This is a genomic window from Kibdelosporangium aridum, from assembly GCF_900176515.1.
GTDB lineage: Bacteria > Actinomycetota > Actinomycetes > Mycobacteriales > Pseudonocardiaceae > Kibdelosporangium > Kibdelosporangium aridum.
This window is the reverse complement of sequence record NZ_FWXV01000012.1, coordinates 397995-454681: the sequence shown is the minus strand read 5'-3', so window position 1 is coordinate 454681 and position 56687 is coordinate 397995. Positions and strand designations below refer to the sequence as shown.

Below are 56687 nucleotides of genomic sequence, written 5' to 3'. Positions count from 1 at the left end.
CGGCCCGGCCTCAGGCGTGGCCGCCGGCCATCCGGGAGCTGGCGACCCGGCTGTCGCGCTATCTGGTGTTCGGGTCGTTGAGCAGCCAGGTGATGATGGAGTATGGCGTGCTCACACTCGCCGCAGGCGGCACGATGGTCGTCGCCGACCCGCCGACGTTCCCCGACGCCATCACCCGGCTGCGCGCGTCCGCCAGCGTGATCACCGTGCCTCGTCTGCGTAAACTCGTTGCAGCGCAACAAAAGTCACCGTCGGACCTGAGCAGTCTCCGGGCGCTCATGGTGTCCGGCTCGCCGCTGGAAGCGGCTCGGCTGCGTGAGGCACTCGACGTGCTCGGCCCGGTCGTGTTCCACGGGTACGGGCAGACCGAGACCGGCATGATCTCCATGACTACCCCGTTCGACGTGCCGGGCTCGGTCGGCTTCCCGCCCGATGTGATCGACGTCGAAATCCGGGACGACAACGGTGAACCGGTGCCGCCCGGTGCCGACGGTGAGCTGTACGTCCGCACACCCTCTCAGGCGGCCGGGTACTGGGCCGACCCGGCTGAGACCGCGGAGGTGTTCGTCGACGGCTGGGTGCGCACAAGGGACCTCGGCCACTTCGACGCGGACGGGCGGCTGTACCTGGTCGGCCGGGCGCGGGACGTCATCATCGTCAATGCGAACCTGTACTACGCAGGGCCGATCGAGCGGGTCCTGGCCACCCACTCCGATGTCGCCGAGGCATATGTGGTCGGCACCCCGGATGAGGACACCGGCGAGGCGGTGCACGCGTTCGTGGTGCCCGCAACCGCCCCGCCTCTCGATCAGACCGCGCTCCGAAAGCTGGTCGCCGACCAACTCGGCGAGGCGTGCGTGCCGACGACCATCACCGTCATCGACGAGCCGCCACTGGCACCGAGCGGCAAACCGGACAAGCGCCGGTTGTTGACCGAGACCGGCCGGCACACCGAACCTCGCCGGTCGGGCGCGGCTCCCGGTCCGACAGGTACCAGTCCATGAGCGACTGCTCGACGTGCCAGCCAAAGAGGTAACCGAACGAGCTCGAATCGGTGCCCGGCGCCGTACTGAACGAGGCGCTCGGAGGTCCGTTCGGGGGCAGCCCGCCGCGCGTGCTGTTCGGTCTGTTCACCATGCCCATCCCAGCGTTGGAGTTGGACGGCGTCGCGCCTGCGCTGGCGGTCGACGTGAAGCTGCCGGTGGCGACAGTCGAGCAGAGCTGGGGATCGTGCCCGCCGAAGACGGCGGCCTACGGCTGCGGGTGAAGTACTGGACCGAGCTTTTCGACGCCGACACAGTCAGGTCCTGGATGCGTCACTACCTCGACTTGCTGGGCCTTGTCCTGGCCGACCACCGACTGAGCACATGCCGTGGCCCGATGAATGTGGCGAGTTTCAGCCACGCGCCGATTCACCTCAGTGGCCCGGCCCTCGCACGGCTGATTCCTCCCGGCAAGGACCGTGGCTGGAAAACCCCTGTCGCAAACCGAATCCAGAGCCACCCACTCGAGCACATCCGCCGGATTCGTGACCGGCATGCCGCCACACCTGCCAGGGAACGGCACGGATACGTTCAACTCGTATCCATGTTGATCCCAAGGAGTTCCATGCGACACAAGGGCATTGTTTCGACGGCGCATCCCCGGTGGCTGGAATCGACCTGCCTGGCTGTCCTGGTGCCTGCGATGGCGTTCGGCTTGGCCGCGTGCAGCTCCAGCGTCGCGGGGACGAGCACCGCCGCACCCACCGGCGGCACCAGTCCAGCCGCGACTCCGCCGAGTGCCACGAGCAAATCCAGCAGCACCAACGCTCCGGCGGACAGCCCGGCTGCCGCGGTCGAATCCTGGGTCACCCAGATTCTGCAGAAGCGTTACACGGAGGCATGCCTGGCGAGTGCGCCCGCGATGGCTCCGGGTCAGGACGCCCAGACTGTGTGCGACGGTCCCGAAGCGAAGAAGACATTGGAGTCGCTGCACGAAGCCTGGGCCAAGCCCGGCGTCAAGCTGCCGCCGCAGGCGAAGGTCAAGGCGACCGGCGTGGCACCCCAAGGCGATACCGCCACGGTGACGGACACCGCTATCAGCGTTGACGGCCGCACGTTGCACGAGCTCGCGCTCATCGGCGCGACCGGCAACGTCGAATCGTTCAGCGTCAGCCTGGAACTGAAGAAGCACAACGGGACCTGGCACGTCGGCGACCTGCACATCAAGTTCTGACCTGCGCTTGCCGAAAACCTGTACCGCTCGAAAAGGCGCGCCGACCGGTACGGGCGCTTGACGTGCGGCGATGACTTTCGAGCGGTATAGGAGCGGGAGTCAATGGGGAGGATTGAATGTGCCGCAGGTGCGCTGAACTGTGCTGAAGTGCTTGGAATGGAACTGGTTTGACGCCGGGGTTCTCTGTTCCGGCTGGTGAGGGTCCTTTATGGACTACGCTGGGGGTCAAGGGGTCGCAGGTTCAAATCCTGTCGTCCCGCCGGTCGACACACCTGCAAACCGGATTCAGACCCACCATTGGACAACAGCACCCGGCATAGCTGACCTCACCATTGTGCGTTCGCGCAGCGGGCCTGGTTCGCACAGCATTCACACCGGATTCCCGGTCTGCTGAGTTGGAACTTCGTGTACGAGTGCGTGTGAGGATGAGTCGCCGAGTTGCGGTTACACCCGACGATCGCGGAGCAGGCAAACCGCTGTCTAAGAGCCGAACCTTGGAGCTGTCGGACGGTGTGTCGAATGATGCCGCCAGACGGTGTTCGCTCGTCGCGTCCATGACAGCATGTCGGCTCGTGTCGCCTGGGTGTCGGTGGCTGCGGTGGCCACGACCCGGTCAAGGATGAGGCACGGGTGATCCCAGGGCGCCACCACCGGCGAAATACAGGAACTTCGTGAAGAACGACGGACCCAGCGACCGGATCTCGTTACGGCTACCGGCCGCAGCACCGCGTACGCCGGTCGGATCATGCTGGGACACCTCCACAGCCTCGGCAAGGAGCTTCTCCACGCGCGGCGAATCCACTGCAACGCTATCCAGCCGGCGCCCGTTCTGGCGCAAATATTTACCCGACCCCACGCCAAGGTTCGCCACAACAGAGTGAACACGTCATCACACGCCACGAAGCGGTCACACCGTCCGCGGGCCCTACATTCCTTGCGATAATGATCGCCACACTTTCGCAACGATCATAGGCATGCATGGGAAGAGGTTCTCGGGATGCCGCTTGAGCGGTACCTGTACGTCGGGCTGTTGTTGAACGTGGCCGCGTTGCAGAACTTGACCCACTCACTGTTGACTGCGGACCACCTAGTCCCGTTCCTCTCCCCAGTCGGGGGCGACATCACCCTGCAACTGGTTGACCGGCATTTCGCCGCAACTGCATGCCGCGATCGGCATCGAGTGGGATCAGCACGTCGTCGCGGTAGTGGACGAATTCGGTCCGCTCGACCTGCCCGCCCATCTCCTCGAAAATTCCCTTGGGAGTCTGCTCGATCCAGATTCGCTGATCGTTGTCCTGGCTGACGGTGAGGTCGAAAACCTGAGTCGAGTAGGTGCCGACGTAGCGCCCGGCGTCGATCCGCCGCGGCTGCGCGGGCGGGACCGGGAGCGCCGGCAGATCGACGTCGGTGAGCTCGCCGAGGATGTGGCCCACGACATCGCGGTAGAGCGAGACGATGTTGCCGCCGTTGGTCATGAGCGCGACCGCCAGCCCGGCCTCCGGCATCATCCGCAGGAACGCGCCTTGCCCGATGGTCGTGCCGTCGTGACCGATGATCGTCCCGGCCGGGTTATCGAACCGCTCGAAACCGAGACCCCACGATGTCCCCATGAAACCAAGCTCAGGCAGGTCGACCTCCCGATCGTGCATGCGGGCGGGGGTCCCCGGGGCCAGCACCCTGGTGCCGTCCGCGGCGCGGCCGTCCTCCAAGATGGCCGCGGCTCGAAACACGTCGATGTCGTCGCGACAGCGCCGCGCCCGGAGACGCTTATCCGTTGCTTGGCGCGGCGTCGCTAGCTTGCGGTCCCGGTCGGTGATCATCGCCGATGCGACTGTCTTCTTTGGACTATCGGCCGTTTCTGCCGCTGCGTCTTCACCGCCGGGAACCTTGTTCACGGCCGGGCCCCGGAATGCCCAGCTCCGCAGGCAAGTTCTCGGCAATGGTGAACGCCGAACCGCGTTCAGGCGCAGTGCGTATGTGTGGTTCATGCCTGCGTTGCGTTCGCGGAGAATCCCAGCTTGCCGCGAGTGGCGAGGATCACGATGACGGCGAGAAGACTGAGTCCGAGCGTCGGGCCCCAGAACCAGTCGGGGGGACCGCCGGGGAAGAACTGGGACCACGCGACCGATATGAAGTTGTTGACGTTCGCGTGCAGCACCATGATCAGCGGAACGCTTTGCCGGGCCTTGTTGAACACCAAGGTGATCACGAAGCTGATCGCCATCGTCAACAAGAAGAACCGGCCGATCGCTTCGGGGCCGGCGTCCGGGCCGCCCCAAGGCGTGAGGAACAACGGCAGGTGCCAGATCGTCCACAGGATCCCGAGGATCGTGGTCGCTACCATCGGCCGATGCCGTTGCTGCAAGCGAGTCAGCGCGAAGTCACGCCAGCCGGGTTCCTCGGCCAGACCGGTGGTGAAGAACTGGAGCACCAGCATCGGCACGTAGACCGCCAGCACCGACACCGACGGGATACGCAGGGCGTCTTCCGCGCCGTCCATCGCCAGCGTGCCCATGAAGATCGCAGCCGGCACACCGACCAGAGCCAGCACGTACCACCAGATCCCGGCGCGAACCTGGAACAACCGCCTGCGCCAGCGACGCAGTCCGTCACGCCCTTCAGTGATGGCGGTGACCGTGAAGGCCGCGGCCAGTGGGCCGAGGTACGCACCGGGCAGGATCGCGGTCAACTGATTGCTGATGAGAAAGTCCGAATACCGGAAGTGCAGGATGCCGAACCCGTCCAGCGACAGGATGTACGGCGTCCAGACAAGCCAGCTGATGCCCATGGCGAGGGTGAAGAACGACGTCAGCGGATAGCGGAGAACCAGTGCCTGCCAGCGGTTTCGCTGTGCGACGGTAGGTGTCGAAGTCATGCCGGAAACGTTAGGAATCGATCTTCCTGGAGTCATTGCAGCCCAAGGGCATCCTGAAGGTAGAGCGCACTCCACCATCCCTGGTCGACCTGGTTCCCCGGCGCGACGTTCTTGCCGGTCAGGTCTTTGTCACAGTGACCCGGGTATCGGGCGCCACCTGGTCGGGTAGTCGTCGCAGAACCAGGGAGTGATCCGGCGGTACGCGGCCGGGTTGATCGGGTTGAGCCAGTGCGCGGCCCGCACCCGCTTCGGGATGTTGACGCCGAGGTCACCCAGCACCTCGTCGACGTTGTGCATCAAGGGAAAGATCTTCGTGCCCCTGCGGTAGAGCATGAAGTTCCCACGCTCGTTGAACAGCCGCGACTGTACGTCACCGGGCAGGAAGGGCACGCCCTGGACAAGTCCGGTCGCGCACACGACGAGGTCCGCGGGGAGCTCGGTGTCGTCGTCCAGTTCGGCGAAAGGCTTGCCATCACGGGAAAGAGCCGTGTGATGGTCCGATCCCGCCGCACGACAATGCTTCCGTCTGCCACGCCGGAGTAGAAGCCCTCAGTGGACAGTGTCGTCCGGACACGAGAAGAGCGTGCTCGGTGACCTGTCACCACGGTCGCCCGCAGCCAGGGATCGGTGATGTGTTCCATCAGCTGTTCCCGTTGTGGTAGCCAGCACAGGAAAACGTACCCCGGGGCGCGGGTGCCGTGTGCGCCCGCTGATCATCGTGGCTGGATTCCGCCAAGCACAGCCGGTTCCAGTCGCCACCGCCGGGACAGGCCGTCGTGGGTACTCGGAGCAGGTGCGACGGACCAACCTCCCCGGACGGCACACGGCATCTCCTCGCTGCGGTGCACTGCGATCCCGGGTGACGCGGCACCCGTCGTGTCGCGAAGGCTGCTCCGGCACCCGATCTCGGTCGCCACGTAGGCGGCTGAGATCTCCTCGTGGCTACCGCGCCGGAGTCGGTCAGCGCGGCTAACCTGCGCAAGGCGGAATCCCGAACCGTGCGCCGCACGGCGGACATCAGACGGCGTGCCCGCGCAATCCGGCGAGTGCCGCGTCAAGGATCGGCTGACGGTATTCCGGAGTGCCGGGGATCTTGGCGATGGCCATCACGAGGTCGAGGATCTGGTCGAGGTCAAGGTCGCCGGCGATCTGGTGTGCGTCCTGGGCGGCGGACAGCAGTGGCTCGCCGGCGGCAAGCATCCGGCTCCGGCTCTGGAAGACGGGATCGGTGGTGTCGGTGTGCTCGAGCAGCCCGAGGACGATCGGCCGCTTGGTGCTGACGTACTGGAAGAACCGGCGCAGCCAGGTCATGAGTCGCTCCTCCGGGCTGCCACCCTCGACTGTCGCGGCGGCGGCGCAGACCTCGTCGACCTCATTGACGAGGAGTGCCTCCAGGAGTTCGTGGCGGGTCGCGAAGTTGCGGTAGAGGGTAGCCGAGCCGACCCCGGATCTCCGGGCGATCTCGGCCATCGAGGTCTCGGCTCCGGTGGCGGCGAACGCGGTGCGAGCCGCGTCTAGGATCCGCTGGCGGTTGCGAGCCGCGTCGGCCCTCTTCGAGGGCGGATGGTTAGTCATGTGAACGTCTTTGCGTAAGTGGGCAAGGTCTCCGTATAGTGATGTGGGCACCCTCTCCGTTTCCTCTGGGGACTCTACCGAACCTGTACAAGGATCCGCCATGACCACAGCACACACCCGGGCCGGCCGCAGCCGGCCCATCACGTCCCGTTCCATCGCCGGATGGTGCCGACGATCTGTTGTCTCGGCGTGGGTGTGACCGGCATCGACATCTCCATCGTCAACAGGGCGCTCCTGTCGATAAGCAAGGACCTGCGCGACTCGGCCAGCAGCCTCCAGTGAACGGTCGACGCCTACTCCCTGGTCCTGGCCTGCCTGCTCGTGCTGTCCAGCTCCATGGCCGACCGCTTCGACCGCAAGCGGATCTTCCAACTCGGGTTGGCGCTGAACCAAAGCCGCCGTCCGCAACGGCCAGCACCTCGCCACTACACCGATCCCCGGATCCCAGGGCCACCCTCTGCCCGGTCGATCCGCAAACCCCGCCAGCATCTCACTGGAGAATCCGGAGGTCGGCAGGCAGTGGATCCGCAAGGGCGACGGGCTGATCGCCGCGGACAACGAGGCGAACCGCGACCCGTCTCCGTTCCCCGAACCGGACCGGCTCACGTGACCCGCAAGGCGCGCCACCACATCGCATTCGGCTACAGAGTGCCCAGTGTCTCGGCCAGGCGCTCGCGCGGGTCGAACCGCAAATGGTCTACCGCACGCCCTACCGGCGGATCCCGACGCTACGGCTCGCGGTTCCGCTGAACGAGGTCAAGTCCAAGCACGACACGATCGTCTACGGGCGCACGAACTCCCCGTGACGTGGTGAACCCGGAAAGGATCGACATGTTTCATCTTGATCACCTCTGCCTCGGCGTCCGCGACTTGAACGACGGCGTCCGCCGGGTGCGGGAGGAGACCGGACTCGCCCACTACGACGGTGGCGCCTTCGCCGCCAGCATCGCGAATACGATCTTCCCGCTCGGCGGGGACGCCTACCTGGAGGTCGAGGCGGTGATGGCCACCGCGGACAAACGGGACGAGGGGGTCGCCTGGTTCGACCAGGCCGTCGCGGCCGGCGACCGGTGGATGTTCTGGAGTCTGCGCGCCGACACCCTCGAGGAGATGACCGACGTCGCGCAGCGGCTCGGCGGCGAGGTGGCGCGGCGCCCGGGACGCACCCAGCCTGACGGCACCCAGCGCATCATCACCACCGCGCCCGGCCCCGGCCGCGCGCTCGACACATGCTGGCGCCGAGGGCTGCCGAACTGGTTCTACCGGGAGGACCCGGCCACCAATCCGGATCGTGGGGCGGCGGAGCATGGTGAGCGCGGGGTGGCCGTGACCCGGCTGGAGATCAGCGCTGACGCCGGGGAACTGCGGGAGCATATCGGTGCCGAGACCTTCGACCGGCTGCCGCTGGAGATCGTGCCCGGCCGGCCGGGCGTGCACGCGGTCACGGTGCGTACCGCGGCCGGGCGCCAGGTGACGCTGCGCAGGGACCCGGCCGACCTGTAGAGCCGTCGGGGACTACCTCACCAAGGGCTCCTGGCGTTTCCAAGCACATCGATCTCGGTCTCGCCACGCCTGGCTGCGCCCGATCAACAAGTACGAACGCGACGCGCACCCGTAGCGACCCGCTCGGCAGCGTGTCGATGCTGCCGTGAGGACAGGACCGCTTCGTATGCTGATCGAACTAAATGGACACTGATAGGCACGCTGCGGTTACAGTCCATCGGTGGGCTGAGAGTGCCTTCCGGCATCAGCACGGGCCGAACAGTTGGGGAGTGACTCGGCAGGTAGCGGACGAGCGGGTGAGGTTGTCCGGTCAGCCCAGCGATGCGCTCGCGGCGCGCAGCTCGTCGAGGGCCTTCAGGAGGTAGACGGCGAACCCGTCCTCGGGGGCACGGTCGCCTTCGGACCATTCGGCGTACCCCCGCTTGAAGGCGAGGACGCCGAGCTCACTGGCGAGGGCGGCGGTCGGATCAGGCACGCCGCGGGCGACCAGGGCAGCGGTCATGGCGGCCGCGAGGCTGACGCTCTTGAGGGCGTCGCGCTCCTGAAGTTCGGCGCTGGCGGCGACGGCCGCCTTCAGCCGCGGGGCGATCTCCCGGCTCATCGGGCCCATCGCGGTCGAAGCGCGCTCCAGACCGGCGGCGACCGCCTCGAGTGGGCTGGCGTCGGCGGGCGCCTCGGCGATGCCCTCGGTCAGCAGCTGGCTCAGCGTCTCCTGCCCAGCCACCAGCAGCTCGCGTTTGTCGGGGAAGTGCCGGAAGAAGGTGCTCTTGGTGACTCCGGCGCGCTCGGCGATCTGCGCGACCGTCGTGGCGTCGTAGCCCTGCTCGGTGAACAGGTCGACGGCCGCCATGACGAGGCGTTCGCGCGCGCCCGGCTCCCATCGGCCCATAGGGCCATCATATGTGATGGGACTCTTGTCCCATCACTCTGATACGGTGATGGGACAAGAGTCCCATCACTCGCGGGAGAGTTCCATGCGCGTCTTCATCACCGGCGGCACCGGTCTGATCGGGTCCGCCGTCGTCGCCGAGCTTCTCGGCAACGGCCACACCGTCCTCGCACTCGCCCGCTCCGACGCCTCCGCGCAGGCGGCCTCGGCGGCCGGCGCCGAGCCGATCCGGGGAGGTCTGGCCGATCTGGACGTCCTGCGCGCCGGCGCCGCCCGGGCTGACGGGGTGATCCACCTGGCCTTCGCCAACGACTTCAGCAGCCCCGAAGCCCTCGCGGACGCGGTCGCCGAGGAAAGCGCCGGCCTCGCCGCCCTCGGCGAGGCACTCGTCGGCAGCGACCGCCCCTTCGTCGCCTGCTCGGGCACCCCCGCAGTGCCGGGCCGGGCCTCCACCGAGGCCGACTCGATTCCGACCGAGGGGCCGGTCGGTGGTCGCGGTCGTGCGGTCGCGGGAGTCCTGGGCCTGGCCTCGCGCGGCGTCCGGAGCTCGGCCGTCCGCCTGCCGCGGACCGTCCACAATGAGGGCACGGGCGGGTTCGCCGGTGTGTTGACCGGGATCGCGCGTCAGAGCGGAGTGTCGGGCTACCCGGGCGACGGCACGCAGCGCTGGCCGGCCGTGCATGCCCTCGACGCCGCGGTCCTGTTCCGGCTCGCCCTGGAGCAGGCGCAAGCCGGCACCTCCTGGCATGCCGTGGGCGACGAGGGCGACCAGGTGCGTGACATCGCCGCGGTCATCGGCCGGCGGTTGGGCCTGCCCGTCGAGTCCGTGCCGGTGGAGACCTACGGCCCCCTCGGCGTCATCTTCGCGGCCGACCAGCCCTCGTCCAGCACCCACACCCGGCAGGCGCTGGGCTGGGAGCCGAAACACCCGAGCCTGCTGGAGGACCTGGAGAACATCCAACCCTGACCGGCAGCCCGGAACATGGCGGGGTGGCCCGCTGCCGCCGAAGCCGGTGGAACACTTGTCGTCACCGCCGCGGCGGCTGCGGTCGGCTCGGTCGCGGCCCAGATCGCGCCCCATTCTCCGACTGGTTTCACTACGACGTGGGCAGCTGGTGATGAAGATCGTCGAGTGGGAAGGCGAGTGGCGCGAATTGGTGTGCAGAACGGGCGGCAGGAGTGGGGCCCACCGGGCCTGCCTCCAGTCACGCTCGAGTATGTGGTGGCTCGACGAGGCGATCGCCAGACAGCAGCGTGCCGGCTTGCTTGACGTGCCGCAGCACAGGTGAGACCTCCATACTCTGCAGCCCGGCCAAGGACCCGAGGCGATCGGAGGTGAATTCGAATAGTTCGTCGAGGTCTCGGCAGTGTGCGACGGCGTGGATGTTGTGGGGCCCGGAGACGGCCGCGGCGAAGGCGATCTCGGGTTCCTGTGCGAGCGTGCGTCCGGCGTTCTTCACCGCCGACGGATGCACGCGCAGCCACAGGTTCGCCCGAGCGTGATATCCCAAAGCGGCTGCGGCGATCTCGACGTCGATGTGGACGACGCGGCACAAGAGCAAGGCGTGCAGGCGGCGTGATACACGCCCTGGAGTAGAGTCCGCTGCGGCGGCGAGGTCGACGAGACTGGCGCGACCGTCTGTGGCGAGCGTGTTGAGAATCTTCTCGTCTCCCGCTGTGAGACGCACGGGATCGCGAGTGACAACCGGAGATTCAGTGAACGGGACACCGTCGCTGCCGAGCATGGCTTCCTGCTCCGGGGTCAGCGTGCCGTGCAGGGCGGCCCAGTAGTGGCCGCGGCCGCCGATGAATTGACGAAGCATGGCGAAGGCGTTGATGTCGAGCACCGCGGCGGTGCGCGGAAGTCGTCGACCGAGCAGGTCTTCGCGCTGTTCTTGAGTCCGCGACTGGATCGCGCACGTGATTTCACAGCCGGCTGCACTCAGGGCTACCCAGTTGACATCCTCGCGTTTGGCGAGTGCGTCGGCGATCGCTTCGACGCTGCCGGGGCGGCAGCGGAGTCGCACTAGCCACCTGCTCTGTGCCAGCGCTCCCGGGTTGACCACGCCGGCGACGCGGATGACGCCATCAGCCCGCAGACGCCGATACCGGCGGTTGACGGCGCTTTCGGTGAGGCCGAGCGCGACCGCTATCGAGGCGAAGGAAGCTCGCGGAGCGATCTGCAGTGCACGAATGATTCGCACATCATCGGGTTGGACAGCGACGGACTCGGACATTGATGCGCCTGTCATGAGGGGAATCCTACAGACGGGCCCTCTCGGCTCGCCCCGACGACAGCACGGCGGACAGACTTGCGACGCACAGAAGAAGAGCCACAGCAGCATCACCGGCCGACGCCGCGCCAAGGTCTCGGTGACGGATACACGACGTGAGCTCACCACGTAAAGAACGGAGATGAGGCTGGATGTCATCGACTGTCACGGGCCAGAACACGCCTACCGCTCTCATCATCGGGGCCTCGCGCGGTCTCGGTCACGCGATGGTGGCCGAATTCCTCCACAGGGGTTGGAACGTCATCGGCACGGTCCGTGACACCGCTGCCCAGACACCCCTGCACGATCTCGCGGACCGAGCCGGCGGGCGCGTCACCGTCGAGCATCTCGACATCAACGAGCCCAACCACCTGGCGCCCCTGCACGAGCGGCTCGCGCAACGCCGACTCGACCTGCTCTTCGTCAACGCGGGCACCACGAACAACGAGCAGACGCCGATCGGCGCGGTTCCGACAGCCGCCTTCGTCGAGGTGATGCTCACCAACGCTCTCAGCCCCATGCGCGTCATCGAAGCGCTCGAAGATCTCGTGTCCCCCACCGGACTCATCGGAGCGATGTCGTCCGGGCAAGGCAGCATCACGAACAACACGACCGCGGGCCGCGAGGTCTACCGGGGAAGCAAAGCGGCCTTGAACATGTTCATGCGCAGCTTCGCGACCCGGCAGGCCGAGACGCAGCGCGCCTTTGTCCTCATGGCGCCCGGCTGGATTCGCACCGAGCTCGGAGGGCCGGACGCACCGTTCACCATTGAGGAGAGCGTCCCGCTGTTGGTGGACGTCCTGCTGTCCAAGTTGGGCACTCCCGGTCTGGCGTACCTGGACCGCTCGGGTCAGACCGTGCCCTGGTAAGCCCTGCCAACCGACCATTGTGGAAAGCCCGACGACCATCGGGCCGCAGGCGACCTCATCTGACGAAATGTCCTGGCCCTGCTCGTTACTCGTCGTCTCGTCTCGCCTGGTGCGGCCAGCCCGCAGGAAATAGCAAGAATAAGGACAATGCCTCTCATCGCTGTCGAAGAACACTGGATCATGCCGGACTTGACGTCCGCCCTTCGCGCTATGCCGCACCGCGACGAAAGCCTCATCTTCAACGAGGTAGGCGACAATCTGGAACGTTTGGAGGACCTGGGGGCCGGCCGCATCGCGGCCATGGACGCTCAGGGCATCGACGTGTCGGTACTCGCCCTGACGCCGCCGGGAGCCCAGCCGCTGCCGCCCAAGAAGGCCTTGGCGCTGAGCCGCGCCGCGAACGACGTGGCCGCGGCGGCCGTCGCCCGGAATCCGGCCCGATTCCGTTCGTTGTCCACGCTGCCCATGTCGTCGCCAAAGGACGTTGCGGGCGAGCTTGAACGAGCCGCGGACATGGGGCACGTGGGCACCATGGTCTACGGCCGATCAGGAGACCTGTTCCTCGACGACCTCGCCTATGACGACTTCTTCTCCGCTGCGGTGGCACTGGGCCAGCCCGTGTTCATCCATCCTCAACTGCCATCGCCGGCCGTTCGTGACGCGTCCTACCGCGGCTTCGATCCCATGACCGATCTCGCCCTGGCCACCTTCGGCTGGGGATGGCACCTGGACGCCGGGACCACGGCACTGCGGCTGATCCTACGGGGCACCTTCGACCGGCATCCCGACCTCCAGATCGTGCTCGGCCACTGGGGAGAGATGCTGCTGTTCTGGTCGGACCGGGCCAACAGTCTTTCTCGCGTCGCCGGCTTGCCACGACCGATATCGGATTACATCCGGTCGAACTTCTTCATCACCACCTCCGGCATGCTCAACCCGGCGCTGCTGCACCACGCCCTGTCAGTGACCACGATCGACCGGTTGATCTTCTCCACCGATTACCCCTTCCAACACCCGGCCAACGAGGACATCAAATCCTTCCTGGGGCACTTTTCCTCCGATACGGCCCGCGAGAAATTCTCCTCGGCCAACGCGGCATCGTTGTACGGCATCGACATCTAATACGGGGCCGGATGCCCCTGGTCGCTCAAGGAAGATGCCCACCGGTTCATGCTGTCGACGAGCGTGCGCCCGTCGATGATTTCGCATTGCGCCGCCGACACCGTTATGTCAGCGTGGTGATCGACGCTGACTCCTATCAGCGCGTCGATGTGTTGCCAGACCGCAAGTCCGACGCTCTCGCCGGGTGGTTGCGTGAGCATCCCGGTGTGGAGATCGGGCTGATCACCTGCGAGCCGCTGCCTTGCAGACGTCCGGTCACGGAAGATTCGGTTGCAGCCGCACCCCAAGATTTGTGGGGAAGACCGCGAATGTCACCCGTTCCCCAACAGGTCCAGCCGACGTGTCGGGTCCGATGGTGAAGGCCTGACAGGTCATCGCTGCGATCAGCGTGGCCTCCATGAGTGCCAGGTTGCGGCCAGGGCAGAACCGTGGTCCGCCGCCAAACGGCAGGTACGGTTGGGATGTCGCTCGCGCGGTCCCGTCGGTCAGCCACCGCTGGGGGCGAAACGACTGCGGGTCGGGAAATTGGCGCGTGTCGTCGTCGGAGCCGTGGGACAGGAGCAGAAAGATCGGCGTGCCGGCACCGATGTGGAGCCGGTCGAGCCCGTCGGTGACTGTGGTGTCGACCACGGGTTCCAGGACGATGTACGGGGTCGGCGGGCGCAGCCGGATCGCTTCGTTGACCACCGCCTCGGCGTAGCGCAGCCGCGACAGCACCGGCGGCTCGGTAATCGACCCGCCGGGACCGAGGACTTCGTCAGCCTCTGCGCGAACCTGGCGTTGCACGTCGGGATGCGCAGCGAGGAAGTGCATGACCCACGATGCGGCGGCAGCGGTGGTGTCCTCCCCGGCGACGATCATGGTCAGCACATTGCCGACCACGTCGTCGTCGTTGACCAGCTCGTCGCCGTCCACCTCGGCTTTGGCCAAAGCGCTCAAGAAGTCGGTCGGCGCATCTCCCCTGACCATGCGCCTTTTCGCCTCCGCGTACCGATCCAAGATGAGAGTCCGCGCCCCGGCGACGGCTGCGTCCGCGCGCCGATCGGCTGGCAGCCGGACATACCTCCAATACGGCACCGGACTGCTCAGCCTGCGGCCCAATGCCTCGAACAGCTGCGACAGTTGCCGGTGCAGACCGTCCTCCCCAGCTCCACTTGTGGCGCCGAGGTCGTAGTTCATGGTGAGCCCGACCGACACCTCCAGCGTGTAGCGGAGCATGTCGTCCACAACATCGATCCTGGACCCCGCAGACGCATTCCACCGGTTCCGCAGCCGTTCGGCTGACCGAGTGATCGTGGCGAACGATTCTCCTAGGTACTTCGCGTTCAGGCCGTGCATCGCAACCCGGCGCAGGCGCTGCCAGTCCTGCCCCTCGGCGTTGAACAACCCGTGGGCGCCCAACTCGTCGATCAGATCGGACACGAAGCTCGCCCGCCGGAAGGTGGTCGGCCGTTGCCGCAGTACCGTGTCCATGATGTCGGGCGCGGACGTGACAACGACGTCGCGGCCCGGAAAGCGCATCCGGTACGTCGAACCGTAACGCTCGCGCCACCCGGCCAGCGTTCGGTGCGGCGTGCCACCCCGTACAAAGGCCGGAAGGTTACCGAGGACTGGCAGCGGTCGCGGTCCGCCGAGGTCGGCGACTGACCGGTGCACCGATGCGGGCTTGGACGTGGCGTGAGCATCCATCAAGTCAACACCTTCGGTCTCGGCCAAGGTCTGGCGGAATTTGGTGCTCGATCCGACTTCCCGCGTCAGGACCGAACGTACGCCATCCCGGAGCGCTGGTGGGCAGGGTTGAGCACCGGTGAGCACCGGTGAGCACCGCAGGACATGGACACCGGGCACTCGCGCGAAGCACGATCGGGACCAATGAGTGAGAACGCTTCCACCGGTTCTGTCATCCCAGTGCCGTAGCCACGCTCTGGTTGCGGAGCTGCACCACACCCGCGGTGCCGAATTCCTTTTCCTGTCGTGCTTCCCTGTACAACGCCGAAGGAAAACCATGCGACGAAACAACATGACGTCGGGTGCGCCCACCAGGTTGCTCATGACGAGTACAGACCGTCCAGCCCGAAGACCAGACATGCGCATCATCCGCGCGGCCCGGGTGACATGCGGTGAGTCGTCACAAAGCGCAGGCTGATCGAACACCGCGCCTGCAGGGTTGGCATGCGGTCAAATTCCCGTGTGGCACAGGATTCTGGATCGAACGGTCAAGTGGACGCTGGCTCGGTTCTTCGGCAACCACGGCTTCGTCGGCCACCCACCACCTTCTGCTCTTCATGGTCACCCGCGGCCGGGCTTGAGCACGCCCGGATGAGTCTCGGTGCGACGGATGGTCATCGACAGTCCCAGTCCAAGGAGTAGTGGATGCTCGTATCGGGTTACCGCTTGCGGTTGCGCCGCCTTGTACCGGCCGCCGTCATGGCTGTCTTGGCAGTCCTGTCCGTGACCAGTGCGGTGCCGGCTTCGGCGGCTGCGGGCACGACCTTGGTCGGTGTGGCCTCCGCCCGCTGTCTCGACGTGGTCGGCAACGTCAGGGAGCCGAAGACCGCCGTCAACATCTACGACTGCAACGGACAAGGCAACCAGGCGTGGACCTTCACCTCGACCGGGGAACTCAGGGTGTACGACGACGCCCTGTGCCTGGACGTGGTCGGTCAGGACACCACGGCACCGGCCGGGGTACAGATCTACACCTGCACCGGCGGTGCCAACCAGCGCTGGACCCTCAAGTCCGACGGTTCCATCGTCGGCGTGCAGTCAGGGCTCTGCCTGGACGTGACAGGGCAGAACACCGCCAACAGCTCTCCGGTGGGAATGTGGACCTGCAACGGGCAGGACAACCAGAAGTGGCGGACCTCAGCCGGTAACGTCGACACCCAGCCTCCGACGGTGCCGGGCAGCCCCAGGGTGAGCGACCTGGTGTGCGACTCGGTGACGTTCGCGTGGAACGCCTCAACGGACAACGTCGGCGTCGCGTTCTACGACGTTTACCACGACGGCCAACTGGTGAAGACGGTGAGCGGCACCACGCTGTCCACCAGCTTCCCCGTGGTCGCCGGGGCGGCCTGGGGTTTGTTCGTCAACGCGCGTGACGCGGCCGGCAACGTCTCTCAGGCCAGCACCACGGTGCCGATCACACCGCCGCACTGCCAGGCCGACACCCAGCCGCCGACCGCACCGACACGGCTCGTGGGCTCCGCGTCCGGCACCACGGTGACGTTGTCGTGGACCGCGGCGACCGACAACGTCGGCGTCCGGGCCTACGACATCTACCGCAACGACACCAAGGTCGGCACGGTGACCGGCACCCCCTCCGTTCCTCCTGCCACGTCGTTCATCGACAGCGGACTGGCCGCCAATACGGCGTACCGGTACTTCGTGGTAGCTCGCGACGCACAGGTCAACGTATCCGCGCGCAGCGGCACTGCGACCGTGACCACTGGCGCGAGCTGCGCCAACCCGGTGTGCGCCGTGACGCAGGTCGGCACCGACACCGACCTCCCGTGGGGACTGGTCACGTTGCCCGACGGCTCCATCCTCTACAGCCGCCGCGACGCAGACGACATCGTCCACCTCAATCCCACCACCGGGACGAAGACGGTCGTGGGCACCGTGCCCAACGTGTCCGGCACCGACGGCGAGGGCGGTCTCATGGGCCTCGCGATCGCCAGCACGTTCGCCAGTGACCACTGGCTCTACATCATGCACACGTCGGCCAACGACAACCGGATCGTACGGATCAAGCTGGAGAACGACCGACTCGACACCGCCACCCAACAGATCCTGCTCAGCGGCATCCTGCGCAACAAGTACCACGACGGTGGTCGCTTGCGCTTCGGACCAGACGGCAAGCTCTACGCGAGCACCGGTGACGCCCAGAACGGCGACAATGCGCAGAACAAGACCAGCCTCAACGGCAAGGTCCTCCGGCTGAACCCGGACGGCAGCGTGCCGTCGGACAACCCGTTCGGCAACTACGTCTGGAGCTACGGCCACCGCAACCCACAGGGACTGGCGTTCGACTCCCACGGACGACTGTGGCAGCAGGAGTTCGGCGACGGACGCATGGACGAGACGAACCTCATCACCAAGGGCGGCAACTACGGCTGGCCCGCGTGCGAGGGCACCGCGAACGGCACGGGTTCCTGCGGTACCACAGGTTTCCTCGCGCCGAAGCGCACCTACCCCACGGCAGACGGCTCGTGCTCAGGCATCGCCATCGTCCGCGACGTGCTGTACGTGGCCTGTCAACGCGGAACCCGGTTGTACCGCCAGGTGATCAGCGGGGACAGCCTGCCCACCGCGGAGGTCTACTTCAACGGCACCTACGGCCGGCTGCGCACGGTGGAACCCGCCCTCGACGGAGGACTGTGGTTGACGACCTCGAACGTCGGCGACAAGGACAGCACTCCCAACAACAGCAACGAGAAAATACTGCACGTCGCTCTCGGCTGACCACCCCGACCGAACGAACTACGGAAGGTCTCGACGTGGAGATCAAACGGCGCAGTCTGCTGGCGGCGGGTATGAGCGCGGCCGGCCTTTCCGCGATCAGCATCCCGCTCGCGAGCCCCGCCATCGCGGCGTCCGGCACGCCTGTGACGGAGCGGATGTTCCTCACCGGGACCGACGCGGACCACACGGTCGACTGGGAGTTCCGGGTCGCCACCGGTCGTCGGAGCGGGGTCTGGAGCACCATCCCGACTCCGTCGAACTGGGAGTTCCACGGCTTCGGCAGCTACAACTACGGATCAGCACTGGTGCCCGACGAGAAGGGCGACTACCGGCACACCTTCACCCCACCCGCCTCGTGGGCGGGCAGGCGGATCATCCTGGTCTTCGAGGCGGCCATGACCGACACCGACGTACGCGTCAACGGGAAATCCGCGGGACCGACGCACCAAGGCGGCTTCTACCGGTTCCACTACGACGTCACGGCCCTGGTACAGCTCGGTCAACCCAATCTGCTCGAGGTGACGGTCAGCAAGGAGTCCTCGGACAACTCCGTCAACAATGCCGAACGTCGAGGTGACTACTGGAACTTCGGCGGGATCTTCCGTCCTGTGACGCTGGAGGCCCATCCGGCCGAGCATATCGACCACGTCGCCGTCGACGCACGGGCCGACGGGACGTTCACCGCCGAGGTGGTGCTCGTGGGCGTCACCTCGGCCAGGCGAGTCGTGGGACAGATCAGGCGCTTGGACGGCTCCGCTGTGGGCAGCCTGTTCTCGGCGGCGGTGCCGGCGAACGCGACCAAGGCGACCATCACCACGACCACCGACCAGCCCCTGCTGTGGACGGCCGAGACGCCGAACCTGCACCAAGTGGACGTGACGCTCACCGATGACAGTGGTTCGCCATTGCACGCCACCGTGGTGCGGTTCGGTTTCCGCACGGTCGAAGTCCGCGCGGGCGACGGCATCTACGTCAACGGCAGGCGGATCGTGCTCAAGGGCGCCAACCGGCACACGTTCTGGCCCACCTTGGGCCGCGCGTCGAGCCCTCGACTCGCCCGGCAGGACATCGGGTTGATGAAGGACATGAACATGAACGCCGTCCGGATGTCGCACTACCCGCCGGACAGCTTCTTCCTCGACCTGTGCGACGAGTTGGGGCTCTACGTCCTGGACGAACTGGCGGGGTGGCAGAAGCGCTATGACGAAGGTGTCGGCGCGCCACTGGTGGCCGCGACGGTGACGCGCGATGTGAACCACCCGTCCATCCTGTTCTGGGACAACGGCAACGAGGGCGGCTGGAACACCGCACTGGACGACGACTTCGCGCTCTACGACCCGCAGAAGCGCAAGGTGCTGCACCCGTGGACGACCTTCAACGGCGTCGACACGAGCCACTACCAGAGCTACTCCAGCACAGTCGCGAAAGCGGCGGGCAGCGCCGTCTTCATGCCCACCGAGTTCCTGCACGGTCTCTACGACGGCGGTGCGGGTGCGGGCCTGAACGACTACTGGAAGGTCATGGGCGGCGCGCAACGGTCCGCGGGCGGTTTCATCTGGGCCCTCGTCGACGAGGGCGTCGTGCGCGACGACCGCGGCGGAGCCATCGACACCACGGGGAACCGGGCGCCGGACGGCATCCTCGGCCCTTTCCGCGAGAAGGAGGCGAGCTTCCACACCATCAAGGACATCTGGTCACCGATCCAACTGACCAATCCCGGGTACTACGCGTCGACATTCCCCACGGGATTCGACAAGACCGTCAAAGTCGTCAACAGGTATGACTTCACCAATGTCAACCGGTGCGGCTTCACCTGGCAGCTGCTGAAGTTCGTCTCCCCTGGCGCCGGCAGCGGTCACACCGTCACGGCCAAGGGCGCTTTCACCGGACCTGACATCGCACCCGGTGCGAAGGGGTCCCTGTCATTGGACCTGCCCGCCACGTGGACCGCCGCCGACGCGCTGCGCTTGACCGCCAGGGATCCACATGGCCGTGAGGTGAGCGCGTGGACGTGGCGGATCAAGAAGGCCGCGGACCACGCCGCTCGGCTGGTCGTTCCCACGCCGGGAAATGTCACCGCAGTCGAAAACTCCGCCACGGTGACGATGACCGCTGGGACTACTCGGATCACCGTCAGTAAGGCGACCGGACGACTGGTGGGCGTGGTCAGCGACGGGACGGCGGTGTCGCTGACCAACGGTCCGGCCCTGGCTGTCGGAACAGCCGAACTCACCAGCCTCCACCACTTCCGTGACGGCACCGGTTGGGTCGTGCAGGCCGACTACACCGGTGATCTGACCTCGGTGCGGTGGCGCTTGGACGCGAATGGCTGGTTGCGGTTGGACTACAGCTACCACCGCACCGGCGACCACGACTTCCTCGGCGTGAACTTCGACTACCCCGAGACGAAAGTGCGGGAACTGACGTGGCTCGGCGACGGCCCGCACGGCGTCTACAAGAACCGGATGCGCGGTGCTACACCCGACGTCTGGAGCAAGACGTACAACAACACGGCCACCGGCGCGAACGGTTGGCAGTACCCGCAGTTCAAGGGCTACCACGCCAATCTCTGCTGGGCTGTGCTGACGACCTCCGAGGGCCCCGTCACCGTGGTGTCAGCGCAGGAAGGACTCTTCCTCCGGCTGTTCACCCCTGCTGTCGGCGCCGATCCACTACACGCCACCGCCCCCTACCCGACCGGTGACCTGTCATTCCTGGACGGCGTTCCTCCCATTGGCAACAAGTTCCACGACGTCAGCCAGCTGGGACCGGAGAGCGCGCCGAACGTCGCTGCCGGGAATTACCGCCGTTCTCTCTACTTCCGCTTCCGTTGATGTGGGTGTCAGCACAAACAGGAAGGCACAGCATGCGTAAGCCAAGTTCGTTTCTCGCTGCGCTGACAGCAACACTAGTTGCGCTGACTACGGCACCGATCGCGCAAGGCGCCCCAGCTCCGGCAGCACCCGTGGTCACGCCGTTGACGATGAACACCGACGCCGCCTTCGACGCGCTGAACAGGGCGTTCCTGGTTTCCGACGGTAATCGGCGGTACTACAAGGAGTCCCTCGGCAAGACGGAGAAGGACTACTTCTGGCGGCAGGCGCTCGACATCCAGGCGGCCGAGGACGTGTACGACAGCACCAGGCGTCCGGAAACCCGCGATCTCATCGGGCGCCTGCTGGACACCTTCCTCCAGCAGAACCAGGGTTCCGGCGGCCTGTACGACTGGAACTGGAACGAGTACAACGACGACCTGCTGTGGGCCGGCCTGGCGTTCGCGCGCGGCTACAAGATCACCGGCAACCGCACCTACCTGTCACAGGCGCAGTACGCATTCACCAGGATCTACGACCGGGGCTGGGACAGCGCACTGGGCGGCGGCGTGTGGTGGAGTGTTGAAAAGCAGGAGAAGAGCGCCCTGAGCAACAGCCCGGCGGTGATCCTGGGCGTCCTGATCTTCGAGTCGACCGGCGACCGCGCCTACCTGGACAGGGCGCGGGCGATCTACGACTGGACGTGGGGACGCCTGCTCGACCGGTCCACAGGCGGCGTCCACGAGCACATCAAGGCCAACGGCACTGTCTCCAGTGGACAGACGGTGTACTCGGCAGGCGCCTTCGTCGGAGCGGCCCAAGCCCTCTACCGCAACACCGGACAGCGATCCATCTTCGACGACGCCAAGCGCACAACCGACTGGGTGATCCGAGAACGCACCGTCAACGGCATCATGACCAACGGAACACGCGAGGGCACGTGGCAGTCGGAGTTCTCCCGCGGTATGGGCGAGTTCGTTCGGGAGAACAACCTGTGGGACCAGTACTACGACTTCATGAAGCGCAACGCCGACGCGGCGTGGAACGCGCGGCGAACCGATCTGCTGCTGACCTGGAACCGGTGGGACGCGCAGACACCGCGCGATGACACGCGCGCCGTCGAAGCCATCGGCTCGGTGATCATGCAAGCGGTAACCCCGGCGTCCAAGCCATCCGGAAGCACGATCGTCAGCAACTGGAACGGCAAGTGTGTCGACGTGTCCGGCGGGACCTTCACCGACGGCCAGCGCACGGTCATGTGGGACTGCAATGGTGGCGCAAATCAGAAGTGGGAGTTCACCGGCAGCGAACTGCGCACGCAGAACAACAAGTGCCTCGACGTCAAGGGGGGTTCGACCGTGAACGGCGCGGTGATCCAACTGTGGTCGTGCAACAGCACGGTCGCTCAGCGATTCGCGCTGAGCGCCACGGGCGATCTGGTGAACCTCCACTCGAACAAGTGCGTCGACATCTCCGGCTGGGAACCGAACAACGGCGCTGTACTCGTCCTGTGGGATTGCACAGGCGCTGCCAACCAGAAATGGCACCGCAACTAAAAGAGTGGATCCGTGAATCCACGCATCTTCCGGGGTGGACGTTCCCATTGGAATCGCGAATCGATCTTGGTTGCCGGGAGTTCGCGCGGGCTCCATGTGCGATCCACCGGTGATCAATGCTGTCCGTCCGGCGAGGCGGGTCTGTCATGGTTGGGCTGTCGATCGTGGTCATGCGGGCTTGACCGCTTCCACGTGTTCGGCCAGCCAGGTGCGGAAGGTCTGCAGGCGAGGGTTGAGGGTGCGGACCAGGTCCAGGTCGCGTGCGCCCACGAAGTCGTGTTCGCCTTCGACGTAGAACTGGAACATGTTGCCGAGCTCGTCACCTGCAGGCAGCCCGAGCGAGCGGAGCTGGTCGGGCGTGAGTGGGCGGTAGTCGACCGGTTCGCCCAGCGCGTCGGCGAAGGCGGCGGCGTACTGCTCGCCGGTCAGGTGCTCACCCGCGATGCTCACCGTCTTGCCCACGTACTCGTCGCCCGCGGCGAACACGCCGTAGGCGGTGCGACCGATGTCTTCCGCCGCGATGCCCGCCAGCCTGGCCTCACCCAGCGGCAGCGTGAACACGAGCCGTCCGTCCTGGCCCCGCCGCGGCCCGGAGCCCTGGGTGAACCCCTCCCAGTAGAAGGTGGTCCTCAGGTAGGTCGTCGGGACGCCCGAGTCGCGGAAGAACGCGTCCGCCTCGGCCTTGGCGTCGAAGTGCGGAACCGTGTAGCGATTCTGCAACACCGGGACCCGCTGGTCGGACACCGGGATGACCATGCGCGTGTCCTCCAGGGTCGACCAGACGACGTGGGCGACACTGGCCGCCTTCACGGCACGTGCGGCCGTCGCGGCCTGCGCCAGTTCGACATCCGCGGACATGGACTCCCAGAAGTTGGTCACCACGTAGACGCCGTGAGCGCCCTCGAACGCCGCCCGCAGCGAGTCCTCGTCATCCAGGCTCGCCTCCACGACCTCGGCGCCGAGTTCGGCCAGCGCGCGGGCCTTCGCCGAGCCGGCGTCCCTGGTGACGGCACGCGCGGTGAACGGACCGTCGGGACCGGCGTCGAGAATGGCCCTGACCAGGCCTCCGCCCTGTGCACCCGTCGAGCCCAGTACCGCGATGATCTTCTTGTCGCTCACGAGAACTCCCTCTGCGGGGTCGCCGCAGCCCTGCGGCGACTTGCCTGGTTGAACGGGTAGGTTTTGGAGAATTTCGGATGTTGGCGGATCAGCTCCTGCGCGACCTGGGCCTGCACCGCGGCCAGGAACTGGGCCTCATGCACCTGCGGGATTCGAGCCCGGCGTGCCAGACGGAACTGTTCGAGGTGCTGGACTCCAATTCGCGACCATCACCAGGGATGGTGCGGCGGCTGGAGAAGCCTGGTCTGGTCGAGCGGGCGCCTGATCCCCGCGACGGCCGGCACCCTGGCGGCCGCGGTCGCCAGATCCTGACCGCAGCTGAATGGGAACCGCCCAACTCAGTCCACTGAGGATGCTCGCGGAGGGGCCGCCCGCTCGGCCTCGCGGATCGACGCGGCCAACCCCTGGCGCATGTAGCGCTTCCACATTGGACCGATGAGTAGCCGCACCGGCAGACTCCGGCCCGGCTTCGCGGTGAAGTGGTAGGACCAGCGCACGGCCACGCCGCCGTCCAGGTCGGGGGTGAAGGTCCATTCGCCCCGGGCGCGTTCCACGACGAACCGCAGGGCGTTGGTGAAGCCGGTGACCTCGTAGGCGAAGTAACCGGGCCGCAGGTAATGCGTCATCCTCTCCATCGCGGACCCGCCGTCGGCGAACTGCGGCCTGCGGTGCACGCCCACGTGGTCCCACGGACCGGACTGCTCCTCGACGTGCGTAATTGCGGGCAGCGGTCCCCAGCCGGTGAAGACCAGTGACAGGTCGATCGGCGTCATGACGTCGAAGGCCACCTCCAGGCTGTCGACGGCGGCAGTGCCGGTAGCGGTGACGGTGGTGACGGACACGGGGATGCTCCAGTTTCGCGAGGGCGGGCGAGTGTCTTCGGTGATGGTGAGGTCAGATCGATTTGAGCACTCGGATGCGGTCGCTGATGGCGCGGCGGGCGACGTCGGAGTTGAAGGCGATGGAGTCGAACTCGTGGGGGGCGCCGGGGTGGAGGTGGAACTCCACCGGTACGCCGGCGCGGCTGAGCTTGGCCGCGTAGGCGATGTCCTCGTCGCGGAAGACGTCGAGCTGGCCGACCTCGATGTAGGCCGGCGGGAGGCCGGTCGCGTCCTCGAGCCGGGCCGGGGCCGCGGTGGCGGGGACGTCGGGTCCGCCGGCGGCCTCACCGAGTAGTGCCGGCCACGCGGTGAGGCTGTCGTCGTAGGACCACAGCGCATAGGGCGCGATGTGCGGGTCGGGTGTGGTGGTGCGGTCGTCGAGCATCGGCATGAGCAGGATCTGGCGGGCGATCTTCGGGCCGCCGCGCTCACGGGCGAGGATCGACACGGCCGCGGCCATGCCGCCCCCGGCGCTGTCGCCCATCACACCGACCCGGTCGGGGTCGACGCCCAGCTCGGCGGCATGCTCGTGCAGCCAGCGCAGAGCGGCGTAGGCGTCTTCGAGCGGTGTGGGGAAAGGGTGCTCGGGCGCGCGCCGGTACTCGACCGACAGCATCGACACACCGCTGGCGGAGACGTAACGGGTGACCGGTCCGTCGAACAGGTCGATGTGGCCGAAGATGTACCCGCCGCCGTGGAAGAACAGCACGGCCGGGCCCGGCGTCGCGCCGTCCTTGACATACCAGCGCATCGTGATCTGCGCACCGTCGTCGGCGGTCGCGTAGTGCTCGCTCGTCGTGACGTCGGCCGGGATCGGCTGTGCCGTTCCCGCGGCGCCGATGATCGGCTCCCACATGGCGCGGCGTGCCGCGACGTCTCCCACCGCCGGCGGTGGGGCGTCCGCCATCGCGCCGGCCATCGGGGCCAGCGCCGCGGCGATCTCGGGATCCAAGCTCAGTGCCATGGTGGTGCCTTTCGGTGCTGCGGGAGTGAGCCTCAGGAGGCGGCCGGGACGACGATGACCTTGCCGTGCAGCGTGCCCGCAGCGGCCTGGGCGTGGATTGCTGGCAGCTCGGCCAGCGGGACCCGATGGGCGACGTTGACGCGCAGCTCGCCGTGGTCGATCAGCGCCACCAGCCGCGACAGCTGTTCGGTGTCGCTGCGGACGAAGACGTCGATGCCGCGCACGCCGCGCTCCTCGTCGGTGGGCGCGGGCATCCACACCGTCGTGTTCACCACGACACCGCCTGGACGGGCCAGGCCGGCCAGCGCGGCGAGCTCGGCCGGGTCGATCGGCGCGAGGTTGAGCACGACGTCGACCGGCTCGGTCACCGCCGCGGTCACCCCGGTGGTGGTGTGGTCGATGACCTCGTCGGCGCCGGCCGACTCGACCGTCTCGCTGCTGCGCGGGCTGGCCGTGGCGATCACGTGGGCACCGGCCCCCTTGGCCAGCTGCACGGCGTAGCCGCCGACCGCTCCACCCGCGCCGTTGATCAGCACGCGTTGCCCGGCCGTCAGCTTGCCGTGGTCGAACAGCGCCTGCCACGCGGTGAGGCCCACCAACGGCAGCGCGGCGGCGTCGGGCAGCGGGACACTCTTGGGCGCCGGCGTCAGGACCTCGGCCGGCGCAAGGACGTACTCCGCGGCGGCGCCGTTGCCGTCCATCGGCAGGAAGCCGATGACCTCGTCACCGACCGCGATGCCGGCCACGCCCTCGCCCAGCGCGTCGACCGTGCCGGCGACATCGATGCCGGGAGTGTGGGGCAGCACGACCGGGATGGGGCCGCGCATGAAGCCCCCGCGGATGTTGCCGTCGACGGAGTTGAACGACGTCGCGGCGACGCGGATCCGGACTTCACCGGCTCCGGGGACGGGCTGCTCCACGTCTTCGTAGCGCAGGACGTCGGGGTCGCCGTACTCGTGGAAACGCACTGTCTTCATCAGAGTTCTCGCCTTCGCTTCACGTTGTTTGCTTCGAATTTGAAGCAACTGAGATCAGCCTACTTCTGCTTTGAATTCGAAGCAAGTGGGGTCGGTCACCACTGGTCAGAGCTCATCGCCGCGGCGAGCTCGGCGGCGGCTTGGTCAATGTGTTCGCGCAGCCGCGTCGTGTCGCCGGAAGGCGATTCCTCCCAGTCCGCAGGGCCGGCGACGACGAGAGTGGGCACGGGTTCGGCGTGCAGGCAGGTGAGGCGCCCCCGCATCACCTGCTCGATGTCAGGTGGCTGCCAGCGCGAGCCGCTGGTGACCGCGAGCAGCACGGGTACGCCGGACAGGACGTCGTCGTCGAGGACGGCGAAGAACGATTCGAATACCTCACTCGGGGATGCGGCGACCACCGGTGTCGCCACCACGAGCCCGTCGGCCGCCGCGACCGCCGCGATCGCCTCTCGCAGGTCGAGGCTGGCGTGGCCCCGGGTGGAGCGCTGCGCGAGGTCGGCCGCCAGCCGGCCCAGTTCCAGCACCTCCACCTCGACTCTCGCTCCACTGGCCGTGAGCGCCCTGTAGACCGACTCCGCGATCCGGTCCGCGAGCAGGCGGGTCGGGCGCCCGTAACCGACACCGGCGCAGAGGACGGCCAGCGAAACCGGGCTCCACGCGGACGGGCTCATCCCAGCACCGCGTTCACGGCTGTTCTCCCCCGTCGGCCAGGCTGCGGTACCGTCACCGGGGAGGACCGAGGACGACGTTGCCGGTGAGTTCGGCGGCTTCGGCGAGCAGCTGCGGCGTGATCTCGAAGCCCTCCGGGCGTGGCTCACGCAGGTCGCGGCCCGCGTGGCGGAACATCTTCTCCAGCCCGCCTGGGGTCGCGATGAGCAGCAGGTCGGCCTTGTCCGAGGTGATGCGGTAGCCGTGCGGGATGCGGCGGGGCAGGAAGACGATGCCACCCTCCCGCAACTCGTGCTGCTCGTCATCGACCCACACCAGCGCCGAGCCGGCCAGGAGCAGGAAGACCTCGTCCTCCTTGTTGTGCACGTGGAACGGCGGCGCCTCGCCCAAGCTGGCGTCGAAGCGTCCGATGGTCAGCTGCCCACCGGTCGCCTCGGCGTCGAGCAGGACGCTGAAGACGCTCCCGCCGATCCATTCGAGCTGTTGCTGATCCTCCCGCTGGGCGAGGTAGGGGATAGTCATGGCCGTCCTCGGGGATCCGCGGACAGCGGCGCCGTCCTCCTGCCCGCGACCCTGCCCCGCGCCGCTGCCCGATCTCCACGTTCTGTGATGCTCAGTCGGGCCCAACCCTGCCCACGCGCGCTCACGAGGTCATACATCGGGCCGTGATGTCCTCGCAGTCACGGCCCGCTTCGAATTCGAAGCAGTAGACTCGCGCCATGCCTGATTTGCCGCCGTCGCTCGATCCCGTGCAGCTCGGTGCCTACTTCGATCTCATCGAGGTGACCAGCCTGCTCCGGCACGCGGTCGAGCAGCAGCTGCGCGAGGCCGGCGATCTCAGCTACGTGCAGTTCCAGCTGCTGGCCCGGCTCGGAGACTCTCCGACGGGCAGTCACCGGATGACCGACCTGGCCGACGGCGTCGTCTACAGCCGCAGCGGTCTGACCTACCAGGCAGGCCTGCTCGAAAAGGCGGGCCTGGTCGTGCGCGCCCCCGCTTCGGACGACGAGCGGAGCATCACCGTCACCATCACCGATGCCGGACGCGCGCTGCTCGCCAAGGTGCTGCCCGGTCACATCGAGGTCGTCAGCAGCATGCTCTTCGAGCCGCTCTCGCGCGACGACGTCACGGCCCTCGCCGGCCTGCTCGCGCCGGTGCGCGACCACATGCGCTCGACGCCGCCTCGCTCGGCAGCGCCTCGCCGCCGCCAAGGCCGAGCGTGACGACTCGGCTTAGTCCACGCGGAGGGCCGCGGCGAGTCCGCGGGGGTGTCGCGGGTGCTGACCTGACTGGAGCCTGCGACGCCCTCGTGGCCTCACCCTTCCAGTGACAAGCGCGGCGCGGACAGCACAGGCATCGTGGCCGCCTGACGCAACTGCTCGATGAGCCGCTCCTTGGCCAGGGCGAGGTGGCGCCGGTACGTGCCGTAGGGCACCCCCAGTCGTCGGGCGGCTGCCTTGTGGGTGCGGGAAGCCTCGATGTATGTGGCGGTGAGCGCTTCGTGTGCTTTCACGCCCGCGGGATCGACCTGCAGCGCGTCGAGGGCGACCGTGATGGCGGCGCGCAGGACGGCCACGGGGTCGGCTGACCCCTGCGGCACGAGGCGGGAGTGCAGCAGGACGCTGGTCGCGAACTCCCGGGGAGCGTGCCACGTGCGCAGCGCCTCGACCACGCCCTCCTCAAACACGGCACGCGACAGGTCGTCGCCGCTCTCGTCATCTGAGCCACCGGCGGCCGCGGCTGCCGTCCACCCGGCTACGGGTGCGACCACGACGCGAGCCCGGTGCTCTACCCACTGCTCCACCGGTTGCCGCCGCCAGTCCCTGCCGAAGACGTGCTGCGTCCGCCCGTCGGCGTCCACCGCCACGACCTCCTGCAGCCCGGCGTTGGCGAGGTAGCGCCGCCACCGCTCGGCGTCCTCGAAGACGGTGAAGGTCGCAGCGCGGCCGCGGGTCCTCATCTCGGCCGCGATGGTGCGTCGACTGATGAGGTCCATGAGGGGCGAGGGCCGCTGATGCCAGCCGGGCTGCACGGCGAAGCGGCGGATGCCCAGGTGCTCGCCCTGTCCCAAGGGAGCGGCGGCCTCCACGTAGTCCCAGAGCGCCGCGATCACCGGGTCCTGGGTCCGGTCCTCGGGCAGCGGTATCTCCAGCCGCAGGATGGCCATGAACGCGACGGGCGCGGAGGAGCCCGCGTACCGGTAGACGCGGAAGCCCTGCGGCTGGCGGCGCACCCAGTGCGCGACTGCGGTCGCGGATGCGAGGCCCTCCGCCTCCTCCGCCATACGCAGGACGTCGGGCACGTCGTCGGGCCGCAACGGGGTGTCCACGATGTGGGGGTGCGCCTGCCAGCCATACAGGTCGTTCAGGCCGCCCTGGTCGCGGAAGAGGAACATCCACTCCGCGACGCGCACCAGCGCGTCCTCCTCGGAGGCGCAGCGCACGGCCTGCAGACACGCAACCGAGACGCGGACGCGTACGTCCTCGTAGCGTTCCGGATCCCGCCAGCGCAGGTCGGCCGCGAGCGTGGCCCGCACCGCATCGTGCGGATGCAGCCCTTCAGGGGTGGCCTCCACGTAGGGCAGCTGACGCAGCCACGAGAACACCGTCGCGGTGTCCTCATCACCCAGCACCGCGCGCAGCAGCGACTCGCGCGTGACGTAGGCCTGCGCGACGACCTCGAGGGCGCGCCGGTGAGCGGTGCTCGGCAGGTCGCCCACGAGCCGCTCGACCAGGGTCGTCAGCACGTCGCCGGTGGGCTCCCACGGTGCGCCCGGCGCCGCGGCGGGCGCGGAGGCGGCGAGGGAGAGGGCAAGTGGGCTGCCCCCGGCGAAGGCGACGAGAGCGCTGCGCTGTTCCTCGGTGACACCACGTGCCGCGAGCAGGGCGTCGGACTGGGCGGCGTCGAGCGGTCGCACGACCAGTTCGGCGAAGAGCCGGGCCCAGCCAGGATCCAGCGTCCACTCGGCATCGGGGGCGACCCTGCTCGCCAGCACGACGAGCGCACCGTCGGCGAGCCGGAGCAGGAAGGTGTCGCGCAGCCACGGCTCGAGCTGCTGGCAGTGCTCGAAGGAGTCGATGAGGAGCACCGCACCGGGCTCGACGCACGCCAGGGCGGCTGCCTCCTCCATCCGACGCGGATCCGCGTCGAGGAACCGTGCGTCAATATGCACCACGCGGCGGCCGACGAGTTCGGTCTGCCGGGCGGCGTAGCGCAACAGGGAGGACTTGCCGATCCCGCCAGGGCCATGAAGGTACGCCACGATCGGAGCGTCGGCCGCACCCGACAGCATCCGGTCGAGCACCGCGCGCTCCGGCTCTCGGCCTACCAGCGCACCGGCTCGTGCCGCCGCCAGCCTGTCCGCCAGTCCCATCGCACCCACCCCCACTCCTTCCATCGGCTTCGTATCAGTACGGGAGAGTTCGCGATCCGCGACAGCTCGACTTGCGAGGTTGACCCGGTCGTGGCCGAGATGGCGGACCAACTCGCGGATGTCGCACGCCATCGTGGCCTTGTCGTAGCCGCTCGACTGCTTTCCGAGTAGCCCATGCCTCGGTACTCGCGGACGATCATCGGCACCATCGCAAGGGCGGTGCGGCCGCTCGATCGCGCCGACGGTGACGGGTTCAGAGGATCATGTGAATGCTCGTTCCGTGGAGATCGTGACTGTGGGTGGCCGACCACCTGCTCCGCACCGGAGTCAGATCGACTTCAGGACCCGGACCCGGTCGGCGATGGCGCGTCGGGCGACGTCGGAGTCGTAGGCGATGGAGTCGAACTCGTGCGGTACGCCGGGGTGGAGGTGGAACTCCACGGGCACGCCGGCGCGGCTGAGCTTGGTCGCGTAGGCGGTGTCCTCGTCGCGGAACAGGTCGAGTTGGCCGACCTCGATGTAGGCCGGTGGCAGGCCGGTCGCGTCCTCGAGCCGGGCGGGCGCGGCCGTGGGCGGGACGTCGGGGCCTCCGACGGCGTCGCCGAGGAGAGCTTGCCACCCGGTGACGAGGTCGCCGTAGTTGTAGATGAAGGGCGCGAGGTGGGGGTCGGGGGCGTTGGTGCGGTCGTCGAGCATCGGCATGACGAGGATCTGGCGGGCGATCTGCGGCCCGCCTCGGTCTCGCGCGAGGATCGACAGGGCTGCGGCCATGCCGCCGCCGGCGCTGTCGCCCATGACGCCGATCCGGTTGGGGTCGACGCCGAGTTCTATGGCGTGGTCGTGCAGCCAGTTCAGCGCTGCGTAGCCGTCCTTGACGGGGGTAGGGAAGGGGTGCTCGGGAGCGCGGCGGTATTCGACGGAGAGCATAGGTACGCCGCTGGCGGAGACGTAGCGGGCGACGGTGCCGTCGAAGTGGTCGATGTGGCCGAAGAAGTAGCCGCCGCCGTGGAAGTACACCACTGCGGGGCTTGGTGCGGCGCTTTCCTTGGTGTACCAGCGCATCTGGATCTGTGTGCCGTCGTCCGCGGTGGCGTGGTGATCGCTCATCTGGACTTCTTCGGGGAAGGGCTGGGCGGCGCTGGAGGCTGCGAGGATCGGCTCCCAGAAGGCGCGACGACCTTCGACGTCACCACGCGGAGGCTGGAATGCGTCGGTCCCGCCCAGCTGGGCCAGGACGTCGGCTACCTCGGGGTCGAAGTTGAGTGTCATGATCTCGGTCTTTCGCTGCGTGGACGGCCGGTAGTTCGCTGAAGGAGACTCGTTGATCGACGTCGGCGGCGAGTTGCCGCGGTCGATCCGGGCGACGAGTTCGGACAGTCGCCAACACTTTTTCCGGACGAAATCGTCCGGTTAGTGGAACCGTACTTGTCCGATTCGCCGCGCCGCAAGCCGCTGCGATGATGAGTCCGTGTCACAGCCCATCTCCCGCCGGACCCGTAAGGACGCGCTTCGGAACCGCGATCGGGTCCTTGACGCTGCCACCGACCTCGTCCGGAGCGAGGGGGAGAAGGTGCCGATGGCCAAGATCGCCGAGCGCGCGGGCGTCGGGGTCGGGACGGTCTACCGCCACTTCGCCACCCGCGAGGAGTTGCTCGGCGCGCTCGTCCACCGCTCGTTCGGCCTTGCGGTGGACAACGCACGGGCAGCCGCCGCTCACCCGGGCTCCGCTCTGGAAGGCGTCCGGCTGTTCTTCTTGGCCACCATGCGCGACCGCGAGCGATTCGTGCTCCCCTTGCACGGCGGCCCGCTCGTCTTCACCCCCGCGACCCGCACCCGCCAAGCAGACGTTCGCACCGCCCTGCGCACGCTCCTCGAACGCGGAAAAGTCGCCGGAGAACTGCGAGCAGACCTAACCCCCGAAGACCTGATCGTGGCCAGCTCACTCCTCTCCCGACCGCTGCCGGGCACCAGCGACTGGGACGGCTTGGCCCGCCGGCAGATCGACCTGATGATCAACGGCCTCGGCCCCTCGGCACCGCCGACCGGCTAACGAAGCCCAACCCTGGACGAGTGATGCAGACATGTGGCAGTTGGGCGCGACCGGCGCGAACCACCCCTGCTGCCTGAGCTTTGCGACCACGAGCAGATCAGCTGCTCACTGGTCGATCAGTCAACGTGTCTCGGGGCATAGGACCACGGGTAGTCGCCGGTCGGTGATCCGAGGCCGGTCACGTGGTCGAACCCCGGCGTGGTGTCGGGTGTCGGCGGCTCTGTGGGCTCGTAGGGCATCCGGCCCGACAAGCTGTACAGCAGCGGTGTCGGGTCGCTGCCTGCCCGTCGTGGGCGCACCGCTGTGGGCGGGGTTCGGTCGGGCAGGGTGTATTTGACGACGTCCCGTAGAGCCGGCTTACCGGCACGCTGGTACAGCGCCGGGTTGGCGAAGCCGATCGGCTTGCCTCGCACCTGCTGGGCCAGCGCCTGCACCCCGGCGAACAGCGGCGCGGAAAGGCTGGTGCCGCCGTATTTGCGTTCCTGGTAGGTCCATGTGGACGGGTCGGGGTTGGTAGCGGCGTTGATCGCTTTGCCGCCGACGAGCATCCCGGTGACCGGGTCGGCGTTCATCGCGACATCGGCTCCGACCCGGTAGCGCTTGCCGTCGGTGCCCTTGGCGAGGCTGTCCGGGACGACGTCACGCTGGTACCACGGTTGTGGCAGGCCCACGGCCTGGCCGCCACCGCCACCGGCTCCGTGCGACGCCGCGCCAGGCAGCGCCTGCCATGCCGAGCCGTCGGCGTTCATCGGGGTGGACGCGTTGCCCCACCCGCTGTCCCATAGGCGATCACCGTGCGGACCGATGGCCAGGGAGGTGCCGCCGACTCCGGTGAACCACGCGTTGGCGGCGAGAATGTTCAGGAAGTTTCCGGCCGGATCGTGCCCGCCGTCACCGCTGGAGACGTAGAAGCCGACTCCTTGCAACGCGCCCTGTTGTGCGACCTGTTCGTACGCACGTTGCATTTTCGGGGGTACGTCCGTGGCCAGCGACATCGACACGATCGTCGCATCGGTGTGATCGAGGGCGTAGGCCATGACGTCGAGCAGCGAAGATCCGACACGACTCGAGCCGCCGATCGAGATGATGTCGGCACCGGGAGCCATGCCGTGCACCGCTTCGACATCCATCAGACTCTCCACCATCCCGATGTTCGGCGGCAGCGGGGGTGAGCCGTCGAAGCTGATGACGCGCTTGAGCTGCCCGGGGCGAAGCGGCGGCGTGCCGACCCTGGCCGACCAGGTGTTGACGTCCTCTTCGAGAGTGTCGGACGAAGGGGTGATGACCGCGACCACCTGTCCCTCGCCGGTGAGTCGTGCGTCGCCCAAGCCGTAGGCCTGCCGCAGTTGCGTCGGTGTGTATCCACACGGCTCCCAGGGCGCGGTACGCCCGTAGGCGGGCGGCAGTTCAGCCGCCGGCACCTCTGCCCAGTATTTCGAACAGCGGGGCCCGGATTCGGCGGCCGGTTCCTCGCTGTTCGCGGACTCCGCGATCGGCGTGCTCGATGTGGTGACTGAGGCAGGCCGGTCCGCGGTCGCCTGCTGGAACGGGTATGCGACCACGCCCACACCCAGCACCAACTTGTCCAGCGCCGCCGGGATCGTGAGATCGGTGGTCGGCACGAGCACGTGGTACGAACCGCCGTATTCATAGTGGCGCAACGACGTGCCGAACGCCTCGTTGAACTGCCTGACGGTGCCCGAGACGTCCAGCGCGCGCCAATCGGAGTGACTGACGGCCAAGCCCGCTGAAGTGAGCCAGTCCCGTACCTTCCGCACGAGTGCGGGCTGGAGTTCGCTATGCCGCCGGATCTGCTCGGCCGAGAGGTAGGAACCGTAGGCCGGGTTTCCCGGCGTCGACACCGCCATGGCCTTGTCTCGCAGCGCGTCCGGATCACGCACCGCAAGATGAACGCGGTTGGTGAGGTGCACCTCGGGCGGGGCCTCACCGTGGTCGATCACGCCACTGTCCGGTGGCAAAACGATAGCGGTACCGGCGAGGGGTACGCGGCCGCTCTCCGCGGCCGGGGCAACGCCGGGTGCGACCAGCGTGACAACGGCGACTGCTCCCCATGCGGTGATCCAGCGGCGTCGGCGCCGCGACAGCGATTTCATGCTGGAAGTTCTATCCACAGCGTGGTTTCCAAAGTGTCTCCACGGCACCGGCACCAGCCCCGGGTCGGGGACACTTTGGAAACCACCCGTCCGGCAGGATCGTGGTGTGCGTGTACTCATTGTCGAGGACGAGAAGGTTCTCGCCGACCTGCTGGCGTCCGGTCTGAGGTCGGCGGCACTCGCCGTCGACGTGTGCTACGACGGCCTTGCGGCCCAGGAGAAAATCACTGTGCACCACTACGACGTGGTGGTGCTGGACCGTGACCTGCCGGGACTGCACGGCGACCGGTTGTGCGCCCAGCTGGCGGCCGACGCGTCCCGCACCAAGGTGCTGATGCTCACCGCCGCAGCCTCCCTGGACGACAAGGTGAACGGCTTGGATCTCGGGGCCGACGACTACCTGACCAAACCGTTCGAGTTCCCCGAACTGCTGGCCAGGACACGGGCGCTCGGCAGGCGCACCCAGCCGTCGCTGCCGCCGGTGCTCACCGGCTCGGGTGTCGCACTGGATCCCGCTCGGCGGCAGGTTTCCCGCGACGGGCGGGCTGTGCACCTGGCCCCCAAGGAATTCGCCGTGCTGGAGATCTTGTTGCGTGCGGGGGGTGCCGTGGTCAGCGCCGAACAGCTCCTCGAAAGCGCGTGGGACGAGCACGCCGATCCGTTCACCAAAGCCGTCCGCGTCACCATGTCCAAGCTCCGCAGCAAACTGGGCGAGCCGGCGGTGATCCAGACGGTGCCAGGAGTGGGCTACCGGATCGATCCCTCATGACCGTCCGCGCTCGTATCGCTCTCCTCTACGGCGCGCTGTTCCTGGTCGGCGGACTGGTCCTGGTCTCAGCGGTGTATCTGCTGGTGCGCAACGACCTGACCACCCAGCTGTCCGCCGCCGTGACCAGGGTCATCCCGCCCGAGGGTCCGGTGACCGGAGCGACACGAGGACCGTCGGTGCACCTCGGCAACACCGACGAGATCGCGAAGATCTCGCAGGAGACCGTGCTGGCCAAGCTGCTCGTGGTGTCCTTGCTCGCGCTGGCCCTGCTCGTCGTGCTGGCCGCCGTGGCCGGGTGGTGGATATCGGGTCGTGTGCTGCGTCCGGTGCACCGGATGAGCGAGCTGGCGCGGCGGCTGTCCTCGGACACCCTGCACGAGAGGATCGCCCTGAAAGGTCCTCAGGACGAACTGAAGGAGCTCGCCGACACCCTCGACGGCCTGCTCAGCCGGCTCCAGGCGGCCTTCGAGAGCCGGCGCCGGTTCATCGCCAACGCCTCCCATGAGCTACGGACGCCCTTGACCGTCCAGCGTGTGGCCGCGCAGGTTGGTCTTTCCGACGTGACGGCCGAACAACACGTCCATGCACGTGAGCAGATCCTGACGGCGAACCGGCGCAGCGAGCGGTTGATCGACGGACTGCTCGTCCTGGCACGCAGTGACCTGGCCATGGCACAGCGCAAACCGGTCCCGCTGCAGGACGTGGTGAAGTCCGAACTGGCCCAGCACACCAGGTGGGCGACCGCGAACGACATCACAGTCCACACACGGCTGGATGACTGCTTCGTCCAAGGAGATCCAGTGCTGCTCCCACAGCTTGTCGGCAACCTTGTCCGCAACGCGATCGAGCACAACACCCGCCCCGGTGAGATCGAGGTCTCGACCGATCGCGCCGGCCGATTGCGGATCAGCAACACAGGACCGATCATCGCGCCGGAGCACCTCCCGGCGCTGTTCGAGCCCTTCACCCGCGGGGACGAACGCACCGCTCGTGGCGAGGGCTCCGGTCTCGGCCTGTCCATCGTCCAATCGATCGTCCAGGCACACGAGGCGGACTTGGTGGTGCACGCACGCGACGGTGGAGGACTCGACGTCGAGGTCAGCCTGGCGATGGCTGAGCCGCTCCCGACCGGCCGACGTTCTTGACGATCCGCTTGCCAGTCAGCTGACGCTGCCATGGAGCTGACCAAACCGAACCTCCGGAAGCGGCTGTATGGCGCAAACAACTGGCCGTCACCCCCGTGCCGTGGCCGGAACACCCCGAATACCCCAAGATCGACCGCAACCTGTTCGACATGATCCTGGGCTACGAAACCGTGTACCGCCCAGGATGGGCGCTGACCACCGAACTGGTGCTCAAGATCAAGGCCGCGGTCGGCGGCACGCTGTCCCCCGACGCGGCCAAAGCCCTGGCGTCGTTCCTCTGCCTTGCGGACGTGGATCAAACCCCGGGATCAACGGCTGCGCCAACGCCTGCAGCTCGTCCGGCACCAACCGCCGCGACAGATCATCAACCACGAGGACCGGTCCCAGACCTTCGTGATCTTGGCAACCTCTTCCGGTCCGTGGCCGTACTACAGGCGAACCCGACCAGTCATGGAGAGATGCCTGTGCGAAAACTCCTCGCTGTATTCACCGTCACGGTGGTGGCACTGAGCAGTCCGATTCCTGTCAGTGCGCAACCAGCGACGTCGCGGACGGACACCGCGTTGTTGATCACCGGCGACCGGATCACCGTGCGGACGGGCGCCGACGGGCGCCGGACAATGATCGTCGAGCCGGCTGCCCAGAGTGGGCCAGGCCGTGTGCTGGTACACGTCGGCATCGGGCGCAAGTCATATGAGATACCCGCAGTCGCCTTGCCCTACTTGGGCAAAGGCCTCGATTGGAGTCTGTTCGACGTCGAGAGCATTCTCGAGGCACAGCAGAGCGACCGTCTGGTCGTGCGGACCGGCAATGGCGGGACCCGGACCTTCACCGCTGACTCAGCGAGGGATTTCGGTGCCGAGCTCACTCGTCGGTACGTTGACGATCACAAACGGGGCAGTTTCGGAAACCTTGAGTCGTCGATGAGTATGGTGACGGACATACCGGATCGACCTGCCAGACCGGCACACGTGATGCGCACGTTGACCGTTGCGGCCAACGGGGTCGAAGGCGAACCGAACACCGGCGGCACGGCGGTCGTCTACAACGTCGACGACGGTAATCTCTTCGACATCAACGAGTTCAGCAACGTGCTCGTCGACGGCACCGCCAAGTTCAGCGTGCCAGAAGGACAGTACATTGTCCTCGGGCTGTTTTTCGATCCCGATGCCAACGGCGACCAGACCGCATTGCGTTATGTCGTCGAGCCGGAAGTGACAGTCGACGGCGACAAGACCGTACGGGTCGACGCCGTGCGCGCGGCCAGCAAGGTCACGTGGGAAACGCCCCGGCCGGCACTGCTCGAAGACGGCGGTTTCCTGCTGCGCCGCGAACCGGTTACCGGTCCGGCGCTGACGGTCGACGTGACCTCCGGACCAGGTGTGCCCGTCTGGGTTTCCCCGACGGTCAAGCCTGTCACTACCGGGAATCTGCAGACCTATCCATACAGCCGGCTCAGCTCGCCGCCCGGCCCGGGAACGCCGTACGAGTACCAGTTGCAGCAAGCGGCCACGGGCGTCATTCCGGAGCAGCGCTACCGGGTGGAGCCACACCACCTGGCAACCGTCGACGCCAACTACTACTCCGAACTGGCCTCAGTGGGGGCGCGGCAACGTGCGGGCGCCTATCCCTTCGAGGACACCAACGTCCGTTCCAGTCACCAGATCGTTCTGCCGCGCAGGCAAACGGAGTACGTGTCGGCTGATCCGCAGATCGTCTGGTACGGCGGGCTGGCCAAATACACGTCACCGCTGTTTCCTTCCTGGTTCGGCGGACAATACGAAGCCGCGCACGCTTACCATGCAGGCCAGGCCCTGCGCGAGGACTGGAACCGCTTCCCGTTGCACCCGGCCGGCGAGATGAACCTGCTCCCAGCGGTGCAGGCGTTGTGGCCCGTGGTCCCGCCGGCCACTCGCAACGGAGACGTCCTGCGCCTGCAGCTGACCCCGTTCAGTGACAACCAAGCCGGTCACACCGGGTTCGGATACGCCGGGGAGTCCCGGGACAAGATCACCGGCGCATACCGGATCAGCCGGAACGGCGTCACTGTGGCCAGTGGTACGCCGTCACCGGGGATCGTCGACTTCCGGACCGAGACGACCCTCGATCCTGCTCCGGGTGAGATGAAGCTGACCTTGGACGCGTCTCGCGAAGGTGCGATGTACCTGCGGTCCACCGCGAGCCGCACAGAGTGGATCTGGCGGTCGCAGCACGTCGAGGGCGCCGCGTTGCCCCAGCCGTTCGCCTGCACGCTGACAGGGGGAGACGCTGAGCCCGATCGCCGGTGTGCGGTCGAACCGTTGATGACGCTGCAGTATCTGGTCGGAAATCTCGGTCTGAACGGTGTTGTGCCAACGGGTCCGCAGACCCTGGACCTCAACGTGGGGCATGTCCAGCTCGCTCCGGCGTCGCCGATCACGGCGGCGACGGTCGAGTTCTCCCTGGACAACGGCACGACATGGCAGCACGCTGCCGTTGCGGCGCAGGGCAATGGCTCCTACCGGGCGACGTTCAACGCGACACCGCCGTCCTTCCGTGGCGCCGACGTGTCGTTGCGGGTGACCGCCATGGACGCCGACGGCGGTCAGATCAGCGAAACCGTCACGCGCGCCTACAAAGTTTTCGGCTGAGCAAAGGACGACCGACAGTGAGAAGTCTTTTCGCCATTCCGATCGCAGGCCTGTTCGCCGCACTGATCCTGGCTCCGGACGCGCAGGCGAGTCCCCGCACCGGGCCGCTCTGTCCGGAGCCGGCGCCGGGTTTCGTTCGCTGCCTGAGCACCTACGGCTCGCAGCACGCTCTTCACAGCCCGGTTGGTGGTCTGAGCGCCCACGATCTGGCGTCCGCGTACAGCTTGCCTTCCAGCGGTGGTGCCGAGACGCTGGTCGCCATCTCGATCGCCTATGACGCACCGAATCTCGAGGAAGACCTCAACGTGTACCGCCGTGAATACGGGCTCGGCGAGTGCACGTCCGCCAACGGGTGCTTCCGCAAGGTCAACCAGAACGGCGACCCAGGGCCGTTGCCTGTGACGCAAGCCGGCTGGGCTGTCGAGTCCACACTGGACGTCTCGATGGTCTCAGCGGCTTGTCCCACGTGCAAGATCCTCGTGGTGGAGGGCAATTCCGCCGGCTACGCCGACCTGGCCACCACCGTGGACACCGCTGTCCGGCTCGGCGCGACGGTCGTGTCCAACAGCTACGGTGCCCGGGAGAACGGCCTGGCCCTGACCTATGCCCGCAGTTACGACCGCTCCGACGCCACCATCGTCGCTTCCTCCGGCGACTCCGGCTTCACGGCAACTTCGTTTCCCGCTGTCTTCGGCTCTGTGGTCGCAGTGGGTGGTACGACACTGACCAAGGACGACAGTCCACGCGGCTGGGCAGAGTCGGCTTGGGCCTACGGAGGCAGCGGCTGCTCGGCCTACATCGCGAAACCGAAGTGGCAACAGGACAAGAACTGCGCCAACCGAACCACTACGGACGTTTCGGCCGCCGCCGAGAACGTGCTGATCTACAACGCCGACGCTGGCGGCTGGTTCCCTGTCAACGGCACCAGTGCCTCTGCACCATTCATCGCAGGACTGTACGGGCGGGTCGGCGCCAACCCTAGTCCCGGCTCGCTGTACCAGCGCGCAGACGCTCTGCACGACGTGACCACTGGCGCCAACGACAGCGGCGGCACGGGAACCAAGTGCGGTAAAGACTATCTGTGCACCGCTCAACAAGGGTATGACGCCCCGACGGGCTTAGGCACGCCGAACGGCCTGGCCGCGTTCGAATAGGCGGGTCCGAACAGGAGAACAGACCGGGAAGTGGTTCAGGACCACTTCCCGGTCTGCTCTATTTCACGGGCAACGGTTTGCCGGCCGCATCGTAGCCAGTGATGTCCGTGAGCATGGTCGTGGACGGCACATCGGCCAGCGGAAACCAGAAGATCTTGATGTCCGGTCTTTGCGGCCACACCACCAGCCGGGCTGTCACCGTCTTCGTGCCGACCATCCCGGTGATCTTCTCGGCCGGTCCGGCATAAGCTCCGAACGCCGGAAAAACCTGGCCTTCGAGCATGCCCCGATAGAACGCGCGCAACGGCGCGGACTGCGGGACGGTCGGTGCCATCACGCTGTCCAGCAACTCGCCCGACGCCGACCGGTGCGCGGCGACGAGAGTGAACTCCTCCGGGCCACGGCTGCCGTCATCGGCCACCGAGTAGATGACGATCTCCCCCCGCGCATCCCACATGCCGGTGCTGACGAGGAAGCGGCCATCGGTTGTTTGCATTGCCGGGTCCATTCCCGGTGGCGCATCGCCGAACGGCAACCCGATCAGGGTGACGACACCGATCACGGCTGCTGCTGTGGTCGTCGCGATACCTCCCACGATGAGCGCTTGCCGCTTACGGCGGATTCGCCTGCCTCCGGCCATGATCGCCTCGGCGTCGAGCGGACCGTATCCGATCGCTGGGTGGGTGTGCATCGCCGCGCGAAGCTCGTCGAGCTCTTTCATGGCCGCTCTCCACAGTTCGGCGTGCTGGAACTGATCTGGTCGCGTGGAGTGATCGTGATCCGCAACTTGCTGAGAGCTCGTGAGTTCATACTCTTGACCGTTCCTTTGGAGACTTTCAGTTCCCTGGCGACCTCGGCTTCGGTCAGGTCGAAATAGTGGCGGAGCACCAGGATGACGCGTTCCCGCGGTGTCAACGAACCAAGTGCCTCGATCACCCAGTCCTGCTGGACGACGTCATGGGCGAGATCACGCGGCGTTGGATGGTCGGGGACATCGCCGACGGCGTGCTCGCGAATAGGCCGCCGCCAGCCGTCGACCACATGATTGGCAAGGATCTTGCGGGTGTACGCGTACGCGTTCTCTATCCGGATGCGGTTCCACACGGCATAGGTGCGCATCAAAGCCGTCTGGGCGGCGTCCTCCGCCAGATGGCGATCACCGAGGAGCAGGTAAGCCGCGTGCTGCAGGCGTGCCGAGTTCATCCGTACGAATTCGACGAAGCTGTCATCAGTCCATCCCATTGACGCTCCTGACATCAATCACACCGCTCCATACGGGTGAGCGGCGCGAAAGGTTGCCGTCCCCCGGTGCGAACTTCCGGGGCGCCCCGCCCGTCGTTCCCGGCGCAGGAGGTAGTCACAGCGACAGGGAGCAGGAATCAATGACGCACCGTCTGACCATGATGGCCACCGCGCTCACTGGCACCGTCTTGGTGCTGGCTGGCTGTGGGGCGCAGAGCGGGACGCCCGCCGGCCCGGCAGGTCCGGCCGGCGCGGAGCCGGTCCGTGACCGTGCGCTCGCCGCGCAGGTGCAGGACCAGCGCAGGCAGGCCCAGAACATGATCGCGGATTGCATGAAGCAGCAGGGCTTCACCTACGTGCCGCACGTGCCGGCGGCGTCCGCGACGCCGTCCGCACCGAGCATTCGCGGGCAGCATCCCGCGCTGGTGGCCTACGAGGACCTGAAGACGTTCCGCCAGAAGTACGGGTTCGGCGTCTACGCAGCCGACGTCTACCCGCAGGATCCGAATGTCGCGCCGCGGCAGCCGGCGACTACACCGAATCCCAACGACGCCGTCAAGGCTGGCCTGGACCCAGCCGCCAAGGAGGCCTACAACAAGGCACTGCACGGCGTGGGCAAGGGCAATGGCGGGTGCGTCAACGACTCGATGAAGGCCGTCTTCGGCGACACACCCGCAGACGACGCCGCCAAGCAAGCCCAGTCCCGCCAGACGCAGTCGGCGTTCGAATCCGACCCGGGTGTGGTTCAGGCCGCCAACGCGTACGCTGCCTGCCTCGGCAGCAGGGGACACAAGCTCAGCTCGACCAAGCCGGGCATGATCGAGAAGAGTCTCCACCAGGCCCTGGTGACTGCCCGCGGCCAGGGCAATCTGACAGGTGACGCCGCGCGTACCGCGCTGGACAACGAGATCCACCAGGCGATGGACGACCTGGAGTGCGGCAAGGACTACTTCGTGGCAGCCAAGCCGTTCGTGACCAAGTTGCGCGAGAGCGGCGTCGGCTGACATGTGGTGCCGGGGACTTCGTGGCAGGAAGTCCCCGGTGATACATACCTCCGCCGCCGCATCCAGCGACGTCAACGCTGGCTCACGCTCGCGGTCTGCGCGATCACCGCTGCCCAAGCCAAAACCCGTTCACGACCTTCACACTCGGCCATCGCCTCATCGAGCGACCGCGGCTGAGGCACAGCCCTCACCAGCTGTGAACCACGACTCGACATGACCGCACAATGTCCACATCTGGGCAATAGCGGACGTCATCTTCGAGAAGAACGGACACTGACCTCGGTGACACCGGCGTGCTGCTGGAGCTGTTCAGTGAGCTTGGCGATCTCCGCGGTGAGCATCCGTAAGTGCTCCTCGTCTCGGTGGCCATCTCTCAGACTCTCGCACATTTCGGGCAGCCGTCGGAACCGGCATGACCGGTGGTTACCAACAGCGAGGACTCTGCGCCCACATCAGGCTGACAATCCACTGTCCAATGTAGTCGAACATTGGCGGCCCTTCGAGTTGTCGCGTGGCCGACGGTGTTACGACGTCGGGGTCGTTGACTTCTGGTCCACAGAAGTCCACTGTGGACCAGAAGTTCATGCGTCACCACTCTGAGCTGGACCCTTACACCACGCGCGGCGTCGTGCTGCGTGGCGGGCCCGGGCCGTCATCAGGGTGGCCTGGCCTCGGCTCCGCTGTGCTGATGCACGTCTTCGACCGGTTCTACAGCCGCCGGTGACAAGCGTGCCGGGTTCACGGTCCTGGCGTGTTTATTCGGCTGGAACTGTTTGAAGAGCGGCTAAGTGGTCGTGCGCCTCCTGGGTCAAGAGTCGGCTGTTGGCCGTGATCTGCTGGTACGACTTGGGTTCCGGCTTGGCGGTGGCCGGTCCGTTGGGGCCGGTCGCGGGCCGTTCCCCGGCGAAGAGCCAGGCCTGGAACAGGGCGTCGAGGTCGGCGCCGGAGATTTGTTGCGCGTGGGCGATGAAGCCGGCTGTGGTCGGTACGCCATCGATTTGCTGTGCGCTGGCCCAGGTGCGCATGATCCTGAAGAACGTGTCGTCGCCGACCGCGGTGCGAAGCGCGTGCAGTGCCAGCGCTGCCCTGGTGTAGACCGGGAAAGCCGAGTTGCTGTTCGGGTCGGGGTTGGCCGGCGGGTGCTGCCACTCCGGGTGGCCCGTGGGGAACTGGTCGTAGTAGTACTGGGCCAGTTCGGCTGCTGTGCCCAGGCCTTCGTGCTCAGACCAGAGAAATTCCGCGTAGGTGGCGAACCCTTCCGACATCCACCGGGTGGTGAGGCTGATCGGGTTGACCGCGTTGCCGTACCACTGGTGCGCGTTCTCGTGCGCGACCATCGAGGCGTTCGCGCCACCCTGGAAATAGCTGCCCGCATAGATCGGCCGTGTCGCGGTGGCCACGACGTTGAAGAACGCCGAGTCCACCACACCGCCTTGAGCGTTGTACGGGTACGGACCGAACCAGTTCGACAGTGCCTGGACGATCTCCGGCGTGCGATCGACCGACGCGCGGGCCGGTGCGTTTAGGTCGCCGAGGTCGGTGCTGTACGCGGTGACCACCGGCTGTCCCGTCGGCGACGAGGAGGTCCGCAGGTCGTACTGGCCGATCGCCAGAAGCGCCGACTGGGCGACCTGCGGCCGAGTGCCGCGCCAGGACCACTGGTCACCACCGGGCACCGCGATGGGGCCGCCGTACTGCAACGCGCCGCTGGCCATCGCCTCGGTGCCACGTGGCACGGTGACCGACACGTCGAAGGTCGCTCGGTCCGCCGGGTTGAACGAACTCGGGTACCACCAGGCAGAACTGGCAACTGCGACCGCTCCCGTGGGAGAGTGGCGCCATCCCCAGCCGTGCTCCGGATGCGGAGGATACTTGGCCGGGTTGTCGCGGTAGCGGACTACGACGAGCAGGTCAGCACCAGCCGCGACCGGCGGTTTCGGGGTCACGGTGAGCTTGCCGTCTTTGGCTGTGAACGCGGCTGGTTCGTTGTTCACCGAGACCGACGAGACGCCGAGCAGCAAGTGCAGGTCGAACTGCGACACCGTGCGCGTGGCGGTCGCCAGAATGGTGGTGACCCCGGACAGCAACTCGGGTTCCGGCTGGTAGCGCAGGTTGACGTCATAGTGCGTGACGTTGATGCCTTCGTCGGTGGGCGATGCCTCGGAAGGCACTGCGGTCGCGTTGACTGCTAAGCCGAACAGGAGTGAAGCGAGTAGTACCGACGCGCCGACGTAGACCGCCCGTGTCATTCGCGAACCTCCTGGCAGCCAGCGGATTTCAGTGGGCCCGCAAGCTATCGGCAGGCGGCTAAGCGCGGGATAAGCACGTCGTACCGGTAGGGCCGCCCGATCAGTCCGACGGTCGGGGTTCGGGGTGTCAGGCATCCGTCACCTCCGCCGCTCCGGGTGCGACGGAAGTTGCGGTTCGGCGGCTGGCTCGTCCGAACATCTGCCTCTTGATCATCTTCACACGGTTGACATGGCCCTCGACCGGGCCGGAGTTCCACAGCAAACGCAACAAACAACTGCGCGACCAGGTCGCCGACCTGACCGAGCGTCTGGAAGCCGCCTACGGCGAGATCCGCCGATCGCGCATCGGCTAACCACAGCGTTAAGTGCCTGTGTTCAAACGTTTTGCTGTCGCGGTGTGCTCGCACCGCGCTCAACGGCCACTCGGTCGTTTGAGCAGCCATGTTCTGACCATCCCGGTGGTGTCACCGGCGACGACGATCGACGCGTCACGCGCGAACCGGTCGGGCGCCACGGTCACCTGGCAGGTCCAGCCTGCACGTTCCGGAGTGAGTCCAGGTATTCGATGACCTTCTCCTGCGGCGGAGAGGTGCGGGGGACCTTTACGCGGGTGACTTCCTGAAGCTGCTTGTCGGAAGTACAGACCTTGTGGAGCCAGTCGACCTGGACTTGGTCCACGGCGGGTGCCGTGGGGCTCTGGGAAGTCGCGCTGCTGGCCGGTGGTGCGGTCGGGGGCGTCGAGCAGGATTGCAGGACGGGTACGGCGGTCAGCAGCACGGCGCCGACCAGGTATCGCCATGCTCGTGTCGGGGGTTTCATGGGTGCCCCTTCGTCCGCTGTCGGCACGACGGTGTGATTCTCGTTCTCCTCGGGTGCTTTCCGTGGCGGTTGGCCGGTTGCGGTCAAGGGAAACCGCTATCCCGGTGACGGCGCTGACACGACGTGCCATCCGCCTGCGGCACCGCAAAGCAACGACTACGCATCCTCCGCAACTGCCGCCACAAAGGCCGCGCCGTCTACTACGCGACCAGCGGGATCGCGCTCATGCGCAACCTCGCGATGACGTTCTGACCGGCCGCCGCTCAGCAAGCCACTGTCCCGACAAAGTTCTTGATCATTACGGGACAACCTTTGGAGCATGTCTCACGTGGTCGATTTGTGAGTTTCTTGAAGCAGGTCAGTGCTGCAGCGAGGGTGAGGAAGCCGCAGAAGAGGTTGGCGTGGCGTTCGTAGCGGATGGTCAATCGTCGATAGCCGAACAGCCAAGCCACGGTGCGTTCGATGGCCCAGCGGTGGCGGCCGGATCGCGCATGTCAGCCGGCCCACGACGTGCGGCTGCAGTAGCGGTTCGCCGCCGGTGATCACCACCAGCTCGGCCGGACTGGCAGCGAGCCAGGACAGGATGTCGTTGCCCGCAACCGGGTCGAGGTCGCCTCATGGACCTGGCGGACACGCTTGATGAACTCCTGACACCACTCCAGGCCGGCTACAGGCCGGCACCAGGCGTCCCCGCCATCGTCGGTTCCCGAAGCGAACAACCTGATGATCAAGGAGGGACGACCATGCGGTCCATTTTTGTGCGGCTGATCGCAGCGGCAGCCGTAGCGGGCACCGTGACAGTGGGCGCAGCCAGCACGGCAAACGCCCACGGGCCTTGCCGGGCAGGGTTCTTCTGTGCGTTCGACGGCAACAACTACTCCGGCGAGCTGCTGGAGAGCAATGCCCCGGCCGGAAGCGACCACATCTCTGTGGCCAGGGACCGGGTGAACTCGGGGATCAACCACACGGCCAACTACTGGTGCGCTGTCAACGACGGGTTCCCCGGAGATCAGACCATCTGGAGCTTCGCTCCGGGGTCACACGTGCGGACAATGGGTGCGCAGTACAACAAGACGGACTGGTTCTACGTCCGGACGCGCGCTCAGCAATGCGACTGACAGGCTCCGGCGGGCGGGTGACGGGTGGGCTGCTGGGGCTCACCCTGATCCTGTCCGTGGGCGGCTGCGCCGAGGCCGGCGACACGCCACTCACCGCCGAGGAGAAGGCGGCCGCGATCGTCCTGGCCGAAAAGCTGGACCAGGCCCTGCCATCGGCCGAGATGCGGGCGATCGAGGCCTGTATGGCGGGGCGCGGATTCCGGTTTCCGCCCGCTGAGCTGGCCCGGCCACCGGCTGACAACGGCGGCTACGGCACCCGGCTGGCCACCGGTCCGCGCCCGCAAGACGATCCCGACCTCGCGGTGCGGAGCTATCTGCACACCTTGCCTCCGGCACGGCAAGGCGAGTACTGGGAGACCTTGCGCCCTGCGGGCTCGCCCATGGCCGAGTTGACTCTTCCCGACGGGACTGTCGTTCGGCTGGCGACCGAGGGGTGCGAGGCGGCAGGCCGGGCACACGTCTACGGCTCCGTGCAGGACTACTTGCGGATCACGATGTTTCCCACCGCACTCGCCTCCGCCGCGCCCGGCATCGCGTCCGAGCCGGATGTCCAGGCGTCGCTGGCCGTCTACGCCGGGTGCATGTCGGCTGCCGGCTACCCGGTGGCCAGCCCCAGCGAAGCCCTGAAGCTGGCCCGGGAACGGTTCGGTTCCCGGGCACCGTCCGCTCCCGCGGACCAGGCCGAGCGAGCGATGGCCGCCGCCGACCAGGACTGCCAGCGGCGCAGTGACATCCAGCAACGCTTGAAGTCGGTCATGGCGGACAAGGCCGCGGCGTGGCTCAGGTCGGCGAATCCGGACATCCACCGGCTGGTCCAAGCCAGGCAGGACGCGATCAGCAGGGCCAGGTGATCAGCGGGCGGGAGATCGTCTAGTCGTCGTCCTTCTTCGAGCGGAGTGTCACACGTTGCTTGGGATCAAGGACCGTGCCGCCTTGGGGTTCTGCTCCACGACGACCCAGTTGCGGTCGAGCACGAGACTTCGCTCGTGCTTCCAGGCTGGGCAAGCGTGCCGTGATCGAACCGTGAGAGCACAGGCGTGCACCATCTTGAGCGAATTCGATGGCGTTGAGCAGTTGGCCATCCCAGTAAGCGACAAGGCTTTGAAGGGCACGGACCCATGCCTTCATTCCATTGTGGCCAGCCAACTCCGCGCACATGAAGGCCGTGTACGCGTGAGTGTGTGCGGCGCTGTGGTAGCCGAGGTCAAGGCAGGCGTGTGCTTGCAGACCGCTCAATCAGCTTGCTGTCAGATAGAGCTCTCGCATCTGGTTTGGAAACCTGTTGTTTTCCAACAGCTTGACGAAATCGCCGCGTAGCTCACGGATATCCACGAAGAGTTCCGACAGTGGCGTGGGTGGTCGAGTTCCACGATCCGGCACTGGTCGGTATGTCCGGTTTCCCGGACCTGCTCGCAGACTGATCCCGGCAGGGCGTGCACCAGGCACGCCCTGCCGGCCCGTGGTTGCGACTTCAGCGGCAGAGCACTTAGTTCTCGTACTCGAAATCCACGGTGTCTGAGCTTCTTCCCGACTCGTCGATGGCGCGCACCTTCAGGATGTTGAAGCCTGAGTGGGGTGGGGTCAGGGTCACCGTTGCCGTGCCGCCCGGTGTTGTGGCGAGAACCTTGTTCGGGCCGTCGAAGGGCTCCGGGCACACCACGATTCCGTGCCGGCCGTACGAGCAGCCCGATTCAGACATGATGCCCCAGGTGTACTGGAACCCGCGCGTGTCGAGGTTGCCGTTGCCGTCGAACGTGAACTGGTTGGGAGCGTCGGATCTGACGGTTGGTGGTTGGGGATCCGTCTTGTCGACAACGAACGAACAGGTCGTCGACCAGGCGGATGTCGCAACGCCATCAGAGACGCGCACCTGCCACGAGTATGTCCCCTCGTCGGCCAAGAAGCCGTCCGGAACGTTGACGGTGCCCGCGAACGTCGTACCGCCATTGGCGTCGGTCAACACCAAGCGGGCAGCGGGATCGTCCAACGGCCACACCGCGAACTCGTACGTGAGCTTCTCTGAGTCATCCTCGTCAGGGTCGGTCGCCAGTGCCTGCAGTGAGCCATGACGGGCGCCCACTCGCCGGTACGGCGCCGTCGTGTCACACGGGAAGCCCGCGTTGTACTGGTACTGCGGCAGAATCGACGGCGCTGAGTTGTACCGCACGGTCAGGGTGACGCCTCTGAGCCACTTGAGGGTGCGGCCATAGCTGGGGTCACCCTCGACATCCGCCGGGACCCGGATCTCGAACGTCACGCGCCCCTGCGCCGCCATCGCCGCGGACACGTTGAAGGCGAACTCTCCTGGGCAGTAGTCCGAGTTGCGTGACTCGTCGAGCTTGCGCAGCCCAGTCGGGCGGGTGTGCCACGTCGGTGTCGCGGTCACCGGCGTGGTCTGCCAGACCTCGATGGCCCGCTTCGTGCAGTCGGCGGCACTGGCCTCCCGAATCCCCATCGAGCCGCCAAGGACATCAGCGCCCGCAAAGCCCGACAGGTCAAAGGTGGCGTACACCCGCGACACGTGCTCGCCGCCTTGCTCGTCCCGCCACGCGCCGAGCGGCATGTGCTGCCACTCGGTCAAGTCGTACGCCACGTCCGGCGTCGCCGAGTCGGCATACCCGATCTGCACGGAGGGCGGCGACAGGTAGTGCGGTGCAGCGCTAGCCGTACCGACGGCAAGGCCGAACGCTGTCGCCACCGCTGTCACCGCAGCCACGCCTCTACAGATACTTTTCACGATCATTCACGGTCCCCCGTATGTGACTTCAACTGACAACACGCCGAGATTGCTACGCGCAGTGGGTGCCGGGGAGGGGTTTCCCGTCGACTGCGGCAGTGGGAACGGGCAACCGCCGCGGTGCTGGAAGACGTCATCGGCGAGTTCGACCCCGAAACTGTCGGTGCCCGAGGGGCGTCAGCCCCCAAGGCTTGACGATCGACAGGACGACTGCGAACACCGCGAGTGCCGGGGAGACCATCGCCAGATATGGGGTGACACCGAGCGTGGCACGGACCTCGGCGAGCGGGCGTCCGGCCTCGGCAACTGCGTGACCGTCGACCGGGATGTCCTGCCAGGCGACGATGGGCAACACCATCAGCACGAGCATGGTGGCGAACTTCGTCGCCACCCATAGCCGCGGTGTGGTCCTCGCCGGCGGTGGCGACGGTGCGCCTATCTCTACTCGGTGGCGTTCAGCCCGGATGGGCGGACGCTGGCTACCGCAAGTGACGACCGCACAAGATATAGAGAGCGATCACGGCCGCAGCAAGCTCATCGGCATCGCCGAGGATACCGAGAACTCGGCCCACGCGCGCGGGCCGATGAGTTCCTTCAGTCCACATTCGACAGTGTCGTTGCCCGTCATTCGTTGCCACCCGGCGGAAAGAACCCGCCATCCCCATGGGACAAACACGGTGCCACATACGCGGCGGCGTACTACTTGTGCGACTTCGGGGCTCCGCAGGACATCCGCAAGGCGTTGTTCGCCTACAACCACGGGACTGGTACGTCGACAACTCGGGCCGTGATCTTGTACGGTCAACGCCGTGATGCGTGTGCGTGACCTCTCACGGCTGAGTGTTGTGCTCCTCAGCCGTCGGGTGGAGGTGCCCGTGCACACGTGTGAGATGCAGCGCTTGCTGCGGCAGAACCGAGCGGGATGGACCGACCTGTCGTCGTGCTGATCGACGAGGTCGCCCTGCGCTGACATGCGCAGGACGCACACATTCGATGGTGTGCAACGGCAGTCCTGGGAACTATCTCGTTTACTCGGAGAAACAGTCATGACGACAGTGCTATGCGTGCCGCAATGGCAAGGATCTGCCTCGGAAAGGGCGCCGCTGCTGGCCTCGGGGGCACGCCGAACCGCTGAGCTCCTGCGGGCGGACACCGTGGTGTCGGTGCCGATTGCGGGCGGCAGCGACGAAATCACCGACGACATCACAGACGGGATTCGCGCACGCGGGGTATTGGTCGAGAATCTGAAGCTGACCGGCGATGTGCTGGCGGAGATCGATGACTTCGTAATCACCGTAGGTGGTGACTGCGGGGTAGATATCGCACCGATCGCCGCCGCTCGCCAGCGCTACGGCGACCAGCTGACGGTGCTGTGGATCGACGCGCATCCCGACGTGTACGGGCCAGGCGACCTACCGTCGGGCGCGTTCCACGGCATGGTTGTGCGCACGCTGCTCGGAGACGGGCCCGCCCTGCTGACTCCGGCGCAGACGTTGGCTCCAGCACAAGTGATTCTCGCCGGAGTCAGGGCCGGCGGTGCCAGCGAACGTGAATACCTCCGCACGACTGGCTTCCGTGTGCACGGCGTCGACCAGCTGGAGAAGGCGTTCGACGGACTTTCCGGCCCGACGTATGTCCATGTCGACCTGGACGTGCTCGATCCCACCGAGTTCGGTTCGGTCTGCTATCCCGAACCAGATGGTGTCCGGTCGTCCCGTCTGGTCGAGCTGCTCTCACAGCTGGACAATGTCGTCGGCGCGGCGATCACCGAACACGCCCCGGTCGGCGACAACCCCGGCGAAGCCGACATCATCCGACGCCTTGGCGCCGCGCTTCACCGGTGAGACCGACAGTCCGACGCAATGCCGAGGCACCAAGGCCGGTGGTCGACTACAGCGGAAAGAAACCTCACCAAAGGTGATCAGTTGCCTCGGAAACCGCAGGACGCGCATCTCCAAAAGATCATCTCAAGGCGGAAGGGACACGTGTGTAGTTTGCGCGCAAGAATGACAGTTTCCGCGTTCACATGACAGCTGCCTGATGTTCGGTCAGATACCGCGGACAGAGGTCGGTCGCGGCATGTGGGCGGGCCTGGTTCCGCGGCGGCGCTTCCAGTCAGTGTGAGGACGACGTCAATACTCGGGAAGCCTGGGCGGTGAGGTCGCTGAGTTGATTGACGGCCTCTGCGAGTTCGTACCCGATCTCCAGTTGGGTCCACAGATGTCGGAGAGCGGTGGACAGGTCCGAGGCCGTGTGAAACCTTCTGATCGCCATATCGAGGTCACGCAACCAGCCGTCCATGTACGGATCTGCCCTCACGAGCTGCACCATCTCGTCGATCTGAGCCGCGAGTGGTGGGGCCAGCCATGTCCCACCGGTCTCCAGCAGCCGACTGCGGACGGTCGTGTTGAGGAAGGACCAGTGAGCTGAAACCTCCGCGACAACGGGAACGGCCTGCCTGCCTGGCTTGATGGCCGACCTGAAATCCGCCAGTGCCTTGTCCAGCGTTCCGCCGGACACCAACTCACGCAACGCACGCAGGCTCTCTTCGTCCTGGGTGCTGTCCCACTGCCTGATGGCCTCTTGCGCCGCTCTCTCCACTTTCAGCAGCTCGGCCTCAGCGTCACGCAGGTCGCTCAACGGGCCGGGATGCAGTCTCGGGGCAGCTGAGGCAAGGTCCTCGACGACCGTTGTCGCCAGACGTTGCGCCGCTCGCGCCTCCACCGCTTCTGCCTGCGTCAACCCCAACCGCTGCAGCACGATCAACGCAAGCGGAACACCGAACAATACCGCCGTCAACGAGGAGAACACGTTGGTGATGAACGGCTTGCTCGACCAGAACCCAGCCTGATCTCCCCACCACCCCAACCCGAGCAGCACAACGCCGACGCTCCACAGTGCCAGCCATAAAACCCGCAACCCAGCAGGGGTTTCTCGCCACATCCCACGTAGCCACCGCACAGTCACACCGACTCTCCCGTGACATCGGAAGGTAAGACGCTACCGGCTCAACCGCTGATGCCTGTCAGCCCACAACGGTCAAACTTGCGTTTCCGCAAGATTGACGGAACTCGGCGGCTTGTTGGCGGTGTGGCGTGTCTCTGGGGAGCAGGGTCCGCGCCATGAGTGCGAACCCCTTATGTGGCAACGATCTTGACTGGTTCTTCCGCTGGGGAACACGTGGGTGTGCGATATCGGTGTAGTGAGGGTCGGTTCGTGGATACGGTGTTGAGTCAACTCCAGATCGCGGACGCGACAGTCACTGCACGTTAACCGTCGATGCGGTGCTGTCGGCGCTGCGCCGCACTTACGACCTGATGCCAGATCGGCCCAAGGGCCTCCTGCAGTGTCGCGGTTCGCAGCTGCTGTGGTGCGATCGCGTCGAGCAGGTCGATCGTCTCCGGCTCCAGGCCTCGTGCCCGCACGAGCATTGGGGCGCTCGCACCGGAGTACGCGCGCACGCCCTCCAGGAATAGCACGTTAGCCACGATCAGCCAGTGCCCCTCCACACCGCTCGGATCGGGTCCAGGCTGGTCATCCGAGGGATCCGGAGCCACGAACCGGACACTCCCCACGCCGGTGAACTCGCACGCCGCCGCGCACATCGCGCACGGTTGGTGGGAACTCCAAAGCGTCATCGTCGACATATCCGCGCTGGTGGCAATACGAGCCAGCGCGTTCATCTCCGCATGGGCGATCGGGCTGCCCTGCAACCGGTCATCACCGCCGGGCGGGTCGTACGCCCGGTTGCGGCCTTCCGCGACCAACTCGCCATCGAGATCAAGCACCACGGCACCAACCGGCAGCCCACCGCAAAGCAGCGACTGATGCGCAAGCTCCAGGCTCCGGCAGACACCAAGACCACCGTCACCCCACGCAGAACTCAAGTCCAAGGCCATAGCGCACATCATGGTCGCGCCAGCGGCAGTTGGGGCCCGATGACAGAGAGAAGCTGTAGTTTCTCATAGCTTTCGCTGCCGAGGATGGCGGTGTAGACGAGAAGCATGCGACTTCGGCGAGCAAGCCGGCGCACGAACTGAAGCTGGCTTTCGCGCGAAGGGAATGCTCGGTAACCCCGCAGCCCATCACCGGTCACAACATCGCCGTCAGGGTCGATGTGTTCGACGAATACCTCCCAATCCTTCCGGCACGGGTTACGTTCGTTGTCCACAAAGCACGGCGGTCGGCTGCTTGTCGTGACCACAGCGACGCACCGACCGCGGTGCCGCTGGTGGAGACCTTGCGCGTGTTCCTCGACCATGGCCGCCGCCCCCGCCCGGCAGCCACCGCACTGGCGATGCACGTCAACACGCTCTATCAGCGACTGGCCGCAGGCGACCGCCTGCTCCGCGAGAGCTGGCGTTCCCCGCAGCGGGCGCTGGAGTTGCACATGCTCCTGCACCTCTCCGCGGCAAGCGGTCCGCCGGATGGGCCGGAAGGCGGCTGAATCTGGTTGGGTGATGTCGGGATCGGTTGCTTGACGGGCGGCCGACGCGCCCAAGACCGCCACCGCGCCCTGTGCGACGCCCTGCTCAAGGCCCCGGGCATGTCCGTGGAACGGATTGGCCCTTGCTCATGCGCAGGAGCAAGGCGACCGCGTCCTCCGAGTGGCCTGCCGGAGTCAGGACCTCCTGGAGGAGCAGGCCACGAATCGCGGCAATGGTGACGGTGGCCATAGTCAGCGCTTCCTTGGCGTCGAGCCCTTCGCGTTCCGCGAGCGAGGCCAGCATCTTGGTCAGGTCGTCGAGCGAGTCGATGAACTCACGAAAGTCCTCTGGGCTGTACGCGGCCAGCCCTACGACGTGAAAGAAGCCGCGGACACGCGACAGCTGCTCCGGGCGGGTGTACGCCCGCCAGATCGCCACGACGAAGTCGTCAAAGGTGCCCTGCTGGGCGGCCTCAAAAAGCGTCTCGTTGTCACGAGATCGCTGTGCCTTGAGCATGGCTGCCAAGACGCCCGGGAGTGACCCGAAGTGGTATCGCAGGAGGGCGTGGCTGGTCTCGGTCCGGGCGGCGATCTCGCGGAGCGACACCTCCGGTGAGGGAAGGGCCTCGTCGAAGGCGTCGAGAAGCCGAGCCAGGAGCCGCTCGCGTGCGTCGCCTTTGCGTTCCGCGCTTGACAAGATCACTCCCGCAGTTTATCCATTGGAAAAGAAGGGCTGGCGGTGCCGTGTTGCGTCACACATGGTCGCAGCCAGCTCGCAACGGTGGAGGGAACGACTCGTGGGACGTGTTCAGGTAGTCGGCGCGGCGGTCGTCGACGGATCGGGTCGCGACCCAGTCGACGTTGACGTCAGCATTGAAGACGGGCATGTCACCCAGGTCGGTGCCTCCGGCGCACACGGCGAGCGCCTAGAGGCCGGAGGCCTGACGATGACGCCCGGCCTGATCGACGCTCACGTCCACTTGGGCTTGTCGAGCCCGATCCAGCCGCAGTTCTCGTTTCGGATAAGCGCCGCCGAACTCGCGGCGGACATCTTCGCCACGGCCGGCGCGACGCTCGATGCCGGCTTCACCACCGTTCGCGACACCGGCGGGGTCGACGGCGGCCTCGTCACCACGATCGCGAAGGGCAAGGTCAGGGGGCCGCACCGTCGATGAGATCGCCGTCGCTGTCCAGGAAGCCGCGGCGCGGGGCACCTACGTGACTGTTCACGCCCACAACAACGACGGCATCCGGAACGCGGTCGAGGCCGGGGTGCGTTGTGTCGAGCACGGCACCGACCTCGATGCGTCCACGGCCACCCTGATGGCCACTCGCGAGGTCGCCCTCGTGCCCACGTTCGCCGTCGTCGAGCAACTGCTGCACGACACCGCTGGAGCGGGCCTCGACGAATCGACCCGCGATCGTGTGATGGGTGTTCGTGAGCGGATGACCGAGGCGCTCGCTGTCGCCAAGGAGGCCGGAGTACGGATCGGGCTGGGTTCCGATCTCATCGGTCCGGCTCAGAACCGTCGAGGCGAGGAGCTCAGGCTGCGCGCAAAGCTCGAAACACCGATGGAAGCTCTCGTGGCGGCCACCAAGACCAACGCCGAGATCCTCGGCCTGTCCGGCCAAGTCGGTGTCATCGCTCCCGGCGCGCAGGCAGACCTCGTGTTGTGGAACGGCAACCCGGTCGAAGACCCGGAGCTGTTCGCTGATCCCGCCAATGCCGTCCTCGTTCTCAAGGCCGGCCGAGTTGTGAAGGACCTTCGATGAGCACCATGTGGCAGGGCTGCCTCGCCGACACCGACTATTTCGAGCTGCGTTCCAGCGGAGGGCACGACTACGGCGTCTGGGTCACCACGCCACCGGGCTACGACCCCGCCACGACGCAGGCGCCTGTCGTGTACGTGCTCGACGGCAACTGGGCCGTGGGCATGACGGCTCCGCTCATCGTCACCCAGAAAGACCCCATGCACCAGATCCAGCCCTACATCCAAGTCAGCGTCGGCTACGCAGGCGAGGAAGCACAGCACTGGGATCGGCTGCGCAACAGAGACCTCGTGCCGCCTGGCGAGCCCATCGCCAAGGAGCTCATCGATGCCGTGGAGATGGGATTTCAAACGGGCGCGAGGACACGCGAAGAAACCGACGCCTACCTCGCCGAACTACGCGACACCCACGCCGATGCGTTCCTGAGCTTCCTCACCGCGGAACTGCACTCGCGGATCGAACGCGACTACGGCACAGCCACGAGCGGCCACGGCCTTTTCGGTTACTCCTACGGCGGACTTTTCAGTCTCTACACGTGGCTCACCGGCTGCACGCTCTTCGAGAGCATCGGAGCGGGCAGTCCCGGCGTCGCCAGTGAAGACAGTCAGGTCTTCGCCCAGCTTCAAGAGATGGGTGACAGCCAGCCTGCCGTCAAGCTTCACGTGACCCTCAACGACCGAGAGCTTCTCGGAGACCTGGCCATTTACCAGAGCCTCACGAAGAACACGGCCACCCTCCTGCACCGCCTCACCTCACGCAGCGGAGCCGTCACCAGCGCGGTCCTGCGCGAAACGCATGTGACCGGCCTGCAGGCTTCGTTCCTCAGCTACCTCAGGACCTGCCGTGCCCTGTAAGTGCGATCACCGGGTGTGCTTCAGCAGAGAGGGCGACGATGTGACAGCGAGACATTGGCCGAGCGCGTTCCAGGTATCGACGTCGGCCGATAGCTTTTACCTCACGATTGGAACGAGCGGCAACCAGTTCAAGAACGCGCCGGTCGTGGGCAGCTGATGACGGAGCTGATCAACCAGTGGAGAACGGCGCTGCAGTCAGGTGAGGTTCGCGAGTCGTTCGAGGTCCGGAGTCTTGCCCGCGACGATGAGCACGTCACCTTTCTGTACAAGGGTTTCCGCAGTGGCGTAAGTGAAGCCTTCGCCGGGGCGTTTGATACCGACTACGGTGACGTTGTACTTGCTTCGTAGGCTGCTGTCGCCCAATGTCCGGCCGACGGCTTCGTCGGGTGTGCGGGTTTTGGCGATGGCGTAGTCGTCTTCGAACTCGATGTAGTCGAGCAGGCGGCCAGTGACCACGTGTGCGACGC

At 66.6% G+C, this 56687-nt stretch carries 55 protein-coding genes and 4 pseudogenes (2 of these 59 cut by a window edge); 29 read left to right on the top strand and 30 right to left on the bottom strand.

What is annotated here, in order from left to right; all coding sequences use genetic code 11:
* The 3 genes in view from B9C43_RS47075 to B9C43_RS59060 are tightly spaced (at most 50 nt apart) and all read left to right on the top strand, a layout consistent with a single transcriptional unit that may run on beyond the window.
* Nucleotides 1–1004, top strand: partial view of a class I adenylate-forming enzyme family protein gene (locus tag B9C43_RS47075; RefSeq protein WP_200826020.1) — the 3' portion only. Its footprint begins 505 nt before the window's first position; the window shows 1004 of its 1509 coding nt (coding positions 506–1509); the start codon falls outside the window, past its left edge; the stop codon is at nt 1002–1004.
* 50 nt (nt 1005–1054) lie between these two features.
* Nucleotides 1055–1267, top strand: a complete 213-nt coding sequence (locus tag B9C43_RS47070; protein WP_084433808.1) for a hypothetical protein — start codon at nt 1055–1057, stop codon at nt 1265–1267.
* A complete protein-coding gene (locus B9C43_RS59060; RefSeq protein WP_235039251.1) occupies nt 1231–2217 on the top strand; it encodes a hypothetical protein in 987 nt (328 codons plus the stop codon). The genes B9C43_RS47070 and B9C43_RS59060 overlap by 37 nt, the downstream gene beginning before the upstream one ends.
* Nucleotides 2218–2830: 613 nt before the next feature.
* Here the strand turns inward: B9C43_RS59060 and B9C43_RS57170 are convergent.
* The 5 genes from B9C43_RS57170 to B9C43_RS47045 form a co-directional block, all read right to left on the bottom strand.
* A complete protein-coding gene (locus B9C43_RS57170) occupies nt 2831–3088 on the bottom strand; it encodes an 8-oxoguanine DNA glycosylase OGG fold protein (RefSeq protein ID WP_327225001.1) in 258 nt (85 codons plus the stop codon).
* 250 nt (nt 3089–3338) lie between these two features.
* The gene (locus B9C43_RS47060; protein WP_084433807.1) at nt 3339–4112 is read right to left on the bottom strand and encodes a serine hydrolase; all 774 of its coding nucleotides are present in this window, start codon (nt 4110–4112) and stop codon (nt 3339–3341) included.
* Nucleotides 4113–4201: 89 nt separating this feature from the next.
* Complete coding sequence (locus tag B9C43_RS47055; protein ID WP_084433806.1) at nt 4202–5092, bottom strand: CPBP family intramembrane glutamic endopeptidase; 891 nt, start codon at nt 5090–5092, stop codon at nt 4202–4204.
* Nucleotides 5093–5221: 129 nt separating this feature from the next.
* Complete coding sequence (locus tag B9C43_RS47050; protein WP_084433805.1) at nt 5222–5509, bottom strand: hypothetical protein; 288 nt, start codon at nt 5507–5509, stop codon at nt 5222–5224.
* Between the two features lie 600 nt (nt 5510–6109).
* Nucleotides 6110–6667: a TetR/AcrR family transcriptional regulator gene (locus tag B9C43_RS47045; protein ID WP_084433804.1), complete on the bottom strand. Its 558-nt coding sequence runs from the start codon at nt 6665–6667 to the stop codon at nt 6110–6112.
* A gap of 831 nt (nt 6668–7498) precedes the next feature.
* On the opposite strand from B9C43_RS47045, the gene B9C43_RS47035 reads away from it, so the two are divergent.
* Complete coding sequence (locus B9C43_RS47035; RefSeq protein WP_033390108.1) at nt 7499–8170, top strand: VOC family protein; 672 nt, start codon at nt 7499–7501, stop codon at nt 8168–8170.
* A 310-nt stretch (nt 8171–8480) separates the two neighbouring features.
* Here B9C43_RS47035 and B9C43_RS47030 read toward each other — a convergent pair whose 3' ends face one another.
* The gene (locus B9C43_RS47030; RefSeq protein ID WP_084433803.1) at nt 8481–9059 is read right to left on the bottom strand and encodes a TetR/AcrR family transcriptional regulator; all 579 of its coding nucleotides are present in this window, start codon (nt 9057–9059) and stop codon (nt 8481–8483) included.
* A gap of 85 nt (nt 9060–9144) precedes the next feature.
* Here B9C43_RS47030 and B9C43_RS47025 point away from each other — a divergent pair, with 85 nt between their 5' ends.
* Nucleotides 9145–10026: an SDR family oxidoreductase gene (locus B9C43_RS47025; RefSeq protein ID WP_084433802.1), complete on the top strand. Its 882-nt coding sequence runs from the start codon at nt 9145–9147 to the stop codon at nt 10024–10026.
* A gap of 238 nt (nt 10027–10264) precedes the next feature.
* Here B9C43_RS47025 and B9C43_RS47020 read toward each other — a convergent pair whose 3' ends face one another.
* Nucleotides 10265–11311, bottom strand: a complete 1047-nt coding sequence (locus B9C43_RS47020; RefSeq protein ID WP_084433801.1) for an Lrp/AsnC family transcriptional regulator — start codon at nt 11309–11311, stop codon at nt 10265–10267.
* A 173-nt stretch (nt 11312–11484) separates the two neighbouring features.
* Between B9C43_RS47020 and B9C43_RS47015 the strand changes: the two genes are divergently transcribed.
* The 3 genes and pseudogenes from B9C43_RS47015 to B9C43_RS60300 all read left to right on the top strand — a co-directional run.
* On the top strand, nt 11485–12201 hold the full coding sequence (locus tag B9C43_RS47015; protein WP_084433800.1) for an SDR family NAD(P)-dependent oxidoreductase: 717 nt from the start codon (nt 11485–11487) through the stop codon (nt 12199–12201).
* A 147-nt stretch (nt 12202–12348) separates the two neighbouring features.
* Nucleotides 12349–13323 (top strand): amidohydrolase family protein, encoded by a 975-nt coding sequence (locus tag B9C43_RS47010; RefSeq protein WP_084433799.1) that lies wholly within the window; start codon nt 12349–12351, stop codon nt 13321–13323.
* Nucleotides 13314–13538, top strand: a pseudogene (locus B9C43_RS60300) (transposase); the annotation flags it as partial. The gene B9C43_RS47010 and the pseudogene B9C43_RS60300, both read left to right, overlap by 10 nt.
* Nucleotides 13539–13578: 40 nt before the next feature.
* On the opposite strand, the gene B9C43_RS47000 reads toward B9C43_RS60300, so the two are convergent.
* Nucleotides 13579–15012, bottom strand: a complete 1434-nt coding sequence (locus B9C43_RS47000) for a cytochrome P450 (RefSeq protein ID WP_160097226.1) — start codon at nt 15010–15012, stop codon at nt 13579–13581.
* A gap of 684 nt (nt 15013–15696) precedes the next feature.
* Between B9C43_RS47000 and B9C43_RS46995 the strand changes: the two genes are divergently transcribed.
* From B9C43_RS46995 to B9C43_RS46985, 3 genes are read left to right on the top strand one after another with little or no spacing between them, the layout of a single operon-like run.
* Nucleotides 15697–17787 carry a PQQ-dependent sugar dehydrogenase gene (locus tag B9C43_RS46995; protein WP_084433796.1) on the top strand — a complete coding sequence of 697 codons (2091 nt, stop codon included), beginning with the start codon at nt 15697–15699 and terminating at the stop codon, nt 17785–17787.
* Nucleotides 17788–17822: 35 nt separating this feature from the next.
* On the top strand, nt 17823–20621 hold the full coding sequence (locus B9C43_RS46990; protein WP_084433795.1) for a glycoside hydrolase family 2 TIM barrel-domain containing protein: 2799 nt from the start codon (nt 17823–17825) through the stop codon (nt 20619–20621).
* A 32-nt stretch (nt 20622–20653) separates the two neighbouring features.
* The gene (locus B9C43_RS46985) at nt 20654–22156 is read left to right on the top strand and encodes an RICIN domain-containing protein (RefSeq protein WP_160097224.1); all 1503 of its coding nucleotides are present in this window, start codon (nt 20654–20656) and stop codon (nt 22154–22156) included.
* Between the two features lie 168 nt (nt 22157–22324).
* On the opposite strand, the gene B9C43_RS46980 is transcribed toward B9C43_RS46985, so the two are convergent.
* On the bottom strand, nt 22325–23275 hold the full coding sequence (locus B9C43_RS46980; protein ID WP_033390094.1) for an NmrA/HSCARG family protein: 951 nt from the start codon (nt 23273–23275) through the stop codon (nt 22325–22327).
* A gap of 77 nt (nt 23276–23352) precedes the next feature.
* On the opposite strand from B9C43_RS46980, the gene B9C43_RS46975 reads away from it, so the two are divergent.
* A complete protein-coding gene (locus B9C43_RS46975; protein ID WP_084433793.1) occupies nt 23353–23625 on the top strand; it encodes a MarR family transcriptional regulator in 273 nt (90 codons plus the stop codon).
* Here the strand turns inward: B9C43_RS46975 and B9C43_RS46970 are convergent.
* From B9C43_RS46970 to B9C43_RS46950, 5 genes are all read right to left on the bottom strand, one after another.
* Complete coding sequence (locus B9C43_RS46970; RefSeq protein WP_084433792.1) at nt 23614–24117, bottom strand: SRPBCC family protein; 504 nt, start codon at nt 24115–24117, stop codon at nt 23614–23616. The genes B9C43_RS46975 and B9C43_RS46970 overlap by 12 nt on opposite strands.
* 52 nt (nt 24118–24169) lie before the next feature.
* On the bottom strand, nt 24170–25120 hold the full coding sequence (locus tag B9C43_RS46965) for an alpha/beta hydrolase (RefSeq protein ID WP_084433791.1): 951 nt from the start codon (nt 25118–25120) through the stop codon (nt 24170–24172).
* Between the two features lie 32 nt (nt 25121–25152).
* Entirely contained in the window at nt 25153–26097 is a 945-nt protein-coding gene (locus tag B9C43_RS46960; protein ID WP_084433790.1) for an NADP-dependent oxidoreductase, read from the bottom strand.
* 95 nt (nt 26098–26192) lie between these two features.
* Entirely contained in the window at nt 26193–26768 is a 576-nt protein-coding gene (locus B9C43_RS46955) for an NAD(P)H-dependent oxidoreductase (protein WP_084433789.1), read from the bottom strand.
* Between the two features lie 52 nt (nt 26769–26820).
* Entirely contained in the window at nt 26821–27288 is a 468-nt protein-coding gene (locus B9C43_RS46950; RefSeq protein WP_033390087.1) for a cupin domain-containing protein, read from the bottom strand.
* Nucleotides 27289–27485: 197 nt separating this feature from the next.
* Between B9C43_RS46950 and B9C43_RS46945 the strand changes: the two genes are divergently transcribed.
* On the top strand, nt 27486–27989 hold the full coding sequence (locus B9C43_RS46945) for a MarR family winged helix-turn-helix transcriptional regulator (RefSeq protein WP_084433788.1): 504 nt from the start codon (nt 27486–27488) through the stop codon (nt 27987–27989).
* Nucleotides 27990–28081: 92 nt separating this feature from the next.
* Here the strand turns inward: B9C43_RS46945 and B9C43_RS46940 are convergent, their stop codons facing one another.
* The gene (locus B9C43_RS46940; RefSeq protein ID WP_084433866.1) at nt 28082–30139 is read right to left on the bottom strand and encodes an ATP-binding protein; all 2058 of its coding nucleotides are present in this window, start codon (nt 30137–30139) and stop codon (nt 28082–28084) included.
* 327 nt (nt 30140–30466) lie between these two features.
* Nucleotides 30467–31408, bottom strand: coding sequence for an alpha/beta hydrolase (locus B9C43_RS46935; protein ID WP_084433787.1), 942 nt, complete (start codon nt 31406–31408; stop codon nt 30467–30469).
* A gap of 199 nt (nt 31409–31607) precedes the next feature.
* Between B9C43_RS46935 and B9C43_RS46930 the strand changes: the two genes are divergently transcribed.
* A complete protein-coding gene (locus B9C43_RS46930; protein ID WP_084433786.1) occupies nt 31608–32189 on the top strand; it encodes a TetR/AcrR family transcriptional regulator in 582 nt (193 codons plus the stop codon).
* A 116-nt stretch (nt 32190–32305) separates the two neighbouring features.
* On the opposite strand, the gene B9C43_RS46925 is transcribed toward B9C43_RS46930, so the two are convergent.
* A complete protein-coding gene (locus tag B9C43_RS46925; protein ID WP_160097222.1) occupies nt 32306–34303 on the bottom strand; it encodes a S53 family peptidase in 1998 nt (665 codons plus the stop codon).
* A 106-nt stretch (nt 34304–34409) separates the two neighbouring features.
* Between B9C43_RS46925 and B9C43_RS46920 the strand changes: the two genes are divergently transcribed.
* Complete coding sequence (locus tag B9C43_RS46920; protein WP_084433865.1) at nt 34410–35072, top strand: response regulator transcription factor; 663 nt, start codon at nt 34410–34412, stop codon at nt 35070–35072.
* The gene (locus tag B9C43_RS46915; protein ID WP_033390075.1) at nt 35069–36217 is read left to right on the top strand and encodes a sensor histidine kinase; all 1149 of its coding nucleotides are present in this window, start codon (nt 35069–35071) and stop codon (nt 36215–36217) included. Before B9C43_RS46920 ends, B9C43_RS46915 begins: the two co-directional genes overlap by 4 nt.
* Before the next feature lie 273 nt (nt 36218–36490).
* Here B9C43_RS46915 and B9C43_RS59055 read toward each other — a convergent pair.
* Nucleotides 36491–36589 (bottom strand): annotated as a pseudogene (locus tag B9C43_RS59055) (IS5/IS1182 family transposase); the annotation flags it as partial.
* Nucleotides 36590–36675: 86 nt separating this feature from the next.
* On the opposite strand from B9C43_RS59055, the gene B9C43_RS46910 reads away from it, so the two are divergent.
* Both B9C43_RS46910 and B9C43_RS46905 read left to right on the top strand, forming a co-directional pair.
* A complete protein-coding gene (locus tag B9C43_RS46910; protein WP_084433864.1) occupies nt 36676–38847 on the top strand; it encodes a hypothetical protein in 2172 nt (723 codons plus the stop codon).
* Between the two features lie 17 nt (nt 38848–38864).
* Complete coding sequence (locus B9C43_RS46905) at nt 38865–40001, top strand: S53 family peptidase (RefSeq protein ID WP_235039249.1); 1137 nt, start codon at nt 38865–38867, stop codon at nt 39999–40001.
* Nucleotides 40002–40059: 58 nt separating this feature from the next.
* Here the strand turns inward: B9C43_RS46905 and B9C43_RS46900 are convergent, their stop codons facing one another.
* Both B9C43_RS46900 and B9C43_RS46895 read right to left on the bottom strand, forming a co-directional pair.
* Nucleotides 40060–40722, bottom strand: coding sequence for a hypothetical protein (locus tag B9C43_RS46900; protein WP_084433784.1), 663 nt, complete (start codon nt 40720–40722; stop codon nt 40060–40062).
* Nucleotides 40719–41243: a SigE family RNA polymerase sigma factor gene (locus B9C43_RS46895; RefSeq protein ID WP_033390073.1), complete on the bottom strand. Its 525-nt coding sequence runs from the start codon at nt 41241–41243 to the stop codon at nt 40719–40721. Before B9C43_RS46895 ends, B9C43_RS46900 begins: the two co-directional genes overlap by 4 nt.
* Before the next feature lie 140 nt (nt 41244–41383).
* On the opposite strand from B9C43_RS46895, the gene B9C43_RS46890 reads away from it, so the two are divergent.
* Nucleotides 41384–42247, top strand: a complete 864-nt coding sequence (locus tag B9C43_RS46890) for a hypothetical protein (protein ID WP_084433783.1) — start codon at nt 41384–41386, stop codon at nt 42245–42247.
* Between the two features lie 511 nt (nt 42248–42758).
* Nucleotides 42759–42971 carry a hypothetical protein gene (locus B9C43_RS56220; RefSeq protein ID WP_143447084.1) on the top strand — a complete coding sequence of 71 codons (213 nt, stop codon included), beginning with the start codon at nt 42759–42761 and terminating at the stop codon, nt 42969–42971.
* A gap of 31 nt (nt 42972–43002) precedes the next feature.
* On the opposite strand, the gene B9C43_RS46885 is transcribed toward B9C43_RS56220, so the two are convergent.
* Nucleotides 43003–44496: a M1 family metallopeptidase gene (locus B9C43_RS46885; protein ID WP_160097220.1), complete on the bottom strand. Its 1494-nt coding sequence runs from the start codon at nt 44494–44496 to the stop codon at nt 43003–43005.
* 206 nt (nt 44497–44702) lie between these two features.
* On the opposite strand from B9C43_RS46885, the gene B9C43_RS57945 reads away from it, so the two are divergent.
* Nucleotides 44703–44849, top strand: coding sequence for a hypothetical protein (locus tag B9C43_RS57945; protein ID WP_200826019.1), 147 nt, complete (start codon nt 44703–44705; stop codon nt 44847–44849).
* A gap of 163 nt (nt 44850–45012) precedes the next feature.
* On the opposite strand, the gene B9C43_RS46880 is transcribed toward B9C43_RS57945, so the two are convergent.
* Nucleotides 45013–45315: a hypothetical protein gene (locus B9C43_RS46880; RefSeq protein ID WP_143447083.1), complete on the bottom strand. Its 303-nt coding sequence runs from the start codon at nt 45313–45315 to the stop codon at nt 45013–45015.
* Between the two features lie 123 nt (nt 45316–45438).
* Between B9C43_RS46880 and B9C43_RS59795 the strand changes: the two genes are divergently transcribed.
* Nucleotides 45439–45567 (top strand): hypothetical protein, encoded by a 129-nt coding sequence (locus B9C43_RS59795; RefSeq protein ID WP_268811622.1) that lies wholly within the window; start codon nt 45439–45441, stop codon nt 45565–45567.
* A gap of 89 nt (nt 45568–45656) precedes the next feature.
* Here B9C43_RS59795 and B9C43_RS57940 read toward each other — a convergent pair.
* A pseudogene (locus tag B9C43_RS57940) lies at nt 45657–45797 on the bottom strand (IS5/IS1182 family transposase); the annotation flags it as partial.
* 261 nt (nt 45798–46058) lie between these two features.
* On the opposite strand from B9C43_RS57940, the gene B9C43_RS46870 reads away from it, so the two are divergent.
* Nucleotides 46059–46433 (top strand): peptidase inhibitor family I36 protein, encoded by a 375-nt coding sequence (locus tag B9C43_RS46870; RefSeq protein WP_160097218.1) that lies wholly within the window; start codon nt 46059–46061, stop codon nt 46431–46433.
* Nucleotides 46424–47284, top strand: a complete 861-nt coding sequence (locus B9C43_RS46865; RefSeq protein WP_084433779.1) for a hypothetical protein — start codon at nt 46424–46426, stop codon at nt 47282–47284. The genes B9C43_RS46870 and B9C43_RS46865 overlap by 10 nt, the downstream gene beginning before the upstream one ends.
* Before the next feature lie 635 nt (nt 47285–47919).
* Here the strand turns inward: B9C43_RS46865 and B9C43_RS46860 are convergent.
* Both B9C43_RS46860 and B9C43_RS46855 read right to left on the bottom strand, forming a co-directional pair.
* Nucleotides 47920–49176, bottom strand: a complete 1257-nt coding sequence (locus tag B9C43_RS46860; protein WP_143447082.1) for a hypothetical protein — start codon at nt 49174–49176, stop codon at nt 47920–47922.
* 127 nt (nt 49177–49303) lie between these two features.
* Nucleotides 49304–49561, bottom strand: coding sequence for a hypothetical protein (locus tag B9C43_RS46855; RefSeq protein ID WP_084433777.1), 258 nt, complete (start codon nt 49559–49561; stop codon nt 49304–49306).
* Between the two features lie 655 nt (nt 49562–50216).
* Here B9C43_RS46855 and B9C43_RS46850 point away from each other — a divergent pair.
* The gene (locus B9C43_RS46850; protein ID WP_084433776.1) at nt 50217–51014 is read left to right on the top strand and encodes an arginase family protein; all 798 of its coding nucleotides are present in this window, start codon (nt 50217–50219) and stop codon (nt 51012–51014) included.
* A gap of 271 nt (nt 51015–51285) precedes the next feature.
* Here B9C43_RS46850 and B9C43_RS46845 read toward each other — a convergent pair whose 3' ends face one another.
* From B9C43_RS46845 to B9C43_RS57935, 3 genes are all read right to left on the bottom strand, one after another.
* Complete coding sequence (locus B9C43_RS46845; protein ID WP_143447081.1) at nt 51286–52137, bottom strand: hypothetical protein; 852 nt, start codon at nt 52135–52137, stop codon at nt 51286–51288.
* 302 nt (nt 52138–52439) lie between these two features.
* Nucleotides 52440–53069, bottom strand: coding sequence for a nucleoside deaminase (locus tag B9C43_RS46840; protein WP_160097216.1), 630 nt, complete (start codon nt 53067–53069; stop codon nt 52440–52442).
* Nucleotides 53070–53077: 8 nt separating this feature from the next.
* On the bottom strand, nt 53078–53341 hold the full coding sequence (locus B9C43_RS57935) for a hypothetical protein (protein ID WP_200826030.1): 264 nt from the start codon (nt 53339–53341) through the stop codon (nt 53078–53080).
* A gap of 60 nt (nt 53342–53401) precedes the next feature.
* On the opposite strand from B9C43_RS57935, the gene B9C43_RS57165 reads away from it, so the two are divergent.
* Nucleotides 53402–53617, top strand: a complete 216-nt coding sequence (locus B9C43_RS57165; protein WP_160097214.1) for a helix-turn-helix domain-containing protein — start codon at nt 53402–53404, stop codon at nt 53615–53617.
* Between the two features lie 85 nt (nt 53618–53702).
* Here the strand turns inward: B9C43_RS57165 and B9C43_RS46830 are convergent, their stop codons facing one another.
* Entirely contained in the window at nt 53703–54299 is a 597-nt protein-coding gene (locus B9C43_RS46830; RefSeq protein WP_033390049.1) for a TetR/AcrR family transcriptional regulator, read from the bottom strand.
* Nucleotides 54300–54393: 94 nt separating this feature from the next.
* Between B9C43_RS46830 and B9C43_RS59050 the strand changes: the two genes are divergently transcribed.
* The 3 genes from B9C43_RS59050 to B9C43_RS46820 are packed head-to-tail and all read left to right on the top strand — an operon-like array spanning nt 54394 to nt 56220.
* Nucleotides 54394–54771: an amidohydrolase family protein gene (locus B9C43_RS59050; protein ID WP_235039248.1), complete on the top strand. Its 378-nt coding sequence runs from the start codon at nt 54394–54396 to the stop codon at nt 54769–54771.
* Nucleotides 54674–55369, top strand: a complete 696-nt coding sequence (locus tag B9C43_RS59045; protein ID WP_327224976.1) for an amidohydrolase family protein — start codon at nt 54674–54676, stop codon at nt 55367–55369. The genes B9C43_RS59050 and B9C43_RS59045 overlap by 98 nt, the downstream gene beginning before the upstream one ends.
* Nucleotides 55366–56220: an alpha/beta hydrolase gene (locus tag B9C43_RS46820; RefSeq protein ID WP_084433772.1), complete on the top strand. Its 855-nt coding sequence runs from the start codon at nt 55366–55368 to the stop codon at nt 56218–56220. The genes B9C43_RS59045 and B9C43_RS46820 overlap by 4 nt, the downstream gene beginning before the upstream one ends.
* Nucleotides 56221–56415: 195 nt before the next feature.
* Here B9C43_RS46820 and B9C43_RS56195 read toward each other — a convergent pair.
* Nucleotides 56416–56687: pseudogene (locus B9C43_RS56195) on the bottom strand (TrkA C-terminal domain-containing protein); its annotated part runs 61 nt beyond the window's last position; the annotation flags it as partial.

Bases quoted from the DNA above. Each gene is read 5' to 3' on its own strand.
- B9C43_RS46890 (WP_084433783.1), top strand. From the start codon at position 41,384: ATGACGCACCGTCTGACCATGATGGCCACCGCGCTCACTGGCACCGTC.
- B9C43_RS46965 (WP_084433791.1), bottom strand. From the start codon at position 25,120: ATGGCACTGAGCTTGGATCCCGAGATCGCCGCGGCGCTGGCCCCGATG.
- B9C43_RS46985 (WP_160097224.1), top strand. From the start codon at position 20,654: ATGCGTAAGCCAAGTTCGTTTCTCGCTGCGCTGACAGCAACACTAGTT.
- B9C43_RS46860 (WP_143447082.1), bottom strand. From the start codon at position 49,176: ATGATCGTGAAAAGTATCTGTAGAGGCGTGGCTGCGGTGACAGCGGTG.
- B9C43_RS47000 (WP_160097226.1), bottom strand. From the start codon at position 15,012: ATGGATGCTCACGCCACGTCCAAGCCCGCATCGGTGCACCGGTCAGTC.
- B9C43_RS46840 (WP_160097216.1), bottom strand. From the start codon at position 53,069: ATGGCCTTGGACTTGAGTTCTGCGTGGGGTGACGGTGGTCTTGGTGTC.
- B9C43_RS46820 (WP_084433772.1), top strand. From the start codon at position 55,366: ATGAGCACCATGTGGCAGGGCTGCCTCGCCGACACCGACTATTTCGAG.
- B9C43_RS46900 (WP_084433784.1), bottom strand. From the start codon at position 40,722: ATGAAAGAGCTCGACGAGCTTCGCGCGGCGATGCACACCCACCCAGCG.
- B9C43_RS46915 (WP_033390075.1), top strand. From the start codon at position 35,069: ATGACCGTCCGCGCTCGTATCGCTCTCCTCTACGGCGCGCTGTTCCTG.
- B9C43_RS46950 (WP_033390087.1), bottom strand. From the start codon at position 27,288: ATGACTATCCCCTACCTCGCCCAGCGGGAGGATCAGCAACAGCTCGAA.
- B9C43_RS46995 (WP_084433796.1), top strand. From the start codon at position 15,697: ATGCTCGTATCGGGTTACCGCTTGCGGTTGCGCCGCCTTGTACCGGCC.
- B9C43_RS46945 (WP_084433788.1), top strand. From the start codon at position 27,486: ATGCCTGATTTGCCGCCGTCGCTCGATCCCGTGCAGCTCGGTGCCTAC.
- B9C43_RS47025 (WP_084433802.1), top strand. From the start codon at position 9,145: ATGCGCGTCTTCATCACCGGCGGCACCGGTCTGATCGGGTCCGCCGTC.
- B9C43_RS47030 (WP_084433803.1), bottom strand. From the start codon at position 9,059: ATGGGCCGATGGGAGCCGGGCGCGCGCGAACGCCTCGTCATGGCGGCC.
- B9C43_RS59045 (WP_327224976.1), top strand. From the start codon at position 54,674: ATGCCGGCTTCACCACCGTTCGCGACACCGGCGGGGTCGACGGCGGCC.
- B9C43_RS47045 (WP_084433804.1), bottom strand. From the start codon at position 6,667: ATGACTAACCATCCGCCCTCGAAGAGGGCCGACGCGGCTCGCAACCGC.
- B9C43_RS47015 (WP_084433800.1), top strand. From the start codon at position 11,485: ATGTCATCGACTGTCACGGGCCAGAACACGCCTACCGCTCTCATCATC.
- B9C43_RS47035 (WP_033390108.1), top strand. From the start codon at position 7,499: ATGTTTCATCTTGATCACCTCTGCCTCGGCGTCCGCGACTTGAACGAC.
- B9C43_RS46975 (WP_084433793.1), top strand. From the start codon at position 23,353: ATGTTGGCGGATCAGCTCCTGCGCGACCTGGGCCTGCACCGCGGCCAG.
- B9C43_RS46910 (WP_084433864.1), top strand. From the start codon at position 36,676: ATGCCTGTGCGAAAACTCCTCGCTGTATTCACCGTCACGGTGGTGGCA.
- B9C43_RS46880 (WP_143447083.1), bottom strand. From the start codon at position 45,315: ATGAAACCCCCGACACGAGCATGGCGATACCTGGTCGGCGCCGTGCTG.
- B9C43_RS46870 (WP_160097218.1), top strand. From the start codon at position 46,059: ATGCGGTCCATTTTTGTGCGGCTGATCGCAGCGGCAGCCGTAGCGGGC.
- B9C43_RS46925 (WP_160097222.1), bottom strand. From the start codon at position 34,303: ATGAAATCGCTGTCGCGGCGCCGACGCCGCTGGATCACCGCATGGGGA.
- B9C43_RS46955 (WP_084433789.1), bottom strand. From the start codon at position 26,768: ATGAGCCCGTCCGCGTGGAGCCCGGTTTCGCTGGCCGTCCTCTGCGCC.
- B9C43_RS46960 (WP_084433790.1), bottom strand. From the start codon at position 26,097: ATGAAGACAGTGCGTTTCCACGAGTACGGCGACCCCGACGTCCTGCGC.
- B9C43_RS47020 (WP_084433801.1), bottom strand. From the start codon at position 11,311: ATGACAGGCGCATCAATGTCCGAGTCCGTCGCTGTCCAACCCGATGAT.
- B9C43_RS46850 (WP_084433776.1), top strand. From the start codon at position 50,217: ATGACGACAGTGCTATGCGTGCCGCAATGGCAAGGATCTGCCTCGGAA.
- B9C43_RS46865 (WP_084433779.1), top strand. From the start codon at position 46,424: ATGCGACTGACAGGCTCCGGCGGGCGGGTGACGGGTGGGCTGCTGGGG.
- B9C43_RS47010 (WP_084433799.1), top strand. From the start codon at position 12,349: ATGCCTCTCATCGCTGTCGAAGAACACTGGATCATGCCGGACTTGACG.
- B9C43_RS46895 (WP_033390073.1), bottom strand. From the start codon at position 41,243: ATGGGATGGACTGATGACAGCTTCGTCGAATTCGTACGGATGAACTCG.
- B9C43_RS46885 (WP_160097220.1), bottom strand. From the start codon at position 44,496: ATGACACGGGCGGTCTACGTCGGCGCGTCGGTACTACTCGCTTCACTC.
- B9C43_RS47055 (WP_084433806.1), bottom strand. From the start codon at position 5,092: ATGACTTCGACACCTACCGTCGCACAGCGAAACCGCTGGCAGGCACTG.
- B9C43_RS46935 (WP_084433787.1), bottom strand. From the start codon at position 31,408: ATGACACTCAACTTCGACCCCGAGGTAGCCGACGTCCTGGCCCAGCTG.
- B9C43_RS46940 (WP_084433866.1), bottom strand. From the start codon at position 30,139: ATGGGACTGGCGGACAGGCTGGCGGCGGCACGAGCCGGTGCGCTGGTA.